The organism is Pseudomonas sp. GW823-FHT02C02 (genome assembly GCF_058797635.1).
This window is the reverse complement of the sequence record NZ_JBXAJV010000006.1, coordinates 115,344-169,974: the sequence shown is the minus strand read 5'-3', so window position 1 is coordinate 169,974 and position 54,631 is coordinate 115,344. Positions and strand designations below refer to the sequence as shown.

Below are 54,631 nucleotides of genomic sequence, written 5' to 3'. Positions count from 1 at the left end.
GCACACCAGCCGGCCTTGGGGACGGGAAGAACAGGAAACTTTCCCGCTGATCTTGACGAAGCTCAAACGGCCCCGGCTGGGCCACCCATGCGCCGTCCGCTTGCTGCGCCATAACTGAAACGATCTCATTGGCCTGGCCGACATCCAGCGCATGGCCTGCCGCGAAGTGAGTCGGCCAGTCCTCTTCGTAAATCGCACCGCGAATTGAAGCGCCCGTCTTCGATTCACATTGAGTTGTCACGCCGGGAATGATGATCTGTTCGATCAACGCCGGCTCCATGTCCTCTGGCTCAACCCGACACTGGAACGCAACCTGTGCCAGGGTGAGAACGGGTTCGCCGAAGTACTCGATACGGCGGGCCATGGCTTATGGCTTCGCGTCGTCATCGGTACCGGAATTACCTTCGCCGCCTTCAGCACCGTTTAACGCCGCACCCGAGGATTCAGGGGGTGAACCTGCCGTGCCAGTTTCACCAGCATTTTTTGCACCACTGGCTTTGGCCGATGCTCCCTTACCGGCTTTAGGCTTTTCGTAGGCCTCAGCAAAGCCCTTGGATTTCAGGCCCTCAGCAACCTCTTCGTCAAACCCTGCCAACTCCTCAGCCGAGTAACCGCGCCAGGCTTTCAGAAACCGCACAACAACTTTATCGCTCATCGCTTCGACCTCAGATATGCAAAGCCCCGCCGAGGCGGGGCAAAAGGATTACATGCCAGCGCCCCACTTCACGGCGACGGCGACCACGATGCACTCCACGTGACGTGGACCGAAGTCATGCTTGGCGATTACCTTGACCAGGGTCTGGTCACGCTGGAAAGCGCTGACCATGTTGCCCTCGGAGTCCTTGTACGAGGCCTCATTACTGAACGAGATCGTCAGGTCCATGTCCTCACCGATCATCATGTCGGCGAAGTTCACGAAGTAGAATTCGGTCTCGTTACCGCCGACACCGAGGTTGACCGGGATCTGGTTGCTCAGACCTACCGGATACCCCTTGAACAGGCCCTGTTCGATTTCCGGATAGGCTTTGTTGCCGTTGCCATCACGCAGCGACTGCAACCAGCGGAACACGCGCGGATGCATCAACCAACCGCAGTCTTTCATCATCACGTTGGCCGTTTCGATGCGAAGCATCATGCCGCCGGCGAACAGGTCGATTTTTTCCAGGGTGATGCCAACGGTGTCGGGAGCTGGCAACACATTGAACGCTTGTGCCCAGTAGCGCATCCCCTTGGGCAGCGTGCCCGTGCCGTCGGCGCGGATGAAGTGCAGGTCTTCCGAGAGCCCCATCGACACCGCTAGATCGTTCACGACAATGTCGTCAATGCGCGGACTGATCCCGGCGTTGGCGATCAGGTCATTCGAGATAGGCACGATTGCTGCCGCTTTTTTCGCGGAAAGCTTCGTGTCAGCGAACGTCATGCCGGTGATCGGGATATCGGTTTCGGTACCGATGTAGGTCACGATGGTGTTGCCGGTGATTCGCGGCATGGTCAAGTTGCCATTGTTCAATGGCAGACTTCGGGTACCCATCTTTCGCACAACCGACATTGGGCGCAGAGCTTCAATGATTTCGGTTGCGAAGTTTTGAGGAACCAACACACCACCGGCACCCGGCGTCACAGTGCTCAACGCCATGGCAACATCGGTGGAATAACCACCCTGCTCTGCCATTTGAGCGGCCTGATGCTGATTGCCACCGGCGGCCGCCAGCAACCGAACCATCTGAGCCATGCGCACACCTGGCGCCTCAGCTGGACCCGACCCAGAGATATGACCTGGTGGTGGACCGGTGCGACCTTGCGCCGACTCACTGACCGGTACCGCACTCGCGGCGGCCATTCGCTCAGCCTGTTCGGCTCGGCTGATTTTGTCAGTCAGCGCATTGAACTGAGCCTCCAGACTGGTGAATTGAGTCAGTTGCTCAGCCGACAGGGTTTCACCACCAGACTCAAGCTTGGCCAGAGCCTGAAGCGACTCATTGAGTTTGGCGCGTTCGCTACGCAATTGAAGTACAAGGGACATGGTGCCTCCTGGGCATTAAAAAGCCCGCACAGGGCGGGCTTCGAACGACTGCCGCGAACGCGGTCAGATCTGGGTTTGAAAATTCAGTGCAGCTGCACGGACCGAAAGCCGGCCTTGCTGGCGGTTGGCTCGGCTCACGGCCACCGAGTTGGATAAATCATCGACAGCTTGTTGCGGGCTCTGCATGCGATCGGCGAGGCCTGCCGCAATACCCGCCTGCCCTCGATACAGGCCCGCCTCAGTGGCAATGACTTGTTGCACCGAGAGCCCGCGGTAGTCGGCAATCGCATTGACGAAGAGCTGATAGCTCTCCTGCACAACGTCGTTGAGGTACTTGAGCGACTGGTCGCTCAGCGGTTCGTGGGGGCTGAGGTCATTTTTGTGAGCGCCGGCAAACACGGTGGTCACCTTGACGCCCATGCCCTCTTCCATCTTGGAACGATCCATGTGGCTGGCGATGACACCGATCGACCCGACGCCGCTGGTCTGGCTCACCACCAGCTCGCTACAGGCGGCACCGATCAGGTAGCCACCGCTGTAGGCCATGAAGTTGACGATGCCGGTGATGGGCTTCTGCTGGGCCATGGCGCGAATGTCCGCCGCCAGCTCGAAGGCGCCCACGGCAGAACCTCCGGGGCTGTCGATGTCCAACACGATGCGCTCGACCATCGGATCCGCAACAGCGTTGCTAATCTGAGCCCGTAGCGTTTCATAGCTGGTCATCGTCTCGCACATGCTCACGTGGCTGCCGCGACTGACCAGCACACCGCTGACCGGAATCACCTCAATGCCAGTGCGCGCAATTGCAGTCCGACGCTCTTCTTCGCGCTGGGCGATGCGGTCCAGGCCATCGTCCGCCCATAGACCGGCACCTGCTACGGCGCCGATGTTGACGATGTTCAAGCTCATTGCCTGGTTGGCCCAGCGAACGCCCAGGTCCAACATGTCAGGCGTCACCAACAGCGGCTGATTGAACAGCAGGCTGGAGGCTCGCAGGTAGTTTTTCATTGCGCGAGAATCCTCTCTATTTCAGCGTGCTGCAGTTCGAGCTGCGCTCGCACGTTGGGGTTGGTCAAATCAGCGGCGCCCTTGCCTGCGTCCACCATGTTCAGCGGTTGCAAGTAAATATCCCCGCCCGGTACCGGAGGCATGTTCTCCAGCCGTCGGATGTCATTGACGCTGAGCCAGCCCCACTGCCGTCCAATGGCGTAGGCCTCATAGCGACTCTTCTGGTCACCGCGCAACAGGCCGGACAGATTGAACTCAATGAAGTACTCGCGCCGGTCAGCGGGCAGCAGGAAGTCCCGCATCATTGACTGCTCGTGACGCTTCACCCAGGGCAACAGTGCAAACACCACGAACTGAATCATCAGCTGCTCAAGGGTGTTGTAGTTGGACTTTTCCAGGTCGTTGACCATGGGGAGCGGGATCTTGTATATCCGGGCGATATCGGTGCCGGTGGTTTTGAGAATCCCCAGCACCTCGGCATCCACGTTGTTCATGGAGACGGGCTTGAAGGTCATGCCCTCTTGCAACAACGCAACCTTCTTGGCGTTGTCCATGCCGCCGAACTTCTGGCCCCACTGATCGACAATCTTGTCGATACTGCTTTGATCCTTGATCGCCGGGGCTTCACGCGGGCGCTCGATCACACCGGAGACGGTCACGCCGTTGGCGAAGCTTTTGCCCGTGTATTGGCGCACCGCCTGAGCCAGACCTAGCGATTCGGCATGCACCTCAATCGGCGACAGCCCAACGTAATGGTTGGTGCTGAACCACCGCACGTGGTGGATCATCCGCATCGGCAGAGTTTCACCGCCGCTGATCCGGTAATAGGGCAGCATGTCGCCGCCTTTCAGCACCTGCACCTTGTCGTTGCACAATGGCCAGAGGGCCGCGACGTTTCCGTCGTCCCGGCGATCAATGAAGCTGTAAGCGTTGCCACGCAAGCCGGCAGCGCCTTGCGTGCACTCACGGTATTCATAAGGCGTCTGAAACCCGTTCGGCTGATACCGAAGGACGTCATACGCCGGGTGGTTGATGGCGGCTTCGCGCTGGCCCTTATCCAGTCGGCGGTACATCTCGCAAGGCAATTGCCCCATGGTCTCGGCCAGCAGCGTGACGCAGTTTTGCAGGATAGGCAGGCCCAACGCTGACTCGGGCGTGACTCTCACGCCCGTGCTGTTGCGGCCGCCACCCAGAAGACCACGCCAAAACCCGTCGCTCGTTTCTGTCAGATTTCCGCGCCCCGCGCCGAGCACGCTTGAAAAGAACATGCTCAACCTCCTGGTGGTTTGGTTTTGGCTTTCAGTGCAGCGGATGCACGATCGGCAAGGAATGACCAGGCCATCAAACCTAGGCCGGCAACAATGCAGGCAGCCGGCGTGCTGATCATTGCCACGCCGTACACCAGCAGACTGAAGCCCAGCAGCCCAGCCACCCATGACAGGATGCCCAATTTCATATACCAGCCCCTTCGTCGTAGATGGATTTGCCACTCGTCCCAGCAGCCTTGCTGCTGATTCCGACGGCCATGATGGATGCGACGATGCCGTCGATCCGGCCGGTCGCCTTGGCCTTGTCGGCCTTCCGGTTGTTGGCTGGATCGGAAACGATCACCGCGTTGCCGGCGCACCAGGTCATTACCGGGTTACCGTCGTGACGCAGGGTTTCAACTGTCTCGCTTTCGATGACCTCCCAGTCAGCGGGATCAAGATCGATCACGTCCTGCTCAGGGGCTAGGCCCAGCAGACGGCGCTCGAACTCATCGACTGCCGGCCCCATGTCCTTGTACCCCTGGCCGAACCCCACCATTTCTGGCAGCGAGATGTCGTACTCGGACATCAGCTGCAGCAGGTCTTCAATGCGCCACCGGTCATAGGCGATGCGCTCGACGTCGAAGTACGCACAGATCGTGGCCAGGCGACGCAGCACATGCAGCTTGCTGATGGCCCGGCCCGGGGTCGTTTCAAGGTGCCCATCTTTAACCCACATGGCGTAGGGCACCTTGTCGCGATCCTCGCGCCCCTGAAGGTCGTCGTCTGGGATCCAGAAGTACGGCAACAGGCGCCAGTGAGGGTCGTGCGGGGCGGGCCAGAAGATTAGAACGAACGCGGTCAAGTCCGTGGTGCTGGCTAGATCGAGCCCGCCGACGCATCGGCGGTTGCGCAGTAGCCGCATTGGCACACGCTCTTCGGCCTGCTTCCAAACACCCCAAGAAATCCACGGGGCATCGGCTTGTGTCCATTCGCAGAAGTTGAGACGACGCACCACCGACTCCTGAGCCGGTAGCCCTCGGGCCGACTGGACCTGTTCACGCAAGTACTTGCGACCGGGGATGCCATCGCTTTGCCCTTCGGCGATGTAGTCCAGCGAGGGGTTGACCTTGGGCCAGCAGGCTTCGTCCTTGAACGGGTCATCGCCTTCATCCAGCGAGCAGATGAACGCGAAAAAACTATCGTCATCTTCGATGGCCGCGCAGATCCGGACGCCCAGATCGTGGTACTGGCCGCAGACCGTCTTCTTGTCGGAGCCACTGTTGGTGATCATCACGACCATGGCTTTGCGTCGGTTCTTGGTACCAGCGCGCATCATGTTTACGGTGGAAGCGCTCTTGTGCTCGTGCAGCTCGTCGAGCAAACCAATATGCGGCCTTGGACCGGACTTGCCTTCGTCGGCACTGATGGGCCGGAAAAAGGAGTTTGTGTTCGGGTAGAACAGGTTCCAAACTTTTTCATCGCGACCAGACTGCACAAGTCGCGAGCAAAGTTTCCTCGACATGTCGACCATCGATACGGCGTCACGGAACAGGATCATGGCCTGGTCGCGCTTGGTAGCAGCCGCGTAGATTTCGGCGCGCTGTTCTCCGTCCGCCACCAACCCATAAAGGCCAATGCCGGCGACTAGGGGGCTTTTGCCCGAGCCTTTTCCTGTCTCGATGTAGCCGAGTCGGAACCGGCGATAACCGTCAACGGTCATCCAGCCGAACAAACTACCAACTACAAAGGCTTGCCATGGCGCGAGCATGAAGGGCATGCCTTCGTAGTCGCCCCCGTTGAGGCAAAGGACATCTTCGAAGAAGCCGAGGGCGCGGTCGACGCGCTCAAGATCCCAGATCAAACCACGAGACGGGCCGTGCTCAAGATCCCGAAGGTGGCGTTTGCAAGCGTTACGAACATTGGGGCCAGCGATAATTTCGCCTGCCAGGACGGCTTTGGCAAAGCCGGTAACTCGGTCGTCAGCTGAAGTACTTGTCTGCGGCGTCTCGTTGGTCATTTGGGAATAGATCACCTTGCGGTGCCGGGGCAGTTTTCAGGTTGCGCCGGGACATTGGCGACATGCCGAACTGGGCGCCGGCAGCGTTGGCACGCTTCTCCGCGTCGTTCGCGAGCTGCCGAAGGACGTGCATCTGTTGCGCACCGGTCTTGAAGGTTTGGATATCGCCACCCAATTCGTCATCGGATGCTGCATTGCGCTTGGTGATCAGCCGCTGGTAGCGCCGCCAATCGGCTACGGCCTGGCAATAGGTGGCCAGCGCCATCGAATCCAACTGTGAAACGATGCCAAGGGAGATCAGCGCGGGGACCAATTCGTCCCACTCAGCGATCGCTTCAGCGGATAAGACATCGGGCCGTGGCGGCGCGCCCACCGGTACGGCCGGCCTCGCTACCTCTGCGAGAAGATCATCACGATTTTCCCGCCCCTTGTTTCCTTGCAAAAGTTTGAGCGCCGCCGGCATTCCGGGGCGACCCGAGTTTCCATTTCCGGCCATAAATAACCCCTGCCTGGTGATACCCCCCCTCCCTCATTTTTCCCGACTTTGCGAAGCGAGGGGGGCGAGCGGTCTAGAACAAATTCCCGCCGAAGTTTTTCACCCCCCCTACCCTCGGGTGGTGCATTTTTTTGGTGCACGGACGGCCGCTGGTCAGCGGTTCCAGTGGTGCCCCGGATCGACTGGACGGCCGTCAGCCTGACAGCCAGGGAGCCGACCACTCTTCTCCAGCCGTTGCTTGGTCGAGTCGTGGCAGAACTTGCATAGGCTCGCCCAGTTCTTCGGATTCCAGAACAACTTCCACGCCGCCTTTATGCGGACCGGATCGCCGCTGTCCTTGGCATCCTTCAGCTTGGGCGCGATCTTGTGGTCGACAATGGTCGCCGCCACGGGACGCTGATCAGTCGAGCACATGGTGCAATAAGGATGGTGGCGCAGATGACCATCACGGGACTTCTGCCACTTGTACCCGTAACCCCGTTCGGTACTGCTGCCGCGTCGATCATCAGACACTTTGCTCATCAGCCCATCTTCCATACACGCGCAAGGTTGCCCGAGCTTTTGCAGACAGAGCCAACGAAAACGGAAAGCAGAACCACCAGCGGCCAAGAGTTATGTGGCATGACCAACTGGCCCTTGCCGATGTAAACCACCGCTGAGCCCGACGCGACCATCACCAGCCAGGCGAGGCAACTCATGTTCCTACGAAACCGGGCACCATGCCGCTTGAACGTAAACAGTCGAACGAACAACGCGACACACAACCAGAACGTCGCCTGCGTCAGGACCTGCTGCAATAGTTGACTATCCATCCTGCCTCCCTTGCTGTTCAGCAATGAGGCCGCGCCGTTTGATGATGGCCAGTGCAACGGTGACAACAACAACCGAAGCACCGAAAGCCGCCGGCCCGGTGAACTTGAATGGCCTGACGCCGAACAACTCAACCTCGGCCATGCCAGGGGCGAACATGTAACCCATCACGAAAGACACCAACAGGAACAGCACCCGCTTCCATACAGGCAATTCCTCAGTCGTGGTGAAGAAGACCAGCGAGCCAGCTAGGGCGCCGATCACTGCGAGCATATCCACACCCGCCACAAGGCCAGTAGCAGCCAGTCCCACACCACCGGCCACGACAATAGTTGCCGGCTCGCTCATGCTGATTCTCCATTGCAGACACCCATCGGGCCGAAAATAAAAACCCCGCCGAAGCGGGGTTAGGTGACCGGCTCAGGGAGGGCCGGGTTAAGCTGCACAGCACGTGCGAGGTCAGCGCCAAGGCGCAAATTTCATATCGTGGTGACTTTTTACCCCCTGAGTACGGAACCGAAAAGGGGGCATTTTCGGTTATCCAGTTTGACGCGACTTTGACGCAACTTTGAGCAGACTTTGAGGCAAGCCGCCCCGACCAGTGGTAAGCCACTTTCGCGCATCGGCACGCTCAGTCAACGCTATCAACAACCGCTGATGCAGCCGATGCACCAGGTCGTAATAGGTCTGCTTGGCGCTGGATAACGAATCAAGCAGATGTAACTGCATCAGCCAAGTCGGCGCCGGATCATCGCTATATCGCAACACCGCCAACCGATACAGTCGCTCGCCCCGCTCATCCTGCCGAGCCAGATCCGACAACGCAGCTCCAACCACTTGCGCAACTTCATCAGGCCCAGCCCCAGCGCCGAGGATGATCCGCGACCCAGGCGTACCACGCGGCGCACAACCGCCCCACTCCATAATTGTCGCCATAGGACTTCCCATGCCGCCCACCTCACCATTACACCGCAGTTGCTCGCCCCAGTGCTTCAGCAGCACTTCCATTGCCTCGATCATCGCCCTACCCCCCGAAAAACCGAACCCGACACAAAAAACTCACCACCCAACACAAACCCAACACAAATAAATCTCTTATAAATCAATATCTTCAACAGCATTGTGTTTAGTGTGTTGGGTTTGTTGGGTTTATCTGTCCTCGCATAAGAAAAAATTCTTCCCGTTGTTCGCTGTCGAAATAACGTCACGCATGCGCGCACGCGACACCAAACCCAACACACCCGACACAACGCCCGCAAACCCACGAATTTCAAGCCTAAAACCTGTGTGGGGTATAGAAAACCAACCCAACACACACCCGACACACCCAGCACACTTTTGGGCGCACTCATGCCGCAGCCGCCTTCACGTGTTCCCAATTGTCCACGTTCCATCCGGCGAGCTTCGCTTGGGCACGCCAGTCGCTGACTGTTTTGCCCAGGTCTGCCGCCTTCAGTGATGGGGGCTGGGAAGCACCAGGATCATTAGGAAAGAAGAACGCTCCAAAGCGCCGGTTACTGCCTTCAGTCCAAGGAATGGACCGGGTTTTATCCACCTCCGAGCCGATGAACAGCGAAAACTTCGTCTGGCTCATCACATGCTCTTTATTGCGGTGGCACCACTCCAGAAAAAGCGAATAGAGGTCAGTCGAGAGGCATACACCCCACAAATCGCGCCCCAGTTCGCTGTACTTCCACAGATTGAGAAACGTCTGCCAACCGGCCCGACTCAACGCCACCAAACGTTCACGCGCGTCTGTACTCGGTGGACGGGTGCGCTCATCAAAGTCGCCGAGGTCAACCGATAGCAGCCAGCCATACAGAGCCGCCACCCCGCCGTTTTTCAGCTCCTGGCCGATGGCCTTCTGCCGAACTTCGGGCAGTGTTTGTTCGGGCCACATCACCAACATCCGCCGATCGCTCTCACTGATCGGCCAGGGCATAATTTCGTTGCTCAGGAACACCGCGTTCATATGGTTGGCCTCTTCCCAGCCATTGATGAACTTGGACTCCATGCGAACCGTCTTACCCGTGATCAAGTGCTTGATCTTGCCCACCTGGTTGTAACGCTGATCGCGGCTGACAACCTCTTCGAACACCGACCACAACTTGCGGCTTTGCCAGGCATTGAAGTTGCTTTCCAACTGCGTCTGCCCCACGGTGGCGGCGTACTGACCGTAAAGCATGCCCAGTGCATCAGCGAACAACAGGCTTTTGCCTGAGCCCTCCATGATGGAATGCATCAGAACCGCCGTGTCCATCTTTGCGCCCAGGTGCTGTAGTGGGTAAGCCATCCACCGGGTCAACCACCCCGCAGCGTCTTCATCGTGGTTACACAAGAACGAAATCAACCAGCGTAGGTTCGCGCAGGCGTCATCGTCCCTTACCGGCTCAAGCGGCAGGCCATCAAACGTGTTGATGTAAACGCTCGGGTCTTTGGTCATCGTCGGGTCAAACACAATATGGTCAACATCGACCACCCGCCGCTCGCTGCTGTTCAACCACAACGGGTATGTGTCACCCAAGGCCATCTTTACCGCGCCCTCGGCCACACGCCGCTTTTTCTCCCGGTCCCAAACGTCCTTCGTGCCATCGATGTACACGTAACGCTCGGTGGGTGGCATTCCGAAAGCGCCACCCTTCTTGCCCGACATTCGCCGCGCTTGCTCGATGTCACGAACGTGGTCATCCGAAATCAACTTGCGCCGCTCGGTATCCTCCAACCATTGCTTGGCCAGGGGCTTACCGACTCGCGCTTCGAAAGCTGACTTCTTCATTACCCGCGACTGATCGAAGTCCCAGACGTGGGTCGTGCCTTCCACCAATGCAAACCGACGCAATACATGGTCAAGAGTCAGCACCTCCCCCGCGCCCCCAGTAGGAGCCGGAGCGGCATCGCTGGCATCATCCGCCGCACAGCTCGGCTCGCGGCTCTCATCGGATGGGGTCGGGGGAAGATCCTGCGGATCGGGCCGGGAAGGACGCTGCATACCCAACATCCGCGCAGCATCTTTCACCGCCTTCGACTGGTCACCACCGTGTTCAAGCAAACAGAAGACCTCGAAGGCGTCATTCTGATGTCCGTTCGCGAGCGGATCTGCGCCGTGGTGCGAGTAGACTTTACCCTCGCAGATCGTCACACCCGGCAAGCCGGTGCTGCTCTGCGGATAAAGCCACTTGCTGCCGCGCTTGATGTACCCATGCGCGCGCAGCAGCTCTTCGACATCGTGGCAACGATTGAACTCATCAATCACTGACGGCTGCTTACCGACCACAGTCAACGGCCGCTTGGTGGCCTTTGCCGGCGGCGCTGTTGCTTTAATCGCCCATGGGCACGCAGCCTCAGCATCACGCTTGAAGAAGTCCCAGCTTTGCCAAATGGTTAGCAGGTCCGAGGTCAGCGTTGGCAAACCGTCCGTAGCGTTCGGCGGGGTTTTCCAGATGTAAGGCTTCCCGGTACCCGGATGAATGGATGGCGGGAAGACGTCTTGCACCAAGCCAGCACGCAACTCAAACACAGTGAAGCGCTTGAATGGTTCAGCTTCTGCACGTGCAGCAGCCTCCCCAGCACCATCACCCGCCTCTTTCGCAGCCTTGGCCTTTTCCATCAGTCCTTTGAAAATCGAGCCATCAGGGTCATTTTCATTCGGCCAAGAAAGCGAATGCCGGGTCAGCTCAACGCCTTCCGGCAACTTGAACACAACACGGAACCGCAGCGGGTTGCCAACGATCGTCGGATACACCAACGCCATGGCATCCAGATCGACTCCCAACAACTCATACAGCACATGCCGGGTCCATTGAACATCATCGACGTCCAACGAGCAGACACGACTTGGCCCGAGCACTACGCCAAGGTTGTGGTTGGGGTTTCGCTGCCAGAATGCTTCAGCCGTAGACGCATCGGTCATGTAGCCGCCCGGCTTGTTCCATCCCAAGCCCTTTGGGGCTTTTTCACCGGGCTCAATGGATACCAGGGCGAGGTCGAAGGTATTGATGTAACGCTTTGCCCATTCGGCGATGGCTAGTCCTTTGGCCGGTTCAGTCATCGCCGAGCCTCCCGCATACCCTGACAGTGGACGCAGGTCTCGCAACCTTCAATCGTCTGCTGTCGAAGCAACGGGATAGGATCGTCGCAATCCGCGCAGATTTGCGCACTGACACGACTGGTAGGCACACGACGATTTCGGTGAATGGCAACGTCAAGTAGGTACTGAGCCTGATCATTGGCGCGATCGATGTCATCCATTGACACGGTCCTCCATCGCCTGACGGGCACCCGCCATGATGCCGAGGATTTCGCGGATCACATCCATGCCCTGCTTTTCAAGGTCCAAGACTTCGTGAAGCTCCCAGACGTTATCGGCAGCGCCGTCGTGCATCGCGGCCACAAACTCACCGGTTTCACCAAGCAACTTGCCAACGGCTTTCAAAGCATCGCGTGTTGCCGGTACCGGAACTGGGCGATACCAAACCGCACCGGCCGGACGCATCAACGCATCGAGCAAGCGAGGATCGGTAGTTAGCCTGATGACGTCTTCAAGCTCATCAGGGTTCAGCCAGCGCCGCTCTTCATCGAGCTTGAGTTTCTTTTGGAGGGTGTCGTTGTCCAACACCATGTCAAAGGCAAGGGCGGTGATACCGCCCTTATAGTCACGACCAGCACGATAGATCGCCTGGCGTAGTGGAAGGACCGGACCAGCGTCCGGCAAAAGGTCTGTTCGACTCATAACCGTAAATCCCCTATTTACGGTGTAGCCATAGTCCAGGGTAAACCCTATCCTACGACCACGACCGATGTGCATGTGCTGTGTGTCGTCGTAGCTGGGCTGGGGGATCTTTGGTGAGAGGCCCCAGCCCGGCACCTTTTAAGCAGCTGACTTCACTCCAGCCGCTTCCTGTTCACGGAGGTAAAGGCGCTCAATGGCCTTCCCCGTTTCGTATGAAATACCCGCACCCTTACTGGCACGGTGAATAGTCGGCTGAGTTGAACCGACCTTATCGGCGATTGCCGTCTGGGAAAGACCCCGAACTGCTAGATAAGCAAGCATCTCTTGAATTGTCATGACCCTATACCTATGAGCTTCCTCATAACAAATCATACGAAAACGGATAGTTCCGCGCAATACAATTCGCATAATTCAAAAACGTATTGCGGGGTCAGGGTGAATATTGCAGAGCGTCTTCGCAACAAGATGCGCGACCTTGGACTGAATGAGAGCCAATTAAGTCGCAGATCTTCTGTGCCACAACCCACGATCAACAGGATTCTGTCAGGCGAAAGCTCAAGCCCACGTAAGCCCACGGTCGAAGCGTTATCGCGACCGCTGGGCGTTTCTCCAGACTGGCTTCTATTCGGTACCGGATCAGAAGCTACGCATGACCGCTCGCCAAGCGCCAAGGACTACGCATTGATCCCACAATTCAAAGCCAAGGGGGCGTGCGGTGGTGGCTATCTAAATGAGCACGTAGAAACTACTGAAGGCCTAGCTTTTAAACGCGACTGGCTGCATCGCATGAAAGCTAAACCCGAAAATCTGTTTGTCATCTATGCCGAAGGCGACAGCATGGAGCCCTATATTTTTCAGGGTGATGTCGTACTCTTTGACACGTCTCAGACAGAGCCAAAAGACAAACAGGTTTACGTGATTCGCAGGCCAGACGGCGGCAATAGTATTAAAAGACTTACCCAGCAGCTCTCTGGCATCTGGGTCATCAGAAGCGACAACCCGGACAAAATTGCAAACCCTGACGAGCCTGTGTCAGAAGATGCCATTCATGAAATGCCTTTCCTTGGGCGTGTCATATGGAGAGGCGGCGGGGTCGGCTAACACCTAACGTCAAGCCAACCCACTCCCCCGTAAATCTGACCCACTCCCGAGTGGGTTTTTTATGTCTGTCGCAATAATTATGCGAATACGCATTGACTCAAATTATGAGCATTCGTATAGTTTGTCTCGTACACCTCTCACCAAAGAGTACGAGCCATGCAAACCACACAGCACAGCAACACCCGCTGCCCGGTCTACTTGCACCCCTCCGCATGCAGTAGCCGCGCCGCCGTCGAAGCCATCCAGCGCCAAACCGGCCTGCTGGTGATCACCACCCCCAAAGGCCGCACCGCGGTTGTCGAACCCACCAGCACTGCCAGCGATTGCTCGTGGCCTTTCGGGGGCGACGCAGCATGAGACAACTTTTGATCGGGCTCGCCGGCCGCGCACGCACCGGTAAAACCACCGCCGCCACTCACCTTGTAAACGTCCACGGTTTTCAGTCTTACGCCTTTGCAGATCCGTTGCGCGAAGGATTGATGAACATCTTCAACCTGAGTCCGTGCGACTTCGACGGCGACCGAAAAGAGCAGCCTATAGGCTGGCTCGGCCGCTCCGCTCGCGAACTGATGCAGTCATTGGGTACTGAGTGGGGCCGCAACCTGGTGCATCCAGAGCTCTGGCTGCTACTGGCTGAACAGAACCTCGAATTCCTCGGGCAGACCCACGACACCGCAACCGGCTTCGTGATCAGCGACTTGCGATTCGAGAACGAGGCTGACTTTGTTCGGAAGCGCGGCGGCATCGTGGTCCACGTCCTTCGCCCTGATGCGACAGAGGTGAACCCACATGTCAGCGAATCAGGCATTGGCATTCAGGACAACGACCTAGTGCTGCACAACGATGGCGCCCTCGACGAACTCTTTGGTCAGTTGGACGAGTTCTTCACCGCCTTGACCGCACGCGTCGACTGCGACGCAGCCTGAGGACAGCGCCATGAACCGCACCCTGGACGAAACCGCCGCATTGCTCGGACTCAAGCCCCGTGCCTTCCGCACCAGGTTGCGCGAGCTGGGCATCTTGAACAGCAGCGGCGACCTTGCCAGCCAGCATCGTGACCGGGGCTACCTGTACTCGGATCCACGCAGCACCCTGATCCCGTCGATCAACAAATGCCGCCACTACTCCGTGGTGATGGTGAAGGAAGACGGTGTGGATTGGCTGGCCAAGAAGCTTGGAATCACCATCACCAAAAAGGACGCCGCCGCATGAAGACCAACAACCTCAATGCCTACACGCAAGCCCTCGGCGCCCTGAAGCTAATCCCTATCTACTTGAACTGCCCGGGCGTCATCAGCCGCGCAACACTCGTTGGTGCGTCAACGGAAGCCATCCAGCTTCTGGAAAGCATGCCGGTACTAAGCACCGAACTGGCCGAAGTGTTCCGCTGCGTCAACAACGTCATTCAAGACGGGCAAGTGGCCTACGTCACCCCCACCAACTCGCCGGAGTATCCATTCGGCGCAGTGGTGGCTGATGCAAAAGGCCAAATCTGCGCCGCCGCCATGGGCAAAAGCAAAGAAGGCTTGGCCGAAATGATCCGGCTCAAGTTGGTGCCCCCATCGGAGGGGTTCGGGGAGGTTGCCGCATGAGCAACACCCTCGACCAGCTTCGCAAACAGTTCGCCACACCTTGCCCGTCCCTAACCGCCGTGCGTGAACATTACTTTGCGCACATCCGAACTGACCGCCACCTACTGGGCGAGATCAAGGCCGGGCGCATTGCTTTGGTCGTGACGCGCCTGCACTGCTCGGTGCGAGCAAAACCGGTGGTGTACCTGCACAACCTGGCTGACTACCTCGACGCTCAAGCGACGAAGGCAGCGGCCTGATTGAACGGTAGCCCCTGCCGTCCAGGGGCAACCAACACGCACTCAACGAGGCACAGCACATGAAAGCCACAGACACGAATGACTTCTTCAGCTCACTCAATGCCGGCGTCTTCTCACAGCAGATCGGCCAAGCCCTATCAAACGTTGCGGCCGGCGTTATCGACTTTGGCAAGGCCGGCGAAGTGACCATCAAACTGAAGATGAAGCAGATCGGCCAAAGCAACCAGGTTGCGATCAGCCACACCCTCGACTTCGCGCAACCTACCAAGCGCGGAAAGTTGCGCGAGGACTCAACCCTCGACACACCGCTGTACCTGACCCCTCAAGGGCTGACGCTCTTTCAGAACGATCCGACGGCGCAGCTTTTCAAACCCGAAGACGCGCCGGTGAAAGCGCGATAAATCCAGCACCAACACGCTACACCAAATCCTCTCACCAAAAGGGAAACACCAATGTCGCTTACTAAAGACACGCTTGAACTGATCATTGACCAAGCCTCTGCCGCCGCCCAGCTACCAGCCACGCTCCTGCCCGTAACCGCTCTACCCGTTGGTGTAAAAATCCACAACCTGGAACAGTACCAGGCACTTCGCTCTCGTTTCCGTGGCGTCCTGAATACCACCAGTCTGCGCGACTTCGCCGAGTACACGATCTCCCGCACCGGCCCAGCCGCGAAAGGCTTCATTGATCAGGACAACATGAGCTGCCAAGTGTTTTTCAATCTCGGCACTGACCAAGCCCCCGGCCATGCAGATGACACCGCTAGGCTGACGCTCAAACCGACCGCTGCTTATCTGGCACTTCAGAAGATTGTCGGCCGGCTACTCACTCAGCGCGATCTGGCTGAATGGATCGAAGACTGGAACACCAGCCTGGTCGCAGTGAAAGAAGGTGGCGGAACGATGCCGATCAGCGCCGCAGTTGCCAGCGTTCGCAACATCACCATCGAGGCGAAGAGCACTGCAACGACCAGCGAACACAACTTCGGCGCCGCCCGTAGCGCGATGGACAGCATCGAGGCCGCGAATGCTGATTCTCGCGTGGAAGCGCTGCAATTCTCACTGATCCCGTATGACGGTCTGGCCATCCGCGTATTCACGCTGAAGCTCAGCATCTTTACCGGCAGCGACAAGCCAGCCCTGAAGTTGCGCTGGGCCGGTGAAGAGCAACAGGTCGAGGAAATCGCCCAAGAGTTCAAGACTACCCTCGCCAAAGAAGTAGGCGGCGCGGCCACTCTGATCTTGGGTACGTTCAGCGCGTAAACCTTTCAACCCCGTGGCAACACCCCGCCGCCGTCCTCTCACCAATGATCCCGGCGGCGGGCTCTACCGAGGAACACAGCACATGCAAACTCAACACCTAATCATTGCAGCCGGCTCAGCCCTCGGGCTGTTGCTGATGGCCTACTTCATCCGCAAAGGAATCCTGCGAGCACTCGCCCGTAGCTACGCCAGAGGCCTGGATGAACGCAATAGTCTGCACTCGCTTCGAATCGAAGCGCTGAACAGCGACATTGCCGATCTGAATCGCCTGCACCGCGCGGATCAAAACCGACTGGCTGAACTGACTCGGCAAGCCCGCGTTATTCGCGCTACCCCTTTCCTCAAAAGCGATCACCTGACACTGCTAGAGATTGCCACCACCCTCAGGCTGGCCAAAGACACTTGGGATGCGTTCCCAGGAACCGAGGCTTACCGCGTGAAAGCCATCAACCAGGCCCACTTCGTCGGCGCCCTGGCTTATCGCTTACTGGATAGCATCAGTTCAGCTGCAGCGCTCAACACCTTCGAACAGAACAAATCACACAAGGTGGATGAACCGGGTGTCACGCTCCAACCGGGAGTAGCAGCATGAGCGATAACCAAATGATCAACGTCCCGCGCGACGAAGTTGAACGCCTGGTGAAACTGTTGCAATACCAAGCACATCCCCACCCATCACCACATGCCGAGTTCTGGCAGGGAATGCTGGATAAGCCCGCGCCAGCAGCAACCGTGCAGCGCTTCTGGTCCTATGAAGCACAGAATATCCGCTGCGTTCGTGAGTCGGACTACGACGCTCTAGAGCAACGACTCACCAGAGCCGAGGCGGGATTGCAGTGGGAGACGGAGCGAAACGCGCTGTTGCTGGCCGAGTTGCGGGACGATGAAGCTAGCCTCCAAGGCGACCCGGGCGCATGCGACCCTGATGTCTACGCTAACGGCAAGAGCGTGTGCCTTGTCGACATCCCGAAAGATACGGCCGAGGTGATTTGTCGGAATGTCTCAGCAGTAACCGGCAACAGGCTTGATTGGCATTACATAGGTGGGCGCGTACATATAAAAGCGCTGGCCCCGCCCAAGCAGCCCTGCCCGTTCGAGGTGATGCCATGATCAAGCTGACAGAAAAAGTCCATGTAGCCGCCAGCCAAATCTCGAAGATCGTTGTGAGCGATTACGACGCGAAAGTAAACGTACATCTGGCAGACGGCGACGTCATTGTTGTGATGGCTGACTACGGCAAGACCAAGTTCGACAAACAGGAAGAGATTGTTGCCTCCGTGGTCGCGGAGGCACCGAAGACATGAACACAGCCTTTATTCTGATGGCCCAATACAATGGCCGAGCCATCATCCCGCTAGAACAGGTGTGCAAGGACTACTTCACTCACCTCACCACCGAAATGTTCCAGCGCAAGGTACTGGCCGGCCAGATCAAAATCCCGATCACTCGACTGGAGCCCAGCCAGAAAAGCGCCAAGGGGATCCACATTACCGACCTCGCGGCCTACCTCGATTTGCAACGGGAAGCCGCAGTCAAGGAATGCAACCAGCTCAACGGCTTAAAACGCGCCTCTTAAGCCACTTCATTGATGCGGCGCCCAGTTGTACGGGCGCCTTCAATATCTTGTCATGCCACTCCCAGCCAATGTATGAATCCCCTCTGCCACGCAGATGCGTATAACGCCTCAGAGAGTTCCAGTCCCTGTGTCCTGAAACACTCGCTACACGTGGGATATCCCAGTCCATTTCAAACAAACGGCTCACGCCGTCGTGCCTCAGATCGTGGAAGTGCAAGTCTTCAATCTCTGTAAACTTGCAGGCTTTCGCCCAGGACGTTGAAATAGATTCAGGGCTATACGGGAATATATCCTCGCCGGCCTTAGGCATTGTTTGAAGAATTCGCCACGCTTCATCTGGTAAGTAACACCAAACATCATTGCCAATTTTCTGGCCGGGGTTCTTCATATCCCGGACCATCACCCGCTGACCAGCCTCATCAACATCAGCCCAGGTAATACGAGTAATCTCATCGAGTCGCCGCGTGGAAAAAATCGCGAAGCCCACGACCTTCAGCATATTGATTGAACTACGCCGGCGCCCCTGCATTTCTTCGTAGTAACTCAGTACCTTTCCCAGTTCAACCAACGACGGTCGACGATCCCTCTCGCGGCTTTTCAAGTTGTAACCGAGCTTACGCAATACCTTACGTGCGTCACCCATTGCATGCGGATCAACTTGATAGCCCCAGGCGGGCCGAGCAATTGATAACACTGCGCCAAGATGGGCAAGATCGTTGCCTGCGGTTTGAGGCTGCACCCCACCGCCTGCTTTACTCATACGCCAAAGCGCGTAGTCCACCAGTTGCTGACTGTTCACGTCAGAATCAACCAACTTCCCAAAGTCCGTTTCCGAAATGGCATTCAACGTGGCCTTCTTGGTTTTCCCGAGCGGCCGGGCCTTCTCCATTTCATCCAGGTAGCGGGTGATCATGTCGCTGACCGTGACCCCCTTTCGGTTCGCCCGCTCGATTGCACCAGGCTCATCCAGCTCCGCACCGCGCTTTCGCGTCCAGGCCTGAGCTGCCTGTTTTCGGGCAAAGGTCTGACTCTCTTGGTAGACTTGCACTCCGTCGCGCTTGATGCGGATCTGAGCTGTATAGCTCACGCTCCCATCCGCCAGTTTTCTTGCCCTGATAGTCGCCATATCGAAAGTGGTACGCGTCAGTTTTGAAGTGGTACATCGTACCACCGACATTCAAAAAACGCCCGAAAACCCCCGAAAACACGCTGAAAACACGTAGAGCAAAATGGTACCAAACACCCACTCCAGCCCAGTAAACTCAAGCCCTGCGCTGTCCCGGCGCTTTAGTGTTGCACCCATGATGGATTGGACTGACCGCCACTGCCGTTTTTTCCTACGTTTACTATCGAAAAACGCCCTCCTCTACACCGAAATGGTCACCACCGGCGCGCTCCTCAATGGCGATCACGACCGCTTCCTCCGTCACAACGAAGCCGAACACCCGTTGGCCCTGCAACTCGGTGGCAGCGTCCCTCTCGACTTGGCCGCCTGCGCCCGTATGGCTCAGGACCACGGTTACGACGAGGTGAATCTGAATGTCGGCTGTCCGAGTGATCGGGTGCAGAACAATATGATCGGCGCGTGCCTGATGGGGCATCCGCAGTTGGTGGCGGATTGTGTGAAGGCGATGCGCGATGCGGTGTCGATTCCGGTGACGGTGAAGCACCGGATCGGGATTAATGGGCGGGACAGTTACGAGGAATTGGTTGATTTTGTTGGCACGGTTCGGGATGCAGGGTGCACGAGTTTTACGGTACATGCGCGGATTGCGATTCTGGAGGGCTTATCGCCGAAAGAGAACCGTGACATTCCGCCTCTGCGTTATGACGTGGCGGCGCGGTTGAAGGCGGACTTTCCGGAGTTGGAGATTGTTCTTAACGGCGGGATCAAGACGCTGGAAGCCTGTCACGCGCATTTGCAAACGTTTGACGGTGTGATGTTGGGCCGCGAGGCGTATCACAACCCTTATGTGATGGCTGAGGTGGATCAGCAGTTGTTCGGCAGTACGGCACCGGTGATTAGCCGGGCGGAGGCGCTGGCGAAGTTGCGGCCTTATATAGCGGCGCATATTGATGCGGGCGGTTCGATGCACCATATCACCCGGCACGTGCTGGGGCTGGGCACCGGGTTCCCGGGGGCACGCAAGTTTCGGCAGTTGTTGTCGGTGGATATCCACAAGGCTAAAGAGCCTTTGGCGTTGCTGGATCAGGCAGCTGAGTTGCTTGAAGGGCGTTAATCCGTTTTATCTTTTAAATACCAGGCTGGTGGGTCCGCAGCCTGGTTCACGTGTCAGAGCGCTGCTGCTTCAGTCCAGTTAACCCAACCGAATGCCCATGTGGCCAGGATCACCAGACCGAATGCAATTCGGTAACAGGCGAACGCGGCGTAGCTGTGGCTGGCGATAAACTTGAGCAAGCCGCGCACGGCGATCATGGCGAAAAAGAACGCGGTGACGAAGCCCAAGGTGAAGACTGGCAGGTCGCCAGCCTGGAACAGATCCCGATATTTGTAGCCTGAGTAGACGGCGGCACCGACCATGGTTGGCATGGCCAGGAAGAACGAGAACTCGGTGGCTGCCTTGCGCGACAGTCCAAATAGCAACCCACCGATAATGGTCGATCCTGAGCGTGAGGTGCCCGGTATCATCGCCAGGCATTGAGCGAACCCGACCTTTAACGCGTCGGTCCAGCGCATGTCGTCAACATGGTCGACATACACCCTATGTTCCCGCCGCTCAGCCCACAACATAACGATACCGCCCACTACCAATGCCACCGCCACGGTGATTGGATTGAACAGATATTCGTGAATCTTATCGGCGAACAATACACCTAATACAACGGCAGGCATAAAGCTGATCAATAAGTTCAAGGTAAACCGTTGCGCATTACGTTGGGTTGGCAAGCCTGTGACGATCTCGAGGATCTTTCGCCGAAACTCCCAGACCACGGCCAGGATGGCCCCAAGTTGAATGATGATATTGAAAGCCATGGCACGCTCACCGCCGAAGCCGAGCAGGTCCGCGACAATGATTTGGTGCCCTGTACTTGATATGGGTAAAAACTCTGTCAGCCCTTCCACCACGCCTAAAATCAATACCGTTACGGTAGTCCAAAAATCCATTACCCCCCCTCATCCACAAAAGCAAAACTGCTGACGAACTGACGATTTTATCGCCAACGAGTCAGTAAAACGCATTCAGACCTGCATTAAAACTCAACGTTAATAATTGTCCATGAATGTCAACATCAACCAGAACGTTACATAACAAGAAAAATCAGCTAGTTCCAAACAAAACACATACTAAAACCGGCACTTAAAGCAGCCTAGTTGTGGTAACTCATTAGGCCTCCATAAAAATCCAACTAAGGCAGCTTCAACCGCCCACCCAGGCTTATTGAACTGGAAAAGCGGGACATTGCGCGAAAAGATGGCACAATGATGCCTATTTGCCACTGTGCATGCCAAGCATCAGGGGCACAAAGGATCTCGCCAGATTGCTCAACAATGTTAAAAAAATTGTGACACCTGCTTGAAAACCCGGGAAATGTTACCAATTGTCAGTCACAAATGAGAATTGGTGCTTTAACATCCAAATGTCAGCACCCAGCCGAGTCAAAGCATGATGCTTACAGGGAAATTAACGAATACCAGCCACAGCCACACAAAGGAGGTGACGGGTATTCTCACCATTGGGCGGACCCATAGTTTAGCTGAGGGTTTCAGGACATTAGTTGCAAGCTATGTAGCGCATGATATACCCGTTGACACTATGTGCTTCAACAACTTGTTTAGAAAAAATAAGGGCTCCCATTCATACCGTGCAGTATTCATTGTCATTGACAGCCCTCAGGCGTTTGATGAAAGCATCGCCCTGGTGGAAAATATGCGTGCCGATAACCAGGCCCTTATTATCTTTGTAGCCATCACCGGCAAAGGCACCTACAACAAGATGAGATACTATCTTGCCGGCGCCGACCACTGCATTAAATTCAGTACGCTTCCTGAAGATAACCCGGACGTACTTTCCGAGTTTTTTAATAGCGCAGAATGGCACAAGCAACACAGTTTACTCTTGGACCCCACGCGTATGTGCCTGATTGGAGACTATAAAAAACTGGATGTTTCGTTTCCGGAAATGAAAATCCTGGAAGCCTTTGCCGAAACAAGAAATCAAATACTGAGCCATGATGAAATCGCCAGAATCATGGGTCTGAATATAACGTTTTATGACCCAAGGGCCTTGGAAAAATCTATCAGTCGCCTGCGCGGCAAGATAAAAGGCATGTATGGCACCAACGCCATTCAAAGTATTCGTGGGCATGGATATCGTCTCGTCAGGGGTCTCATCTCGACCGCCTGATGATTAATATGCAGGGAGTTATTGCATTATGAACGCAACGATGAGCGCGTCACACATCTATCGTGCGAGTCATTATCTGTCTCGACAATTGATCCTTACTCGTGATGACTGCCCATTTGGCAGCGAGATCAGAATACAGTTTGACGACAGTCCGGCTCAGCCAGCCCATGCATCTTTTGCGGCATCCATGCAGCAGATGAGCGGCATCTACAGTGAAGTGCTCATGCAGACCCGGTTGATTGCCTTTTCGCTGAAAGACCATAATATATCGAGCAAAAACAAATACTTAAGTCGTAGATTTGTCTGCGTCGGACAATCAGACCTCGCCGATTCAGCACTCGCGGAAGAGTTGATACAGTCCAGCGACGCCCTGCACAACTTTGGTCAGACGCTGGTTATCGCTTTCAATGAACTGCCTCTTTCGGCGGTCAGTTTCAGTGAAAAAAAGAAGATTCTCAACAATGTGTATCTGTTGAAAGACCACGGCATAGAAATCGCGTTCGATGGTTACAACATCGACAATGAAAGTATCGAGATCTTTACAACCCTGAATCTTTTCGACTATATCAAGATCCCTCTTTCAACCCTAGACTTAAGCCTTAAACTCACGGGCAACCCCGAATTATTCAATCGTCTCCACGAACGCATGACCATGCTGACCCACACCACTAAAGTCGCCTTCATAGCTGACAGAGTGGAGCATGCCGCGAGCCATATACTGGCGCGCGCGCTGCCGTTTGAATACTTTCAAGGGAGCCATTACTCCCCTGCCGACAACCTTTTGAATTAAAAACTGAGTATGCCCTTCAGGAGAGAGACATGGAAAGCAGTACACCCCTCCCCAGAAAATATTTTGTCGTCGTTACTCACAGCCCGGCATTACAACTAGAGCTTGAGGCATTATTATCGAGCGAGCGATATAACTCATTTGGTACGTCGCAGGCAAAGATGTTTGTCGAGGGTGTTGCCCTACCCTCATCCGCCCCTAAACTAATGGAATTTATTTCCCCTCACCTGGACAGAATTGTCCCTCCCGTTATCAGACATGATACTCAGCGCATTCTCTCTTCATTCGAATCCGAGTGGCGAGCGGCCCAGTCCGATACGCGGTTCAGCAACATATCCTCACGGGCAGATGAAGACCGGGAAAACACCCAGGATTCACTCCTCAACGAGGCGGTAAAACCGCATTATCCCTATACAGAAGCCTGGCGATTGAGTCATGGCAATGGTGCGTTGATCAAAGATGACGTAGAGGTTGTCTTGACCGGGCTAGAAGCCACACTGGTCAAGAAAATGCTGCACCATGATGAGCGAGTCGTAAGTAAAGATGATCTTATTCGGAGCATCGGCAGAGAACCCGAGCATTATCGAGGCCTGGAAATGTGCTTGAGCAGGCTACAGGAAAAGTTCAAGAGTGCCAGCAATGGTGAACGTTTGTTCCGGGCCGTGAGGAATCGTGGCTATTGCCTGATTCAAAAAATAGTACGGGGGAAAAGTCTCACCTGAATCAATAAGATTGATCGCAATGGTAGTGCATACAAAAACAAAAAAGCACCCCACCATTTCACCCTCCGGCCCCTCCCCTCTCCGCAGACAATCTCGCTTGCCCCTTCCTGAAATCAACTTTCATTATCGACTATTTCTAACACTTCGCCGCCTCAATATAACCAGCACACCAACTTACCACTCGTTAAAAGTCGTCAGACAGCTTTCTGCCCAATAAATTAATCTATTCACTGACGAGCACGCCGCACAGTGGCATTTCGACCGTCAATGTTTTGCCCTCTTATAAAAATAATAATGCTTACCACATCAACTTGGCTCTTGTCTGTCGACACGCGAATGGACGTATTTTGGGGATATCGCATGGTTAACAATCTTCGTATCAATCGAAATACCCACCTCAAAGGATTGACCTTCTGGGGACAATGGGCACTGGGTCAGGGCTTTGTTGTAGCCCTGTTGTTTCTATTGGTTTATTACCACACCGGGACGGTGGAGTTCTATTACCGAGTGTGCGCAATTCTAACGGTACTTGCCTCGGTGCCCGCCTATACCTGGTGTGGCGTCTATGCAAAGAAAGATAATTACCTGGAGGGATTGGGACGTTTGTTGGTGGGCTGGACAATGACCCTGGCGGCATTGGCCTGTGTGGCATTCATCTGCAAGGCCGATGGACTGTTTTCCCGTCAACTGATCTTGATATGGGCAGCCTGCGGTTATCTCGGGCAGGCACTGTTGTACGTGCCGCTGCACGGATTCTCGCAATACTATCAACGGTCACTTCAAAGCGAGCATAAAACCCTGATCGTCGGTACGGGCGAGTTGGCGCTGGGTCTTGCCCGGAAGCTGCGTAGCCTTGAACACTTCCCGCTGGTGGGGTTGGTCAGCACCGACACAACGCTCCCGCTGGCGATGGGCTCACCGCCGATCGTAGGCCCGCAAGAGCATCTGCTGGCGCTGATCAAAACCCATGACATCCGCCGTTTGTACATCACGCTACCCCTGAGTGAAGCGGCAAGCATTGAAGCCATGTACATCGATTTGCTGGGGGCCAACGTCGATGTGGTCTGGGTGCCGGACTTGAACAGCCTGATGCTGCTCAATCACTCGGTAAGGGTCGTGGACGGCTTGCCGGCGATCTACTTGAATGAAAGCCCGTTGACCAGCCAGCCAACCGCCGCACTGAGTAAAAGCCTGTTGGAAAAGAGCGTGGCGCTGTTGGCCCTGGTTCTTCTAAGTCCGTTGCTGTTACTGATTGCCCTGGCCGTTAAACTCAACTCTCCCGGCCCGGTGTTCTTCAAGCAGGACCGCCACGGCTGGAATGGCAAGGTGATCCAGGTCTGGAAGTTTCGCTCGATGCGCGTGCACGATGACCTTGAGGTCAAGCAGGCCAGCCGTAACGATTCTCGGATCACTCCGGTGGGACGCTTTATCCGCCGTACTTCGCTCGACGAACTGCCGCAGTTGATCAATGTGCTGCAAGGCCATATGGCCCTGGTCGGACCACGTCCCCACGCCGTTGCGCACAACGATTACTACTCCGGGAAGATTCTCGCCTACATGGCTCGCCACCGAATCAAACCGGGGATTACCGGGTTGGCTCAAATCAACGGTTGCCGTGGCGAGACCGACACCATCGACAAGATGCAAAAGCGTGTGGAGATCGATCTCAAATACATCAATAACTGGTCGTTGTGGCTGGATTTGAAGATCCTGGTGAAGACGCCTTTTACCTTGCTGTCAAAAGACATCTATTGATCACTTGAATACCAGGCACCGCAAAATGACAAGGGGACGCAAGTCCCCTTTTTCATGGGCGTCTATCAGGCGCTGAGTCGCACTTACGCCCCTGCCACACCAGGCTCCCTGACACACGGCAACACTTGTTCAAGCCGGGAGCTGAGTCAGCCCCCGGCTTATCATTGCAAGTGTGTCGTTTTAACGCAGAGAACCCTGCGCAAGATGGCGCTGCTTATTAAATGACCTTCCAGGTTGCCCCCTTCCAGTCGACCGCGATGCGATCTACAGCGCTAATCGCCCTGCAGATCGCCCGCGTTCACTCAGTGATCTTGTCGAAGTTACGGTAGAACAAGTCGCTGTCACGGCTATCGGTCATCGAGTGCAGCCAGTAGCTGCGATTGAGCCGTGCACCGCCGTCCCGGGTCAGCGGCGACCAGACGATATTGGCCCGACGCATGGTCGACATGCTCATCAGTTCATCGAACGGAATGGAGATGTAGATGCCCTTGTCGAAACTGCCTTCACCGTATTCCGCTGTCGTCGCAGTGGTCAGCGTGGCCCAGGCACCGAATCGCACGCCATTGCGGAACTCCCGTGACAGATCGACTGTGGCGCCCCAATCCCGCGCCAGGTAGCGGCCGACACTGACGGCGGCCTGGGTATCGAAAGGCAAGTCGGTATAACCGGTGATATGGCCGGTCACGGTCGAGTAATCGCGCAAGCCAAAACCCTGGTTGAACTCGCGCTGACGCACGTAGTTCAGGTCTGCACCCACCGACCAACGCTGGCCTGCCGGACGGAACAGTACCTCACCGCCCACACCGGCAAACATCGACTCCAGATAGCCGCCGTAGACCATGCCATACAGGTCTTTATCCAGTTGCTCGGCGTGGCTGAACTGGAACGTGGGCATGGTGACGTCAGAGGTCGTCAGGTACTTGCGCAGGTCGGTCCGCACCCGGGGCAAACCACTTGGTGCGTCGTAGGTAAAGTTGTCGTAGTTGTTCACCAGGTTGGCGCTCAGCAGGCCGCTCCACCAGGTATTGCGCGTGAAACGATACTCCGCGTCCGCATCGGCACTTAGCTGATAGAGCAAACCATCAGGGCCGCCGACGTTTTGTTTGTAGCCCAGCCCGACACCATAGCTGAAGGGATCGCGCGCGGCAGTATAGAGCGTGGTCTCGGTATGCGGCATCGCCCCGTTGACCTCAGTGGTTCGGTGCAAGGTTTGCAGCGGCTCCTCATTGTTGACCACTTCGCGGAAGGTCTCGCGCGGCACGCTGGTTTCTTCCAGCGGCATGTCGTAGCGCTTGTTCACCAGGGTGAACCAGTCGATATCGTCGTTGACGCTGTTGTCCAGAATCCGGCTGGCGCGGCCGACGGCTTTGGCCGAATGGAAATAGTTCGTCTGCTCGCCGTACACAAACAACTCGGGGCCGCGCTGAGTGATGCGCTCGACTTTGTAGCCGGCATTTTTCTGCAAACGTTGGGACACGTTGGCCCAGTTAACCTGATCCGGCGGTGTGGCGGGTGCCTGTGTCGGCAGACGCTCCGCTGGCGGATCGTAAGTCTTGGCCGGCGCCTTGCGGCTGACGAAGTTGGTGTGCAGGGTGATGCCGAACATCGCAGTATTGCCGCGCTCCCAACCCGCGCTGAGATCGACCGAATCGGTCAGCTTGAACACGGCGCCGATGTTGATGGGCGAATCTTGCTTGATGACGTTGTCTTTCGGCTCGTTTTTGTAGTCGTTGCCTTCGTACTCAAGCTTCAGGCTGAGCGGCTCCCAGGGGGTCTGGTAGGTCACGCCGCCAAACAATGAAGGTCGCCCACGAAAATAGGCATTGGTGTTGACGTCACCGGTGCCCTCGCCGTCCGGCCGGGTATTGAAGCGATCAGCCGCCCAGCCCAACGGGTTGTCGAAATCGCCTCGATTGCCGATGTATCCCCAGGCAATACCCGCGCTGAAATCAAAGTCGTCATAGCGTTTGTTGGCGACCAGGAATTCGCTGGAGAACAGGCCGGTACCGCCGATGTCGCGAAAGCCCAGGGCCAGCTCAGGCGCCCAGTGGCTTTCTTGCCACAGGCGTACCTTGAGGTCCACAGCCTTGTCTTTATAACTCTGGTCGCCACTCAACGACTCGGGGCCATACCGGCGGTTGGTGATCGCGGTATAGCGAAACGAGCCTTCCAGCCATTCAAATGGCTGCAATGAAACGCTGTAACGGGTATAGGGCTCGGTTCGACTGGCATTCACACTCAACTCGCCGGCCGGCGCCATTCGGGCCGTTGGCGTTTGCATCAAGCCCACGCCGCCGAAATCGTTTTGAGTCAATCGCGGCTCTGCGTGAGCCAAACCACACGGCAACAACAGCACTGCAGCAAAACGTAAATTCAAGGAACCACCTCAGCCAGTTGCGTGGCAAGAAATTCGGCCAACTGCTGATTCAGTTCAGGTATAGGCGGATTAAGATCATCGGTTTTGACAGGGACCAGGATTTTGCTGCCGGCGGCAGGCACCTGCCCGCTTTCACGATTCCACGGCGCAATGCCGACACGGCGGGTGACCCCGTCGGGCTGAACGATCCAGAGGTAATCGGCTTCGGCATCGGTCAGAGATGAACACCCTTGCAGGTAATCCCGCGCCTCTTGCAGCGGGCGAAAGGCGAGCCGGCACGGTTCGGCGACAGCGCCCAGCACTTCAACCACATCGGAACGCTTGGGGTAGATCAGGCTGTCGCCGTCATCGAGGCGGAAGTTGCGAGCGAAGCCGACCTCCACCGCGATCGGATCAAGGACCGCCACCTGGCGCCCGGTAACCGGCATGCGGCTGACTTGCTCGTACAACTGCAACGCCAATGCCGCCCGGCTGGGCCGATTGAAGAGCAATGCGGTGCGTTGCAGCACCTTCAAGTCGAACAGGACCCCGGTCTTGAGTCGGGTCTGCTCCTCAAGCAATGGTTGTCGCAGCCAGGCGGCCGCCAGCCAGTAGCTTTCAGGGTTGGGTTGCGCCAAACGCATCACGTCCAGCACGCGCGCCCCGGGTTGCAGCTCGACCGGCCCCGGATTGCGCACATCACCGCTGACGTTGACTGCCGCATTCACGCCACCGCAGATCAACAACAGGCACGTCCATAACACCTTGGGAAACTTCAACGGACAGCCCCGCGCTCAGAGGTCAACTGCACGATCTTCACCCTGAGTTGCCCTGTCAGTTGCTGTTCACTCTGGAGGATGAAACCGTTATCCGGATCGACCCAATAATGATTGGTCGCGCGCAGGCCAATAGCCGGTGCCTCTATCTGCTCATCGACACGCAGCACGGCGTATGCCTTGTCCAGGATCCTGAGGGTTTCCATGGGTTTTCGGGTAAAGCGGCTGCTCACGGCAACACCCACTTCGTAACCTCGATAGAGATCGATCCAGCGCTGGCTGGTGTATCCATCGGGCAATCGGTGAAGGCCTTGCTTGAACGGCGATTGCGCTTCGATACGGGTCCCGTCCAGGTCACCTTCAAAGCCAAGGCCGACAGTGCGAACCGCCAGGCCGTCGCGCAGCAACAACACCTGCTTGCCGGACGCGACCCAGTACTGCAAGTCACCTCGCTCACGCACCATCGCCAACACCCCTTCGCCGGAAGGGGTGGTCAGCTTGAGTTGCGGATACTGAACCTCGGCCACTTGCGCCGGAGTCAATTCCAGGTCGTCAGGCCCGGTGGCCACGGCTTTGAAGTTCGCCAGCGTGGCCTTCATCAGCGGATTACATCCACACAACAGCAATGCCGCCATCAAGCAGACGCTAACGTTCAACGTTCTCACAGTGGGACCAGACCTTATCTGCTGTTGGCTTCACTTAAGTTGTTTTGTGCCGCCGCGCCCATACCGAGAATCGAGGCCGATGGCACCAATTGACTGATGAAGCGGTTCCAGCGGGTAACGTTGGCAGGGCCTACATAAACAATGTCCTGAGGGCGGACATCGAAGTGAGTGGCGAGCGCCATGGCGGACGGCGACTCGGCTTGTAATTGATAGATTTTGGCGGGTTCGACATCGAGGTTTTCTACACCGCGAATGACGTACACGGCGTTGCCATTCGAGGTGGTCTGGTTCAACCCTCCTACCGAACCAATGACGTCGGAAAGATTCATGGTGCGGGTCTTGAACGTCAATGCACGCGGCTGATTGACCTCGCCCATCACGTAGATCTTCTTGCTGTCGTTGTAGGGCAAATACAACTGATCGCCGCCTCTGAGGTAGACCTTCTGCAACTCTGCATTTTGCTGATTGAGCGCATCGAGATTCAGCGGATAAACCCGCCCGTTTCGCGTCAACAGCAACCCGGACAAGTCCGCATTCAGCGGATCGACACCGGCCGAACCCAGGGCTTCAACCACATTGAGCGGATTGGTGGAAATCGCTTGAGGGCCTGCTTTCAATACAGCGCCCGACACCACCACTTTCTGACTGGCAAAGCGCAACACGGCGACATCCACTTGCGGGTCCGAGATGAAGGTGGACAACTTCTCGGCAATATCGGATCGCAATTGCTGGATGGTCTTTCCGGCGGCTTGGACCTCTTTGATGTAGGGGTAATACAGCGTGCCATCGGACCGAACAAGACGGCCGTTTGCATCGATCTGCTGTTGCGCGCCAGAAGGTGCGGTCAGCTCGGGGTGATCCCATACAGTGATGTACAAGACATCGTTGTTACCGATGCGGTACTCGTCGGGCGTGGTCAACAATTCCGGGGGTAATGACTCATGTACCTGAGTGGCCCTGTCCATGGCGATAAGCTTGGGGGTAATCGGAATAAGCTCGACCCGACTGTTTTCGCTTGAGCCTTCGCGAGTGATATCTCTGGTGCTCATATGTTGGCCCGGCGAAAACATACAACCTTGCAAAGCAATACTTGCCAGCATTAAAAAAGGAACGCTACGAATCATAATGGCACTACGCTATTCAAGGGCAAACCCAAAACAAGATCACCCAGTGTTAGCCGGGCAATCTTGGATGACACCTGCGGTATTTATCAGTGTGTGCCGGTGGTACCGGTAGTGCCTGTAGTGCCGGTACTTCCGGTTGTTCCGCCGTTGGAACTTCCGCCGCTACTGGAGGCAGCCACTGCGCCTGAAACAATCGCAGTGCTGGCCAATGCAGCTTGTGCCGCCGTTACATCACCCAGCACTTTTGTATCCAGCGAAAGAGGTACTTCTACTGCGAAAGCCCCGCTGCTCATCATGGACAATACGGCAATCACCATCATCTTTTTCATATCAAACTCCTTCCTGCGTGTTCTTTATATCTACGGACTTGCGGGACGTGTTTCCAGTCAATTTTCCCGACCATAATTAACATTGCGTCCTGATATAACAGTTCAGCAGAAAAACCAGGGGCTGACGGCCTGTTTCAAGCCCTACTCGACGTAACCCCTGGGATGATTCGATTGCCAACGCCAGGTGTCTGTCATCATCTCCTGTAGATTTCGCGTGGCCTTCCAGCCGAGCTCCTTCGCCGCTTTGGAAGGATCGGCCCAACACTCGGCGATGTCGCCCGAGCGTCGTGGCATCACGCGATAAGGCACTGGACGCCCCGACGCCTGCTCGAACGCCCGCACTACCTCCAGAACGCTGTAACCATCGCCCGTGCCCAGGTTCCAGATATTGATTCCGGTACGCGTCGAGATCGTCTGTAATGCCTTGAGATGCCCGTCCGCCAGATCCACCACGTGGATGTAGTCGCGCACGCCGGTGCCATCGACGGTGGGGTAATCGTCACCAAATATCGACAACTCCTTGAGACTGCCGACGGCCACCTGGCTGATGTAAGGCACCAGGTTATTGGGAATCCCGCTGGGGTCTTCACCCATGTGGCCACTGGCATGAGCGCCGATCGGGTTGAAGTAACGCAACAGCGCAATGCTCCAGCGCGGCTCTGCCGCACACAGATCCTGCAGCACGTTTTCGATGAACAGCTTGGATTGCCCGTAAGGATTGGTTGGCGTGCCGGTGGGGAAATCTTCCCGGATCGGCATCTGCTCAGGCGCGCCGTACACCGTGGCCGATGAACTGAACACCAACCGGAACACGCCCGCCGCCGACATCGCCTGGCACAGCGTAATGCTCCCGCAAACATTGGCCTCGTAATAATCAAGCGGCTTGCGCACGCTCTCGCCTACGGCCTTGAGCCCGGCAAAATGCAGGACAGCATCAATGGAATGCTCCTGAAAAATCCGGTCCAGCAATGCCCGGTCGCACACATCCCCGCGAATCATCGATGCGGACTTGCCGCAGAGGGCTTCAATGGCGTGCAGGGACGCGTCAGAGCTGTTGCAAAGGTTGTCCAGCACAACCACATCGAAGCCCGCCTCAAGCAGCGCAAGTGTAGTGTGAGAACCGATATAACCGGTTCCACCCGTTACCAGAATCTTCATAGAGCGGTCCATAGTGGGGTATTGAAGTGTTCAATTACAGGCAATGTTAAATGCGCACATCACCCATTGACGCCAAACACTTATTAGCACTTCAGAACAACCAACACTATTAACAGACACCGACTAAAATTAACTAAAAGGCATCAGCCCCGACAACTAATAACATTTGCCCCACTCTACGCCTGCTAATAATTGCCAATAAAGCCTCACTCAGGTATTAAAGTACAACCTCAGTAATACTTCAAAACTCACAGCCACACTCGATATTGTTTCTGCGTGGATGTGAATAATGACTTTCCAGGATATATCTATGATTCGTAAATGCTTGTTCCCCGCCGCCGGTTATGGCACGCGCTTCTTGCCTGCTACTAAAGCCATGCCGAAGGAAATGCTGCCGATCGTCAACAAGCCTTTAATCCAGTACGCCGTTGAAGAGGCACGGGACGCCGGTCTGCAGCACATGGCAATTGTGACCGGCCGGGGCAAGCGTGCGCTGGAAGACCATTTCGATATCAGCTATGAACTGGAACACCAAATTCGCGGCACCGAAAAGGAAAAGTTTCTGGCCGGCACCCGCGAGCTGATTGAAACCTGCACGTTCGCCTACACCCGCCAGGTCGAAATGAAAGGCCTGGGGCACGCGATTCTCAGCGGTCGCCCCTTGATCGGTGACGAACCGTTCGCCGTGGTGCTGGCGGATGACCTGTGCCTGAACCTGCAAGGTGACGGCGTACTGGCGCAGATGATCCAGCTCTACAAAAAATTCCGCTGCTCGATCGTGGCCATTCAAGAAGTGCCTCGAGATCAGACTCATAAATATGGCGTGATCGCCGGCGAGTTGATTTCCGAAGGGATCTACCGGGTCAACAGCATGGTCGAGAAGCCGGCACCCGAGGACGCACCGTCCAACCTGGCGATCATTGGCCGCTACATTCTGACCCCCGATATTTTTGATTTGATCGCCGACACCCAGCCGGGCAAGGGTGGCGAAATCCAGATCACCGACGCACTGATGAAGCAGGCCCAAAACGGCTGCGTGCTGGCCTACAAGTTCGAAGGCCTGCGCTTTGATTGTGGCGGTGCAGAAGGCTATATCGACGCCACCAACTTTTGCTATGAGCATCTGTATCTCAACGGTCTTTGACCCACTCACTCATCCAGGCAAGCCACTATGACCACTGCAAAACGCTCGGTAGACATCGAACAGAAAGCGGGCAACGTCGGGGTGATGGCCTGGCTGTCAAAAACCCCGTCGTTATCCTCCACTTCGGCGGCCTGGTTTGGCACAGCCTTGTTGGTTGAGCGCATCGGGGTGTTCCCCTCTTCGGGCGATATCCATCGCCCGGTCAGGGACCCTTTTGCACTCTTGAACCATCTGAAAAATCTGTACGCCCACCAGGCCCTGGATATCGATGAAAGCGACGGGCTTAAAGTGATTTTCAATGATTGGCGATTCCGGGTTTGCGTGCGCTATAGCGATCCGGCAATTGTTATCAATATTGAAACGCGATGTGATCCTGACTTGATGCCTGTGAAAACCGCAGAGCTGCTGAGCCATCTGGAACGCTTTGAACGGTGAATGATTATTTCAAAGCGGAACCACACTGGCCCGGCGACTCACCGCCCCCTCCGACAATCAGGCGATACACGTAATCGGCAATAAGCCGACCGCCCGAACCCGGGATAGGGTGGATTTTGTCCGGACCGATCATGGGCGTCGGCCCGTCATTGGCGTAGCGCTTGAAGTCGGGACCGAACGTGCACTGCAAACTCGAATACACGATGTGCTCCGAACGCGCCCAAGGCTCAAGCACCTGGGCGTACTCCGACATCGGATACGCACTGGAGCGCGTTGTGTCCTGACGCAAGATCACGTTGATGCTCGCCGCCGGATGAACTTCGCGAATCATCCGCACCAACCCTTTCATGTTCTCCAGATAGTCGTTGGGCTTGACGCCAAACCCCTGGTCATTGCCGCCTAACATGATCAGGTAAACGTCCGCCGGTATCTTGGAAACGACGGCCTTCCATTGGGTTTGCCATGGACGGTCGTTTTTATAAAAGTCACCTGAGGCGCCACCGGAAGCGGCGAGTTTGGAGACCCTGACGCCGCCCTGATTATTGGCCAGCCACAGACCAAACAACGTCGGCGCACCTTTCACTACTTCGAGCTTTAACGACCATTCAGCATTGGCGGGGATACTGAGTTGCACTTCCTGAACCCCGGAACCGGCCAACGTCAAAGGCTGCCAGGTGTCTGAAGGTGTCCACCGATAGCGCATCTCACTGGTTTTTCCATTGCCCAGGTAGAGCAACTTGGCGTCGGTAATGGCTGTATTGATGGATGCCGTTTCTTTGGAATCCACTTCAAGAAAAGCGCCCGCCTGCCCGGTTACGGTGCGGCTGTCCGGACTCGCCTGGCCAAGACTGGAAACGTCCCAATCTCCACCGAAGTACTTCTTGCTACTGCGGGTGTATTTAAAATTCGTACCGCCGAGCGCGGCACCGTGATTGAACCCGACATAACCAGGCCCGGCGAAACCAAAATCTTTCGCCAAGTGCTGAGTGAGGGCATTGAGATAAAAATCCTGCCCCGCGCTGTAACTGTCGCCAATTACCGAGATGGCCAGCACCTCCCCCGCTTTACCCTTGGTCATTGCAGCAAGCCGATCGCGTGAACTTCTCACTTCGACAACCTGAGCAGGAACGGGGCGCACATCATCGACATCTACCACTGGCTCATTCCTCTATCAGTAAGCCGGCTGAATGGGCACTCAGGATTGAGGCACCTTCAACCCGACCGCTGGAGTCTTTTTGCGGGTAACTCGCTCGCCCAGGAACAGAATGGAAGTCAGGGTGAAGCGGCTGAAAATGTTCGACAACAGCACGGGGCCCAACAATCCGCACAGCACGCCGCCTGCGACCAGAACGCTGTCATCCGTGACGCCCAAACGGCCCAAGGCAAACCGCGAACTGGCAGCAAACAGCACGTGAAAAAGGAAAATGGCGTAAGAATATCCACCCAACCAGATCAGGGCTTTAGAGCGCATGTCAGTCGACAGTAGCGCGACACAGGACATACAGCCAACGAGCAAACCGACAACGCTTCTACGATCGACAATGAGTTCGCGATCCACGGCGGCGACATACAGCAGCACAGCCGATATCAAGACGAACACGACCGGCCCGATCACTTTCAGCGATTGCTTCAAGGCACCGACCTTTTCGTGGCAAATCATCCCTGTCACGAAAAACGGCAGCAAATAGATCGCGCCATTGATGCCAAACGCGTCAACCGGAAAAGGCGGCAACAAGAACACCAGCGCCGAAAACAAGAACAGCAGATACAGCCGCGTCGCCGTCTGCAACAGACCGCGCCACTGCAGAAAACCGACAAACACAAAGATGATGAAGACGGCCTGCAAAAACCAGAAATGGTTAACCGGTATGTAGAACGACAACAAGGCGTCGATTAACCCGACCTCCTTGTTAACGCCAGGCCCTACAACCTGCAGCACCGAAAATGGAATACCGACAAAAAACAACGGCACGATCAACCGTCTCACCTTGCCAACGCAGTAAGCCGAGAAGTCATTGCCTCTGATCTTGTATATCGAATAGATGTAGCCCGATATGAAGGTGAACAGCGGCATCCTGACGTACACCATCGAATCCGCCAACACCCGAAAAGGTGACCCCAGGTCGATTTTCAGTCCGCCGCCCAGCGGACCTATCACGTGATAGAGCACCAGCAGCAGGCATGCCAGGCCTCTGAGCGTTTCTATTTCCAACGATTTTTTCTTGCTTTGCATAGACCACAAACCTCAGCGCTGGACGCTTGATTCAACCGACTCGGGTTTCTTTGAGCGCAGCTGCAATCCCAGCCCCAGAAACAGCACCGGAACCACCATGGAGAAATGTCGGGCAAACGAGCCGAAGTCAGGCTCGAACAACCCCTGCACCAATAAAAAGGACAGAGGGATCGCAATCAGCTCTTTGACTTTCGGCTCGATGGTTGAGCCCTTGTAGTGACTCGACGTCATCATTTTGAACATCAGCAACGAGGTCATCATCATCAGGACGACGAATATGATCTGCCCCAGGCCGGAGAGCAGGATCAACTCCACCGGGAAAGACAGCCTGAAAAAGATGCTCATCGAGTCCACTGCCTGGGACACGAAGTCACCGCCGTTAATCCATGAAACGATCAATGACTTCGAACCTTCTTCACCCAAAGTCCGCTGTTCATTGTTACTGGCGCGAATGGATGAAACCGAATAGCCGACCAGCAACTGAATGGCCGTCGCGATCACCAGGTAGAACATGAACAACATCACGAAAAAGCTGAAACGCGATACATGCTTCTTCATCACGCACACACCGACCCAGACCAGCGAAAACAATATCCAGTAGGGCCGGATCAGCACACCGTAAAACAGCGCCGAGAGGAAAAAGCCCGCGCGGTAGCGTTTCGAAAAGGAGAAAAACAGAATGGCGATCACCGCCACCGAGACAATGATTTCCTTGGTCAGGTTATCGAGAAAAAACGACCTGACTACTCCCCACAGGCACAAGGTCAGGAAGATCGTTATCGGTATTCTTTTGAAGATGAAGATCGGGATAGAGGTCAGAAACAGGTTGCACAACATCCCGTAGGCCCACGCATTGGTCAGGTTGATACCGGTGGGACGCAGCAGGTAAGCGGAGCACTCATAAGAGGACCGGTCTGGTGAAAACGGATTCCAGAAATTGCAGTTGTCTGAACGAACGTATGACGTCCACAAGGTCATGGCATCCGGGCCAGGATCGCGGTGCATCAGCAGCGGCATCGCAATAGACAGAAAAAGACCACACAGCAGAATCAGGAATGAAATGGGTGAATCGAGTTTTCTTCCGCGAAACTCTATGGACGGTAGCGAGATGGCCATTACAAGGCCCCCTTTGACCGGGCAAACCTGGTCAGCAAAGCAATGACGGCCAACTGCACCGTGATCGAAAAGACATTGCCCCACGCCGCGCCATAAATTGAATAGTGCTTGATGAGCACATAGCTGACGGGCAGTGAAACCGCCAAACAGATCGCTGCACTGGCTAACGAAACCCGACTGTTCTTCGAGGCAATAAGACCGCCCCACACGATATCGCCGACGGCGCGCAGGGCAAAAGAGAAAATCAGAATCGCTAAAATCCGGTTATCCGGACGCGGGACTGCTGCGTCCACATAATCGAGCAAGATATTGAAGAAAGCATAAATCAGCACAGCCACCGCGCAGGAAACCATCAGGGAGCGCAGCACCCATTGATTAACGAACAATTGCCGGACCGTCAGCGCCTGCTGGCTATTTTTATAACGCTTGGCGAGCACGGGAATGCCCACCACTGCAACAACAGCGTAGGACAGTGCTTGCAACGTGTTGGCGGCAGACCAGGAGTAAACGTATTTGCCGAGGCTGGCATACGGTTCAATGTCCAGAATCAAAAAACGTTCAGCGTACTGACTTAATGCGATCAGCCCGCCTCCCAGATAAAAGGGCAACCCTGCTCTCCAGACCGAAACCGTGGTGACGGCACTGACGCCCCGGCCCTTATGTACGTCAACCACAATGAAGTAACCGGCCACGATGACCAACAGGTTGGTGGCCACCCATAACCAAAGCACACTGGCGATGGTGGACACTACGCCGGTCATCAGTCCGCCCACGGCAAGGAGCGCCCAGAGGCCGGTCTTGATGAAAAACAACAACGCGCCCCAGTTGGCCTTTTGTGCGGAAAAGACAAACGAGTTTATTTCGAAGGACAGATGCTCGGTGAGCAGCAACAGCGTGACGCACGCGATCAACGCGGCACTCGCCTCAACATCACTGAACAGTGAGTAGAGCGCGACCGTGACCACCGATAACAGCAAACCAACGGCCAGGTACAGAATCAGTACCTTATCAACGACAAGCTTCGAACTGCCCCCCACGCTGATCAGCCGGTTGATTTCAGAACTGAACCCGACGCTGTAAAACTTGGAAGCGATCAATGAAGCGGCCACCACCACCCCGTAGAAACCCAAAGCCTCATAACCCAGGTAATGCGTGATGGCCAACACCAGCAAGAACTTTGCGCCTAAAGCACCTCCGCGTAGCAACAGCCGAAATATCATCGAACAATCCCTTTGATGATCGTGTCCATCAGCTCCGTTTTGGCTTCGATTTCTTTGCAGGTGTCCGTCAGTTTTTTACCGAATCTGGACAACGCATTCGGCGCGTAAACAGTGTCGATGATGGTGTCGACATTGATGTCCCCGCCGTTGATCACCCAATCTTCCACGCCCATATCCTGATAGGCGCCAAAACCTTTGCGTTCATAGCTGATATGAAACGCAGGCACGCCGGCGAGCAGAGACTCGATGGCTCCGTGCAGCCTTACGGAAATGACCAGGTCGGGCTGATACTTGGACAGGGTCGCCTTCAAGGGCAAGAGATCCTCGGTAATGCCAAGTTCCCGATAGAACGCCCCGTCATCGTTGCCACGAACGGCGCTTTGAACAGCGCAGACCACTTTGCTTTTCGCCCTTAGTCTCTTCAAAAGAAGCTTCAAGTTGGCAACGTAGGCGATCTTTTTCTCTTTGCTCCATTCCGGCGGCTTGCGTAAAACCACGCAGACCACGGCCGGCGATGACGCACAGCGGGTGAACTTGGGTTGCACCAGAATCTTTTTCGCCAACGCCTGGACCGCCAGGTCTGGCGCTCGATAGACATTTTCATTGGATTGGAAAATAGCCGACGACCTGTTGTCACGAACAAACACCGCATCGGCACTGGCGTAGTGTTTTACGATCGCGCTGCTCTCGCCGTGGAACGGGCCGATACTTTGCGGCAGGTAAACCGACGGCACCTTACTCAAGATCGCCGTTTCGAGCTGTTTGGCATGGCCCAGTTTCAGCTTGATGTGTTCAAAGGCGCTCTTTGACCGCATGTACCCACCGCCCACCCCGACGATCAGATCGCTGGTGCTCAAGAGGTCGGCGAGTGGCGCGTAAGACTGTTTAAGGAAAACCGCTTCCTTCACGCGTCCCAATCCTTTAGCCGCCATGACCGGCGCGTCATACCGCTTATAGGGAAGGTAACTAAATGATTGAGGGTCTGACGCAACGACATTGATTAACGTGTCAGCACCAAAGTTTCGCAGCACCAAGGCGATTGCCAAATCCACCAGGAGGCCATCACCGGAATTGGATGCACTGTAGCCATGCAAAATAGTTACGTTCATATCTTGATATCTACTTAATAAGTTTGAGCGGAATACACGTCATAGGTTTTCTGGATCATCAGCGTTGCGCTGAACCGTTCGCGCACCCGCTTGCGGCTTTCGGTGCCGAGTTCCAGCAACTTCTGTTTCTTGATGTTCACTAAGATGTTACTGAGCGCCTGGTGATCGCCCGTCGAAAATATGTAGCCCGTGACGTTGTGCGTGACCAGTTCAGGGAGCGAAGTGCAGTCACTGGCAATAACGGGCACGCCCATGGCCATGCCCTCAAGGGGAACCATGGCAAAACCTTCCCAGCGGCTGGGGACAATCAGGGCATCGGCGGTTTTATAGAGGGCATTGACTTCGGCCGGGGTCACCCAAGGCAGGTATTCAACAGCGTCAATGACGGGGCACTCTACCGGTTCCTCATTCACCGCACTGCCAACCACGGTCAGTTTCAAGTCGGTGCGCTCAACTTCCGTGAATGCCTTGAGCAAGACATCAAAGCCCTTCTGATAGTCCAGTCGACCCACAAATAAAAGTTGAATATCCGTGCACTGACTGGACAGGCTCTCATCGTTTTTATAATGAATGCCGTTGTAGATCAGTTTCATACGGCGGCGGTCGATACCAAACGAGGCCGCTTTATCCAGTTCATACTGGCTGACACAGATAATGACATCCGTGACTTTTTGCAAAAGCCGCTCAATCAGAGAATACACTTTCTGTTTGGCGGGAGAACTTTCCATCAAGAACGAAAACGCATGCGGGCAGTAGATGATTTTCGGAGACCGCCAAGGCCGCAAGATTAAACACACACATCGGCCAATGACCCCGGAAAACGTGCTGTGCAAGTGCACGACATCCGGTTTTTCCTTGAAGATCACTCGAATGAGTTGCCAGGCAAAGCGCAGCAGGGAGACGACATCTCTCTTGTTTCGGGAGAAGGTCCTGATGTCTTTTTCATCAATGCCATGCAGTTCTTTCTTCTGGTCGAACGGAATCAAATACACCAGTTCATACTGCTGGGCGTCGCCCTTGGGAGGGGTTGATATCGTCCGGATGACCGTCGCAACGCCACCTTTAATCGTTTCCGCCACATGTAGTATTTTTTTCACAGTTCACCCAACTCCATTATCGTAGTCGCAAGGCGACAGGGACCGGAGAATGGTGAGCCCACTCTCAGTCCATGACCTGGCAAATAGAACCCGCATTTACGACTTGTCAGAGGCGTACTCGTAGTTGTAATAGCCATAACTGCCATTACCGTAATAGCTGGACGCTCGCTTCTCGACACCGTTGAAAATCGCGCCTTTCAATTCGATGCCGTTTTGAGCAAACCGACGAATCGTCAATTCGATCTCTTTGGCCGGATTGACGCCGAAGCGCGTCACGATCAGATTAATGGCGGCTTCACGTCCAACGATGGCCGCATCTGTCACGGCCAGAAGAGGTGGCGTGTCGATGATTACCACGTCGTAGAGTTCACTCAGTTCAGCGAGGAGTTCTCTGAAGTTGGCATGCATCAACAGTTCGGACGGGTTGGGCGGTACTTGTCCCCGACTGATGAAATGCAGGTTATCGACTTCGAGTTTATTGATCGCTTGCTCGATGCTGCAGCGCTTGGCCAACAGATCGGACAAGCCATTGCTGATCGGAGTCGCCAAGGTCTTGTGCAGATGACCTTTGCGCATATCGGCATCGATCAGTACGACCGTCTGCCCACTTTGAGCGATGACCGCGGCCAGGTTGGAAGAGACAAATGTTTTGCCTACCTGGGGACTCGGACCGGAGATCATGATCCGGTTGTTGGTGGCATCCAGCCCTGCAAAATGCAGACAGGTCCGCAAGCTGCGGATCGATTCGATGGACAGGTCCGTGGGGTTACGCAGGGCCAATAGGAAAGACTGGCTGTTGGCTCCGTCGCCCTGTCTGACTTTTTTAGTATCTTCTTCTTGTTGCAGGGTGCTGTAAGGAATGGAGGCATAAACCGGCAGCCCCAGTTGCTCGATGGCTTCCGGCCCTTCGAGTCCTCTGCTCAGCGATTTACGCACTAACACCAGCGCTACACCGACAAAGCCACCCAGCAACGTCGCAATCAATACGATCAGGGCTTTGCGCGGTTTGACCGGGGTGGTGATGTCGACGTCCGCCGTATCAATCAGCCGCGCATTGCCGACCGCCCCGGCCCTGACAATGTCCAGCTCCTGGGATTTGTTCAGCAACTGGGTATAAATCTGTGTCGCCACTTCCACATCACGGGTCAGGTTCAACAGTTCCTGTTGTGTCGCCGGAAGTCCTTGGACTTTCTTTTCCAACCCTTGTCGCTGTTTGTTCAAATCCCCCATCTGCGCCATCAATGCGCGGTAGGCCGGATGCTCCCGGGTGAACTTTCGGTCCATGTCGGCTTGCTGGAGTTTGAGATCCGAGATGCGCGTATCCAGCACCACCATCTGTTCCAGCACAGACTTGGTTTCGAGGGAGATGTTGACTGTATTTCCGTGGGTCTGATAGCTGTTCAGCGCGTTGCTGGCCTTGACCAGATCGTCTTTGACTTGCGGGAGTTGCGCCTGCAGGAACTCCAGGCTCTGGGCCGCCTCGGCAGAGGTGCGTTGCACATTCTGCTGCACATAAAGCCTTGAGATCTTGTTGAGAATCTTCACCGCCAAGGTGTAGTCGGTGCTGGCCAGGGCCAGACTTATAATGCCCGACTCTTTACCTTGCTCGGATACATCGAGGGCGTCCTGGTAATTCTGAATGGTGACAATGCGTGGATTGCGCACGACTTCGAATTTAGTGCCCGGATTCGCGGCCATGCTCGCGATAAGGACTTCGACACCCTCCTGTGCGATGGCTTCGCCTGTGGCACCTTCGGCCAACAAACCGCCGTTGTCATCGTAGAGCTTGAATCGATTGCGCTCTTCGGCGACCAACATCAATTTCTTGCCCAACAGTTCAGCCGGCAGATCGAGCTGTTCGATATAAAGGCGCTCGCCGCCCCAGGCATAACTGTTCATGCCAAAGCGCGGTGGCGAGACACTTTCCGCAGGGCTGCTTTTATAGCGCCGAGCAAGAAAGCCGCCGATAACGGGAAAGGTGTTGGGCGTAATCACAATATCAAGATGCAGATCATCGACCGTTTTACCGATAACCGCACGAGACTTGATAATGCCGATCTCGGTAGCCGCCGGTGATTGTCCACCGAGCATGCTGCTGATATCCGAGAACCCCAGCATGTCGTTCTTTTTCGGCTCGACCTGGACCAGGGCGTTCGCCAGATACACGGGCGGCGATAAAATCGAATACGCGGCACCGGTCACCATGAACGCCCCGGTGATGGCACCTATTAACCATTTATGGTCAATCAATGTGCCTAATAAACCGAGCAGATCAATCTCGTCTCTGTCTTTATCCCGGGTGCTGACTACTGACGGTAACTGCATAAGGTCTATTCTTTTACCATTATTACTAATCTGAAAATCATCCATCAACGTCCGAGGCGCTGCGCCCATGAGCAAACGGCATCTTCAATCAATGCATGGGCATGGACAAACGCAGCTTTTCCTTGACGATACGGGTCCTTTATTTCGCGTTCACTCTGCCACTTCCCCAGAAGAAACACTTTGCCCCTGGCGTGTGATGCAATCTTTAGTACACCCTGTACATGCTCTTTTTCCATGACCAGAATGAGGTCTGATTCATTGACAATGGCAGGCGTAATCTGCCGCGCTTTAAACCCTTGGTCTTCGTGACCCTGTTCTTCAAGAACCCGAAGTGCGTCGGGCTCAATAGACTCACCCACCCGCGCGTTCAATCCCGCGGAGGTCACTGAGATACCTGAAGGTTGCAGCGCATGGCGAAGCAACAGTTCAGCGGTCGGGCTTCGGCATATATTGCCGACGCAGACCACAAGAATCTTTCTGAACAAGGCTACTCTTCCCGTGTAGTGTCGATTCGGCCCACGTATAGCGAGGCTATAAGTGAGCCAACAAGACCGTCCCGCATTCAGAGTGGGATCCATCATGAAAATACTTTGGTATTAAATACCACGACACACAAAAAACGCCCAACCAGAAAACCGGACCATAAATAACACTCACGATAGGAAAGTTATTTATCCGACCAATATTAACAATGGACGTCTGGGCGGGAAGATTAATGGTATCGCTGTATTAACTGACTAATGCTATGTTCCCCTGCCCTCTACTCTGGACGACTACAGGAACTGCCCGTTATGCCCTCCATGTGTTTTCGACTGATTGCCACTTCAACGCTATTTATACTTGGCGCCTTCAGCCCTGTTTACGCCAGTCAGGCTTTTTCAGCGCTGGCCCAGGACAACAAGACAATAGGCGTTCAGGTGAAGATCCAGAATTTCTCGACCGCCGACGCCCATGAGATCAAGGCGTCAGGGTTTGGATTCGTGCGCTTTGGCGTATGGACGAACAGCTTGGGTAACCCGGCGTATCAACAACAGATCAGTGAAGCCTTCGCAGCGGCCAAATCCGCCGACCTGCCAGTATTGATGACCGTTCGCTCCACCAAAGCGTTAACCCACAGAACGCAAAGCAGTGGGATAGATCTCGCCGCTGCGGGAGATTCATTCGCCAACTCGGTGATCGGTCTGGAAAACGCCTTCAGTGCGCAGCTTGTCGCCATTGAAATCTGGAATGAACCGGACTTGCCAAAATACTGGCCTACCCAGGATTTTGAAGTAACGTTTGTGCCGTTCATGAGCGCAGTGTGCAACGCGTTACAAAAGCGGGATCACTCAACACCCCTGATCGGCTTTGGATTCGCGAAGGCGCCCACCAAAGACTCCAAGGCGACCGTCGCACTGACTGAGATCCTGAGGGAACACCCACGGTGCCTCAGCGCTGTTTCTTATCACCCGTATGGCATGTCGGGCACCGAAATCAGCCGTACTCAAGCGTTTATCCTTGATAACTTCCATGTGCCGGGGGTCATTACCGAATGGGGAGTGCCATCGCTCAGTTCCATCGGAGGCACCGCCGGACAGGCATCACGCATTACAAGATTTATCTCGGACGTCAAAAAACTGAATATACCGCTGACGTCCCTTTACGAATGGAAAAACAGCGACACTGGCAGCAATGATCGCGAGCGAAGTTTTGGATTAAAGTCGTCCGATGGAACATCAAAACCTGCGGAAGCTGCCGTCAAAATGTTATTGAAGTAACCCTGATAAATGACCGCACCCACCATCAACCGGCGCTTTTATTAATCCACTCTGCATAACTTGCGGCGTCCATGGCCAGCGACTCTTCCACCAGCACCTCGAACAATACGGCTTGCGCTTCAAACCGCAGGTCATGTTTGGACTTCTGTGAGTCGCTCATTTGTTCCAGCAACACGCGAGTGACTTGGCTGGGCATGCTGTGTTTCACTCGATTGAGCCAACCGGGAATTTTCTTTGCGGCTTTCACCCTTCCCATTTCAACCAGACCCGTCATATTGTCCGGATGGTTCTTCTTTGATGCAGCCATCAGCGCTTCAAATACTTCGGTCAATTTTTTCAAGACATAACCGAGAATAATGTCATCAAAGGCCTCCACAATTGCAGACACCCGCTCACCTTGTGAAGTCATTTCCCCATCCAATACCTACATTTATCCGCGCCACATTACACGCCATCCGAGTGGCACTAATTGACATCTTATAACGGCTGAACCTGACCCTTTTTAACACCCGTTGGCGTGCGAATGCAGGCATGCCAGCTCAGGCGCCAGAGTTGCCATAGAGCCGTCAACGGTCAGTTGCTTTGAACCTGCGCGCGGTTTTGGCATCGTATTTACCGAGACCCGCGCCCCACCTTTCAAACATCCGTTCTCCGGTTGTTGCCAACGGGGCCACCGATACGTACATGCGCCCTTGAGTGGCTGTCAGCGCTCGGGTAATGTCATTAGACCCATAGGACAGAGCACGCCCATGACTTCCAAGCTGGAACAACTCAAACAAATGACCACCGTAGTTGCCGACACCGGCGACTTCGAAGCTATCGCTCGCGTAAAACCCGTCGACGCTACCACCAACCCTTCCCTGCTGCTGAAAGCGGCGGCCATTCCCGGTTATGCCGAGTTGCTGAACGCCTGCGTCCACGACTGCAAGGGCGATGTGGGCCTGGCCAGCGACCGCTTTGGCGTGGCGGTAGGCCAGGAAATCCTGAAGGTTGTACCGGGCCGCATTTCCACTGAAGTGGATGCACGCCTTTCGTTCGACACTGACGCCGTATTGAAGCGTGCGCACCGTCTGATCGAGCTGTACGACAAGGCCGGCATCGGCCGTGACCGCGTGCTGATCAAAATCGCCTCCACCTGGGAAGGCATTCGCGCTGCCGAGAAGCTTGAAAAGGAAGGCATTCAGACCAACCTGACGCTGCTGTTCTCGTTTGCTCAGGCGGCGGCATGTGCTGACGCCGGGGTGTTCCTGATTTCGCCGTTCGTAGGCCGCATCTACGACTGGTACAAGAAAGCCAACGGCAACGACTACACCGGCGCGGATGATCCGGGCGTGCAGTCGGTGACGCGTATCTACAACTACTACAAGGCCAATGACTACAAGACCGTGGTCATGGGTGCGAGCTTCCGCAATCTGAATCAGATTGAGCAGTTGGCCGGGTGTGATCGCCTGACCATCAGCCCGGACCTGTTGGAAAAGCTGGCGGCAGACACCGGCAAGCTGGAGCGCAAGTTGGCCCCGGGGCATGCGGGTGAAGGGCGCTTGAGCCTGAATGAAGCGCAGTTCCGCTGGTTGTCCAACGAGGACGCGATGGCGACCGAGAAACTGGCGGAGGGGATTCGTCAGTTCGCTCGCGACCAGGAAAAACTCGAAGCACTGCTGCAAGCCAAGCTGTGATCTAGTCCAGCGCAATGCAAAAAGGGCGACCCCTTACAGGTTCGCCCTTTTTCATGCTTTGGATTCGGGGATTCGCGATGGAGCCCGCCTTCCCTACATCCCTCTCAGGGGATCAATGGCGCTCTAAAGCATTCACCAGGTCATGGAAGGCTTCACGATTGGAGTCGTTCAGGCCCATGAGGATTTTGTGTGCCTCGAGCACTTTGATCCGCACGACTTCCTCGGACTGATCCTGGTCTGGCAGGTCGGTCAGGCATTCAGGGCACGGGATCGGGCGGTCAACGATGTTGAACACTTGCTCGAAGCCCATGGACTGCAGCAGACGGGTGATGTCTTCGTGGGTGGTGACGACGGTCGGCAACAGGCCGACCTTTTGCCGCGACAGGATCGACAGTTTGGCCAGCAGGCCCAGGGTGGTACTGTCGATGCTGCGGGTTTCGGTCAGGTCGATCACGATCGCGTTGAAGTTCAACGCGGTGAAGATCCGCTCAATAGTCGCATCCAACGCCGAACACAGGGTCAGGCGAACTTCACCGACGAACTTCAGGACGAAGGTGCCATCCTGCTCGGCGAACTGGATTCTACCGGTACTCATTAAAGATTCCTGCTCAACACCAACAGGGCGATATCATCCGGCATCTCCCCTAGCGTGGCCAATCCAAAAACCTGCCGCAGACCATCCAGGCTGCCGCCCGCTGCCTTGACCCGTTGGGGCAAAGCCGCTTCTTTTTCTTTGAGTGTAGGTTCTGGCAAAAGGTCCAGAATGCCATCGGACATCAGCGTCAGGCTGAACGTCGGCGGCAGTTCCAACACGTGGTCTTCATAGGTGGCTTCATTGAAGAGGCCCACCGGCAGACCACGACCTTCCAGATAACGAACACTGTCTGGCGTGTACAACACAGGCAACGGCAAATGACCACCGATGCTATAGGTCAACAAACCTGTCTCCTCGTCGATGACACCACCGACCATTGTGACGTGTTTACCCAGCTTACAACTGATCAGGCCTCGGTTGATATGACCAAGGACCTCTGAAGGCTTGAATTCTGGCAATGTGCCGCTGCGCTTGGATTCGAACAGCAAGCGCGTGGTCATGAACTTCAGCAGCACGGTGACGAAGGCTGAAGAGGCGCCATGGCCGGAAACGTCGGCCAGGTAGAAGGCTACGCGACGCTCGTCGACCCGAAAGTAGTCAACGAAATCACCCGACAGGTACAGCGACGGGATGATCTGGTGGGCGAACTGGAACTCGTCGATGGTCCAGGGGCTGACCGGCAGCATGTTCATCTGCACCTGGCGACCGGCGTTCTGGTCTTCCTGGAGCAGGTTCAAGCTGGCGGCGAGTTCGCGGTTGGCCTTTTCCAGCTTCTCGCGGTAGCGCTGGTTCTCCAGCAGCAGGCGCGCACGATCCAGGGCACGGCGCACAGAATGCTCGAGCACAGCCAGATCTTCGAGAGGCTTGATCAGGTAATCCGCCGCACCCAGGCGCAAGGCCTCGACCGCGTCGTTCATCACGCCGGCACCCGAAACCACGATCACCGGGGTTTGCGGCGACAGCTCGGTGACCTGGCGAATGAGTTCGAGTCCGCCCATCTGCGGCATGCGCAGATCGCAGATGACCAAGTCAGGCTTGTCTTGCTCGAATACCTGAAGACCCTGCTGGCCATTGCTGGCTTGCAGGACACTGAAACCACTGTCTTCCAAGTAGGCCGCGAGGCTCGCGCGCACTACTTCGTCATCATCGATTATCAGCAGCGTGGCACTGGTTTTTGGCATGTGGGCAAACGGCGCCAGAATTAGGTTGGCGTAGCAGGCACGGGGTTTAGCCCGGCTCACACTACTGGATTCGCTTTCTAGCCTCTCTGTCGCACCGTTATCGGGCATTTGCCCTACACACAGGTACACCAGAGGTGCCCTTCTAAGGCGCAGACGGTACTCCCATCCGCGGGGCGTTTCAAGCTCACGCCGATGGTCGCTTGACGTCTTTACTTGTCAAATCACCGGGAGTTATAAGAACAGGCAAAACCGTAACCCAATGGAAGGATGAAGCCCATGAGTCAAACCGATCGGGACTACAGCGAAAAGCGCGATTTCATCCGCATGCGGGTCGATGCCGATGTGTCGCTGATTCACGAAGGCGATGAGGTGCCAGCCGTCTGCATCGACCTTTCCAGCAGTGGCATGCAGGTCGAGGCACCCCGCCTGTTCAAGGTCGGAGACCGGCTCAGCGTGCGCATCGATTCCGACCACGCAGCGCTCAAAGGCCTTGAAGCCGACACCGAAGTGGTCTGGGTGAAGGAACAGGACGGTGGCAGTCAGAAACTCGGGCTTACAATCTTGAAGATGAAATAAGCCCTGATCCAAACGAAAGAAGGCGGCCAATCGGCCGCCTTCTTCATTTCATGGGTAGAGATCAAAAATCGTCTTCGACCTGGCCGTCTTTGACCTTGAACTCGCGGTTCTGCAAATACGCATTGCGAATGAACGTGTATTTGTCGCCAGTGATCAACTTCTCGCTCGACAGCAAGCTGGCGCGGGTGTCGACGATGTTCAGGCCGAAGATCGAGTTACGCACGGGAACGTCGTTGATATAGCGATACGGGCCGGTGTAGCCGTCGACGTACTTGGATGGCGCATCACGCAACGTGCTTGGGCCCAACAGCGGCAACATCACATACGGGCCGCTGCCCAAGCCCCAGTAACCGAGCGTCTGGCCGAAGTCTTCGTCGCTACGATTCAGGCCCATTTTGGTGCCGACGTCGAAGAAGCCCAGCAGGCCGAAGGTAGTGTTGAAGATCAGACGCGCAGTATCGACGCCAGCCGCGGCCGGTTTAGCCTGCAAGACGTTGTTGGCAAGGTTGGTGACATCACCGACGTTGCGGAACATGTTGTGAATGCCGTCTTCCAGAAACTGCGGCGTCACGAACTGGTAGCCTTGAGCGATTGGCTTGAGTGCATAGGTGTCGACGAAGTCGTTGAACTGGAAGATTGGACGGTTGACGCTTTCCCAAGGGTCTTCTTCCGTGGCAGCCTGGGCTGCGAACGGAACCAGCAACACGCTGGCACACACACAAAGCTGAGCTAGACGATTGCTCCAGCGCATAGAAAACTCCTTGGATTGTACTGGCATGGGCACTTGGCCCAGGCGATAAGCTGGCTAGTATAAGACGGAAAAGCCGGTTTAGGGCAGCCTCGCGCGTGAGGACTTACAGATGATTCGTCCTGACTGAGCGCGCTTCACATCAGTGTCATGCAACTGTCACCGGCAACACATAGCCTTGTCGTTATTTCAGGGACGTTGATATGCCGCACGCCGAAGCCTTGCCCGTTGCCGCACCCAGCCTGACCGCCGTACTGTTCGGGCTCAGCGGTTGCCTGGTGGATTTCGGCGCCCGGATGCGCCAGCACGATACTCACACACCAGCGCATGCCGAGGTCACCCCCGGCGCGCTGGACAGTCTGAACAGCTTGCAGCGCCAGCAGATTCCTTGCGCCTGGCTCGACGAGTTGCCCCCCGCCCTCACCCATTCGCTGGCCGGCGCCCTGCCTGCGTGGATCAAACCTTCGCAACACCCCGCAACACTCAATCCATGGCCGGCGCCGAACGCTTGCTGGCAAGCCTTGATGGCATTGAATGTCGAACGACTCGATGGTTGCGTGCTGGTCAGTGGCGAACCGCGACTGCTGCAATCGGGACTGAATGCCGGGTTATGGACGATCGGCCTGGCGTCCTGCGGTTCGCTCTGCGGGTTGGCGCCCAACGAATGGCAGGCCTTGAGCCAAAAGGAGCGCGAACACCTGCGTGGTAAAGCGACCGTGCAGTTGTTCAGCCTGGGTGTGCATTCGGTGATCGATCACCTCGGCGAGCTCGACACCTGCCTGGCGGACATCAGCCTGCGTCGGCTCAAGGGCGAAAAGCCCTGATCGAGATCATGCAGGTTGCGCGGGAGTGGATTAATCTAAAGGCAAGCCATAGACCTTTGGCACGCTGCTGCGGTCTATGCCAGTGCCTATCGATAAAAGGAAGAACGCCATGCCTGCCCGCGAACTGCAACAACAGCTCAATACTCTGCGCGAGCAATTGGAACAGAATCCGCCGCTGACGGAAGCCGAGCGCGAAGACCTGCACGCGCTGATGCAACAGATCGAACTGGAGCTTGAGCTCGAAACCAAAACCCAGGATTCCAGCCTCGTCGACGGCGTCAACCTGGCCGTCGAACGCTTTGAAGTCGAACACCCCACCCTCGCTGGCACCTTGCGCAACATCGTGCAAGCCTTGGCCAACATGGGGATCTGAATACGCCAGATGCAAAAAAGCCCCGCCAGTGATGGCGGGGCTTTTTCATACCCGGGAAGTGCACTGCAATCCCTTGTAGGAGCGAGCCTGCTCGCGATGACGGCAGCACATTCAACATCGATGGTGCCAGACACTCCGCCATCGCGAGCAGGCTCGCTCCTACAGGAGTATTTTACTGACGGACCAGACGATGGTTCGGCAGCTGCACGTCTTCAGTGCTGCGATACGGGTTGATGTCCAACCCACCACGCCGCACATACCGCGCATACACCGTCAACCTCTCCGGTTTCAACAACCGCTGCAAGTCGAGAAAAATCCGCTCCACGCACTGCTCATGAAAGTCCGAGTGCTGACGGAAGCTCACGATGTACTCCAGCAAACTCGCGTGATCCAGGGCCGCGCCACGGTATTCCACCGCCACGCTGCCCCAGTCCGGCTGGCTGGTGACCGGGCAGTTGGATTTGAGCAGATGACTGTGCACGCTCTCTTCGACAATGCGCGAATCATCGCAACGCAACAGCTCCGGGCGCGGATGTTCGTAGTTGCTGACGCTGATCTCCAGATCATCGATACACACACCCGGCAACGCCACGACGCCTTCGGCTTCGACATCCTTGAGGCTGCGAATCCGCACGCCAACCGGCTTGCCGGCAGCGGCCGACAGGTCTTTGACCAGCGTCGCTTCAAGGGTCGCACTATCGGCAAACGGTGTCTGGTTCAACGAGTTCAGGTACAGCTTGAACGACTTCGACTCGATGATGTTCGGCGAATCCGCCGGGATGCTGAATTCGCCAATCGCCACCACCGGCTTACCGGACGGCAACAGCCACGACAGCTCGAAGCAGTTCCAGAAGTCCACACCCTTGTAAGGCAGGGTTTGCGCCGTCAGGCCCAACTCGGCCCATTTCGCGGTGCGCGGGATCGGGAACAGCAAGGACGGCGTATAAGTGGCGATGTATTCGCTGGATTTGCCCAGCGGCGAGTGTTCGGCTGCGGGATGCATGGCGGAAACCTGACTGAAGAATCAGCGGATTCTACCAGCCTTTGCGCCCGCCTTTGAGTGCTTACTGACTGACAGTCAGTTTGCCGACCATGCCCGCCTGGTAATGGCCGGGAATGTTGCAGGCAAATTCCAGGTTGGTGGCCTTCGTGAAGGTCCAGGTCAGCTCGGCCGTTTTTCCCGGCTCGACGAGGACACTGTTCGGGTCATCGTGCTTCATCATCCCGTGATCCATGCCTGCCATCGAACCGTGGTCCATTTCCTTCATGCCTGTAGGCGTGAGCATGCCGCTCTGCTGCATCTTCATCATTTCCTGCTGATGACGGGCATGCATCGCCGCATCGCCGAGGTTGAATTCGTGCAACAACTGGCCTTTATTCACCAGCACAAAACGAATCGTCTCACCCGCTTCGATATCGATCGCCTTGGGCGTGAACGACATGTCACCCATCACTACCTCGACACTGCGGGTAGCCTTGGCCGCCGGGGCTGGTTGACCGAAATCGTAGGTCTGCGCCGGCGATGCAAATACCGGCGAGTTCAGCACCAACAAGCAGGCGGCCAGCAACAGAGGTTTGCGCAAAAACATAGTCGTACTCCAACAAGATAAGGTTCAGCCTGTGGAAAACTCTAAACTGTCGCCACTGCCCACGACCTGACAGCCAAATTACAACTTTGTCAGGTTGGTCTGTATCAACGCTGCCCACGGTATAAAGCCTTCGTTCCACTTGCCTCGAGTTGCCCATGAAGCTGCTGATCGTCGAAGACCAACCGAAAACCGGCCACTACCTGCGCCAGGGCCTGACTGAGGCCGGTTTCAACACCGAACTGGCGGCCGACGGCATCACCGGCCAACAACTGGCCTTGAGTGGTGATTACGCGTTGTTGATCCTTGATGTGATGCTACCCGGTCGCGATGGCTGGCAAATCCTGCAGGCGGTGCGTGGCGCCGGTCTCGATACACCAGTCCTTTTTCTGACGGCGCGAGATGCGGTTGAGGACAGGGTCCACGGCCTCGAACTCGGCGCAGACGATTACCTGGTCAAGCCGTTCGCCTTTTCCGAATTGCTGGCTCGGGTCCGCAGCCTGTTGCGACGCGGCAGCGCTTCGCCTCAGGAAACCAGCCTGCAACTGGCCGACCTGCGGCTGGATTTGATCCGCCGCCGGGTGGAGCGCGGCGGTCAACGCATCGACCTGACCGCCAAGGAGTTCGCCCTGCTGGAAATGCTCCTGCGGCGCCAGGGTGAGGTGCTGCCCAAATCACTGATTGCCTCCCAGGTCTGGGACATGAATTTCGACAGCGACACCAATGTCATCGAGGTCGCGATCCGCCGTTTGCGCCTGAAGATCGACGATGAATTCCCCAACAAGCTGATTCATACCGTGCGCGGCATGGGTTATGTCCTTGAAGAGCGACCTGCCTGATGCGTCGACTCTCGCTGAGCAGTCGCCTGGCGCTGCTGTTTGCGGCCTGCACCGCCGTGGTTTCATTGTTTGCCGGAGTGTTGTTCAGTCGCGCCAGCGAGGCGCACTTCGTCGAACTCGATCAGCAGTTGCTGGACGGCAAATTGATGGGTTTGCGCCGCACGCTGCATGACGTTCAGCCGAGTGAAAGCGAAGTCAGACTGGCGGATGAACTGAGTCGGCAGGCCGACCTGTCGCTGCGAATCACTGGCAGCGATGGCCAGCGCTGGTATGACAGTTCGGCGCACCTGCCCCGGGAATTACCTACTCAGGCGGGTTTGTCCACGGTGAGTAGCGAAGGTACCGACTACCGCGTCCTCAATGCTCCGTTGTATCTCGACAAACCTGACTCACCGCAACTGACCTTGCTGCTGGACATCACCCATCACCAGCACTTTCTGCAACGCATGCAGCGCCTGATCTGGATGACCGTCGGCTTGTCGGCGCTGGCCACCGCGTTGCTCGGTGCGTGGGCGGCACGCAGTGGTTTGCGCCCGTTGCGACGCATGAGCGCGATCGCCAGCGGCGTTTCAGCGCAATCGCTCAATGCCCGGCTGCCCGACGAGAATATGCCGTCGGAGCTCGAGGAATTGGCCCACAGCTTCAACGCCATGCTCGGACGCCTGGACGACTCTTTTCAACGGCTCTCGGCGTTTTCCGCTGACATCGCCCATGAGCTGCGCACGCCGTTGTCGAACCTGCTGACCCACACTCAGGTCACCCTCACCCGCCCTCGGCCTATCGAGGACTACCGCGAAGCGCTGCACAGCAACCTCGAAGAACTGCAATGGATGGCGCAACTGGTCAACGACATGTTGTATCTGGCCAAGGCTGACCATGGGTTGTTGATGCCCAAGCGCGAACCGCTGGAGCTGGCGGGAGAAGTGGATCTGTTGCTGGAGTTTTTTGCGCCGTTGGCGGAGGACGCGCAGGTCAGGTTGAGTCGTGAAGGCAGTGCGCGCATGGAGGGAGATCGCAGCATGTTGCGTCGGGCACTTTCCAATCTGCTGGACAACGCGTTGCGGTTTACACCAGCCGAAGGCGAGGTTCGGGTGCGGATTGTCGACCAGGTCAAAGCCTTGAGTTTGACGGTCGAGAACAGTGGGGACGGGATTGACGGGACGTTGCTGCCGCGATTGTTTGACCGGTTTTATCGGACCGATCCGGCGCGCCAGGAAGGCAGTAGTGAACATGCGGGATTGGGATTAGCGATCACTCAGTCAATCATCCGCGCCCATGGCGGACAGATTCATTGCGAATCGAATAATGGGTGGACGCGTTTTGTGATTGAGTTGCCAAAGGGAGATTAAGGCCAGCAGAGCCGGCCCCATCGCGAGCAGGCTCGCTCCCACCGTGACCGAGTTGAATCAGATCCAATGTGAGCGAGCCTGCTCGTGACGGCGGTGTAACGACTTACGAATACCGCAACGCGTGTGCTGGCTCGATCTTCGCCGCACGCCAGGCCGGGTAGACCGTCGCCAGGAAGCTCAGGACGAACCCCGCCGAGCAGATCAACAACACATCCCCACCCTGTAATTCCGAGGGCAAGTTACTGACGAAATACACGTCAGAACTGAAGATGTGCTGGCCACTGACCCGCTCCATCCACCCCACCA

64 protein-coding genes (2 of these 64 only partly in view) are annotated in these 54,631 nt (G+C 56.0%); 26 read left to right on the top strand and 38 right to left on the bottom strand.

Annotation, left to right across the window (positions count from 1 at the left end):
- From AC1ROI_RS12715 to AC1ROI_RS12645, 15 genes are all read right to left on the bottom strand, one after another.
- Nucleotides 1-364, bottom strand: the 5' portion of a protein-coding gene (locus tag AC1ROI_RS12715) for a hypothetical protein (RefSeq protein WP_102595649.1). Its footprint begins 188 nt before the window's first position; 364 of the gene's 552 nt are visible here — the first part of the coding sequence; its start codon is at nt 362-364; its stop codon lies beyond the left edge, outside the window.
- 3 nt (nt 365-367) lie between these two features.
- Nucleotides 368-655 (bottom strand): hypothetical protein, encoded by a 288-nt coding sequence (locus tag AC1ROI_RS12710; RefSeq protein WP_102595648.1) that lies wholly within the window; start codon nt 653-655, stop codon nt 368-370.
- Between the two features lie 48 nt (nt 656-703).
- The gene (locus AC1ROI_RS12705) at nt 704-2,023 is read right to left on the bottom strand and encodes a phage major capsid protein (RefSeq protein WP_102595647.1); all 1,320 of its coding nucleotides are present in this window, start codon (nt 2,021-2,023) and stop codon (nt 704-706) included.
- A gap of 63 nt (nt 2,024-2,086) precedes the next feature.
- A complete protein-coding gene (locus tag AC1ROI_RS12700; RefSeq protein ID WP_102595646.1) occupies nt 2,087-3,031 on the bottom strand; it encodes a S49 family peptidase in 945 nt (314 codons plus the stop codon).
- The gene (locus AC1ROI_RS12695) at nt 3,028-4,299 is read right to left on the bottom strand and encodes a phage portal protein (protein ID WP_102595645.1); all 1,272 of its coding nucleotides are present in this window, start codon (nt 4,297-4,299) and stop codon (nt 3,028-3,030) included. The genes AC1ROI_RS12700 and AC1ROI_RS12695 overlap by 4 nt, the downstream gene beginning before the upstream one ends.
- A 2-nt stretch (nt 4,300-4,301) precedes the next feature.
- Complete coding sequence (locus AC1ROI_RS12690) at nt 4,302-4,487, bottom strand: hypothetical protein (RefSeq protein WP_102595644.1); 186 nt, start codon at nt 4,485-4,487, stop codon at nt 4,302-4,304.
- Entirely contained in the window at nt 4,484-6,298 is a 1,815-nt protein-coding gene (locus AC1ROI_RS12685; RefSeq protein WP_102595643.1) for a terminase large subunit, read from the bottom strand. Before AC1ROI_RS12685 ends, AC1ROI_RS12690 begins: the two co-directional genes overlap by 4 nt.
- Entirely contained in the window at nt 6,261-6,794 is a 534-nt protein-coding gene (locus tag AC1ROI_RS12680) for a phage terminase small subunit P27 family (protein WP_102595665.1), read from the bottom strand. The genes AC1ROI_RS12685 and AC1ROI_RS12680 overlap by 38 nt, the downstream gene beginning before the upstream one ends.
- Before the next feature lie 153 nt (nt 6,795-6,947).
- Nucleotides 6,948-7,316: an HNH endonuclease gene (locus AC1ROI_RS12675; RefSeq protein WP_102595722.1), complete on the bottom strand. Its 369-nt coding sequence runs from the start codon at nt 7,314-7,316 to the stop codon at nt 6,948-6,950.
- Entirely contained in the window at nt 7,316-7,606 is a 291-nt protein-coding gene (locus AC1ROI_RS12670; RefSeq protein ID WP_102595721.1) for a phage holin family protein, read from the bottom strand. Before AC1ROI_RS12670 ends, AC1ROI_RS12675 begins: the two co-directional genes overlap by 1 nt.
- On the bottom strand, nt 7,599-7,952 hold the full coding sequence (locus AC1ROI_RS12665) for a putative holin (protein ID WP_102595720.1): 354 nt from the start codon (nt 7,950-7,952) through the stop codon (nt 7,599-7,601). Before AC1ROI_RS12665 ends, AC1ROI_RS12670 begins: the two co-directional genes overlap by 8 nt.
- Nucleotides 7,953-8,141: 189 nt before the next feature.
- A complete protein-coding gene (locus AC1ROI_RS12660; RefSeq protein ID WP_102595719.1) occupies nt 8,142-8,624 on the bottom strand; it encodes a hypothetical protein in 483 nt (160 codons plus the stop codon).
- Between the two features lie 328 nt (nt 8,625-8,952).
- A complete protein-coding gene (locus AC1ROI_RS12655) occupies nt 8,953-11,652 on the bottom strand; it encodes a DUF5906 domain-containing protein (RefSeq protein WP_102595718.1) in 2,700 nt (899 codons plus the stop codon).
- Nucleotides 11,649-11,852, bottom strand: a complete 204-nt coding sequence (locus AC1ROI_RS12650; RefSeq protein WP_102595717.1) for a TraR/DksA C4-type zinc finger protein — start codon at nt 11,850-11,852, stop codon at nt 11,649-11,651. Before AC1ROI_RS12650 ends, AC1ROI_RS12655 begins: the two co-directional genes overlap by 4 nt.
- Nucleotides 11,845-12,333 (bottom strand): phage regulatory CII family protein, encoded by a 489-nt coding sequence (locus tag AC1ROI_RS12645; protein ID WP_102595724.1) that lies wholly within the window; start codon nt 12,331-12,333, stop codon nt 11,845-11,847. Before AC1ROI_RS12645 ends, AC1ROI_RS12650 begins: the two co-directional genes overlap by 8 nt.
- 348 nt (nt 12,334-12,681) lie before the next feature.
- Here AC1ROI_RS12645 and AC1ROI_RS12640 point away from each other — a divergent pair, with 348 nt between their 5' ends.
- The 12 genes from AC1ROI_RS12640 (at nt 12,682) to AC1ROI_RS12585 (ending at nt 18,103) form a co-directional block, all read left to right on the top strand.
- Nucleotides 12,682-13,434 carry an XRE family transcriptional regulator gene (locus AC1ROI_RS12640; RefSeq protein WP_256580113.1) on the top strand — a complete coding sequence of 251 codons (753 nt, stop codon included), beginning with the start codon at nt 12,682-12,684 and terminating at the stop codon, nt 13,432-13,434.
- Nucleotides 13,435-13,590: 156 nt separating this feature from the next.
- Nucleotides 13,591-13,791, top strand: coding sequence for a hypothetical protein (locus tag AC1ROI_RS12635; protein WP_102595715.1), 201 nt, complete (start codon nt 13,591-13,593; stop codon nt 13,789-13,791).
- The gene (locus AC1ROI_RS12630; protein ID WP_102595714.1) at nt 13,788-14,360 is read left to right on the top strand and encodes a deoxynucleotide monophosphate kinase family protein; all 573 of its coding nucleotides are present in this window, start codon (nt 13,788-13,790) and stop codon (nt 14,358-14,360) included. The genes AC1ROI_RS12635 and AC1ROI_RS12630 overlap by 4 nt, the downstream gene beginning before the upstream one ends.
- A 10-nt stretch (nt 14,361-14,370) precedes the next feature.
- Nucleotides 14,371-14,646 carry a hypothetical protein gene (locus AC1ROI_RS12625; RefSeq protein ID WP_102595713.1) on the top strand — a complete coding sequence of 92 codons (276 nt, stop codon included), beginning with the start codon at nt 14,371-14,373 and terminating at the stop codon, nt 14,644-14,646.
- Nucleotides 14,643-15,026, top strand: a complete 384-nt coding sequence (locus tag AC1ROI_RS12620) for a hypothetical protein (RefSeq protein WP_102595712.1) — start codon at nt 14,643-14,645, stop codon at nt 15,024-15,026. The genes AC1ROI_RS12625 and AC1ROI_RS12620 overlap by 4 nt, the downstream gene beginning before the upstream one ends.
- Complete coding sequence (locus AC1ROI_RS12615) at nt 15,023-15,265, top strand: pyocin activator PrtN family protein (RefSeq protein ID WP_102595711.1); 243 nt, start codon at nt 15,023-15,025, stop codon at nt 15,263-15,265. The genes AC1ROI_RS12620 and AC1ROI_RS12615 overlap by 4 nt, the downstream gene beginning before the upstream one ends.
- Before the next feature lie 59 nt (nt 15,266-15,324).
- The gene (locus tag AC1ROI_RS12610; RefSeq protein WP_102595710.1) at nt 15,325-15,666 is read left to right on the top strand and encodes a YfdP family phage-associated protein; all 342 of its coding nucleotides are present in this window, start codon (nt 15,325-15,327) and stop codon (nt 15,664-15,666) included.
- 51 nt (nt 15,667-15,717) lie between these two features.
- Entirely contained in the window at nt 15,718-16,527 is an 810-nt protein-coding gene (locus AC1ROI_RS12605; protein ID WP_102595709.1) for a DUF2303 family protein, read from the top strand.
- An 82-nt stretch (nt 16,528-16,609) separates the two neighbouring features.
- Entirely contained in the window at nt 16,610-17,119 is a 510-nt protein-coding gene (locus AC1ROI_RS12600; RefSeq protein ID WP_102595708.1) for a hypothetical protein, read from the top strand.
- The gene (locus tag AC1ROI_RS12595) at nt 17,116-17,637 is read left to right on the top strand and encodes a hypothetical protein (RefSeq protein ID WP_102595707.1); all 522 of its coding nucleotides are present in this window, start codon (nt 17,116-17,118) and stop codon (nt 17,635-17,637) included. Before AC1ROI_RS12600 ends, AC1ROI_RS12595 begins: the two co-directional genes overlap by 4 nt.
- A complete protein-coding gene (locus AC1ROI_RS12590) occupies nt 17,634-17,831 on the top strand; it encodes a hypothetical protein (RefSeq protein WP_102595706.1) in 198 nt (65 codons plus the stop codon). The genes AC1ROI_RS12595 and AC1ROI_RS12590 overlap by 4 nt, the downstream gene beginning before the upstream one ends.
- Nucleotides 17,828-18,103, top strand: coding sequence for a pyocin activator PrtN family protein (locus tag AC1ROI_RS12585; RefSeq protein WP_102595705.1), 276 nt, complete (start codon nt 17,828-17,830; stop codon nt 18,101-18,103). The genes AC1ROI_RS12590 and AC1ROI_RS12585 overlap by 4 nt, the downstream gene beginning before the upstream one ends.
- On the opposite strand, the gene AC1ROI_RS12580 is transcribed toward AC1ROI_RS12585, so the two are convergent.
- Nucleotides 18,078-19,229, bottom strand: a complete 1,152-nt coding sequence (locus AC1ROI_RS12580) for a site-specific integrase (RefSeq protein ID WP_102595704.1) — start codon at nt 19,227-19,229, stop codon at nt 18,078-18,080. The two genes, AC1ROI_RS12585 and AC1ROI_RS12580, sit on opposite strands and share 26 nt — an antisense overlap.
- 103 nt (nt 19,230-19,332) lie before the next feature.
- Between AC1ROI_RS12580 and dusA the strand changes: the two genes are divergently transcribed.
- Nucleotides 19,333-20,343, top strand: coding sequence for a tRNA dihydrouridine(20/20a) synthase DusA (dusA, locus tag AC1ROI_RS12575; RefSeq protein ID WP_102595703.1), 1,011 nt, complete (start codon nt 19,333-19,335; stop codon nt 20,341-20,343).
- 53 nt (nt 20,344-20,396) lie between these two features.
- Here dusA and AC1ROI_RS12570 read toward each other — a convergent pair whose 3' ends face one another.
- Nucleotides 20,397-21,230: an undecaprenyl-diphosphate phosphatase gene (locus AC1ROI_RS12570; protein WP_077748253.1), complete on the bottom strand. Its 834-nt coding sequence runs from the start codon at nt 21,228-21,230 to the stop codon at nt 20,397-20,399.
- A 499-nt stretch (nt 21,231-21,729) separates the two neighbouring features.
- Here AC1ROI_RS12570 and AC1ROI_RS12565 point away from each other — a divergent pair, with 499 nt between their 5' ends.
- From AC1ROI_RS12565 to AC1ROI_RS12550, 4 genes are all read left to right on the top strand, one after another.
- A complete protein-coding gene (locus tag AC1ROI_RS12565; protein WP_102595702.1) occupies nt 21,730-22,470 on the top strand; it encodes a winged helix-turn-helix domain-containing protein in 741 nt (246 codons plus the stop codon).
- 28 nt (nt 22,471-22,498) lie between these two features.
- The gene (locus AC1ROI_RS12560) at nt 22,499-23,260 is read left to right on the top strand and encodes an EAL domain-containing protein (RefSeq protein ID WP_010456245.1); all 762 of its coding nucleotides are present in this window, start codon (nt 22,499-22,501) and stop codon (nt 23,258-23,260) included.
- Between the two features lie 29 nt (nt 23,261-23,289).
- Nucleotides 23,290-23,979 carry a winged helix-turn-helix domain-containing protein gene (locus AC1ROI_RS12555; protein ID WP_010456247.1) on the top strand — a complete coding sequence of 230 codons (690 nt, stop codon included), beginning with the start codon at nt 23,290-23,292 and terminating at the stop codon, nt 23,977-23,979.
- Nucleotides 23,980-24,339: 360 nt separating this feature from the next.
- Nucleotides 24,340-25,734: an undecaprenyl-phosphate glucose phosphotransferase gene (locus tag AC1ROI_RS12550; protein ID WP_102594398.1), complete on the top strand. Its 1,395-nt coding sequence runs from the start codon at nt 24,340-24,342 to the stop codon at nt 25,732-25,734.
- Nucleotides 25,735-26,032: 298 nt separating this feature from the next.
- Here the strand turns inward: AC1ROI_RS12550 and AC1ROI_RS12545 are convergent, their stop codons facing one another.
- The 6 genes from AC1ROI_RS12545 to galE all read right to left on the bottom strand — a co-directional run bounded on the left by AC1ROI_RS12545 (nt 26,033) and on the right by galE (nt 32,142).
- On the bottom strand, nt 26,033-28,111 hold the full coding sequence (locus AC1ROI_RS12545) for a YjbH domain-containing protein (protein WP_102594399.1): 2,079 nt from the start codon (nt 28,109-28,111) through the stop codon (nt 26,033-26,035).
- Nucleotides 28,108-28,869, bottom strand: a complete 762-nt coding sequence (locus AC1ROI_RS12540; RefSeq protein ID WP_102594400.1) for a capsule biosynthesis GfcC family protein — start codon at nt 28,867-28,869, stop codon at nt 28,108-28,110. The genes AC1ROI_RS12545 and AC1ROI_RS12540 overlap by 4 nt, the downstream gene beginning before the upstream one ends.
- Nucleotides 28,866-29,531 (bottom strand): YjbF family lipoprotein, encoded by a 666-nt coding sequence (locus tag AC1ROI_RS12535; RefSeq protein ID WP_077748248.1) that lies wholly within the window; start codon nt 29,529-29,531, stop codon nt 28,866-28,868. The genes AC1ROI_RS12540 and AC1ROI_RS12535 overlap by 4 nt, the downstream gene beginning before the upstream one ends.
- A gap of 14 nt (nt 29,532-29,545) precedes the next feature.
- Nucleotides 29,546-30,655, bottom strand: coding sequence for a polysaccharide biosynthesis/export family protein (locus AC1ROI_RS12530; RefSeq protein WP_441346749.1), 1,110 nt, complete (start codon nt 30,653-30,655; stop codon nt 29,546-29,548).
- A gap of 86 nt (nt 30,656-30,741) precedes the next feature.
- Nucleotides 30,742-30,984: a hypothetical protein gene (locus AC1ROI_RS12525; RefSeq protein WP_083376201.1), complete on the bottom strand. Its 243-nt coding sequence runs from the start codon at nt 30,982-30,984 to the stop codon at nt 30,742-30,744.
- Between the two features lie 141 nt (nt 30,985-31,125).
- Entirely contained in the window at nt 31,126-32,142 is a 1,017-nt protein-coding gene (gene galE / locus AC1ROI_RS12520) for a UDP-glucose 4-epimerase GalE (RefSeq protein ID WP_083376200.1), read from the bottom strand.
- Between the two features lie 310 nt (nt 32,143-32,452).
- Here galE and galU point away from each other — a divergent pair, with 310 nt between their 5' ends.
- Both galU and AC1ROI_RS12510 read left to right on the top strand, forming a co-directional pair.
- A complete protein-coding gene (gene galU, locus AC1ROI_RS12515) occupies nt 32,453-33,286 on the top strand; it encodes a UTP--glucose-1-phosphate uridylyltransferase GalU (protein WP_010456264.1) in 834 nt (277 codons plus the stop codon).
- Between the two features lie 27 nt (nt 33,287-33,313).
- Nucleotides 33,314-33,721 carry a phosphohexomutase domain-containing protein gene (locus tag AC1ROI_RS12510; RefSeq protein WP_102594402.1) on the top strand — a complete coding sequence of 136 codons (408 nt, stop codon included), beginning with the start codon at nt 33,314-33,316 and terminating at the stop codon, nt 33,719-33,721.
- A gap of 4 nt (nt 33,722-33,725) precedes the next feature.
- Here the strand turns inward: AC1ROI_RS12510 and AC1ROI_RS12505 are convergent, their stop codons facing one another.
- The 8 genes from AC1ROI_RS12505 to AC1ROI_RS12470 all read right to left on the bottom strand — a co-directional run bounded on the left by AC1ROI_RS12505 (nt 33,726) and on the right by AC1ROI_RS12470 (nt 43,306).
- The gene (locus AC1ROI_RS12505) at nt 33,726-34,877 is read right to left on the bottom strand and encodes an SGNH/GDSL hydrolase family protein (protein ID WP_102594403.1); all 1,152 of its coding nucleotides are present in this window, start codon (nt 34,875-34,877) and stop codon (nt 33,726-33,728) included.
- 39 nt (nt 34,878-34,916) lie between these two features.
- On the bottom strand, nt 34,917-35,954 hold the full coding sequence (locus tag AC1ROI_RS12500; RefSeq protein WP_102594404.1) for an acyltransferase family protein: 1,038 nt from the start codon (nt 35,952-35,954) through the stop codon (nt 34,917-34,919).
- A 12-nt stretch (nt 35,955-35,966) separates the two neighbouring features.
- Complete coding sequence (locus AC1ROI_RS12495; RefSeq protein ID WP_010456273.1) at nt 35,967-37,070, bottom strand: hypothetical protein; 1,104 nt, start codon at nt 37,068-37,070, stop codon at nt 35,967-35,969.
- Nucleotides 37,070-38,290, bottom strand: coding sequence for an MATE family efflux transporter (locus tag AC1ROI_RS12490; protein ID WP_077748241.1), 1,221 nt, complete (start codon nt 38,288-38,290; stop codon nt 37,070-37,072). Before AC1ROI_RS12490 ends, AC1ROI_RS12495 begins: the two co-directional genes overlap by 1 nt.
- Entirely contained in the window at nt 38,287-39,399 is a 1,113-nt protein-coding gene (locus AC1ROI_RS12485; protein ID WP_042932696.1) for a polysaccharide pyruvyl transferase family protein, read from the bottom strand. The genes AC1ROI_RS12490 and AC1ROI_RS12485 overlap by 4 nt, the downstream gene beginning before the upstream one ends.
- A 14-nt stretch (nt 39,400-39,413) precedes the next feature.
- Nucleotides 39,414-40,496: a glycosyltransferase gene (locus AC1ROI_RS12480; protein WP_010456278.1), complete on the bottom strand. Its 1,083-nt coding sequence runs from the start codon at nt 40,494-40,496 to the stop codon at nt 39,414-39,416.
- Between the two features lie 96 nt (nt 40,497-40,592).
- Entirely contained in the window at nt 40,593-42,821 is a 2,229-nt protein-coding gene (locus tag AC1ROI_RS12475) for a polysaccharide biosynthesis tyrosine autokinase (RefSeq protein ID WP_102594405.1), read from the bottom strand.
- A gap of 44 nt (nt 42,822-42,865) precedes the next feature.
- A complete protein-coding gene (locus AC1ROI_RS12470; protein ID WP_102594406.1) occupies nt 42,866-43,306 on the bottom strand; it encodes a low molecular weight protein-tyrosine-phosphatase in 441 nt (146 codons plus the stop codon).
- A gap of 306 nt (nt 43,307-43,612) precedes the next feature.
- Here AC1ROI_RS12470 and AC1ROI_RS12465 point away from each other — a divergent pair, with 306 nt between their 5' ends.
- Entirely contained in the window at nt 43,613-44,578 is a 966-nt protein-coding gene (locus AC1ROI_RS12465; protein WP_102594407.1) for a glycosyl hydrolase family 5, read from the top strand.
- A gap of 25 nt (nt 44,579-44,603) precedes the next feature.
- Here the strand turns inward: AC1ROI_RS12465 and AC1ROI_RS12460 are convergent, their stop codons facing one another.
- A complete protein-coding gene (locus AC1ROI_RS12460; RefSeq protein WP_102594408.1) occupies nt 44,604-44,987 on the bottom strand; it encodes a hypothetical protein in 384 nt (127 codons plus the stop codon).
- 340 nt (nt 44,988-45,327) lie between these two features.
- Between AC1ROI_RS12460 and tal the strand changes: the two genes are divergently transcribed.
- On the top strand, nt 45,328-46,254 hold the full coding sequence (gene tal / locus AC1ROI_RS12455; RefSeq protein ID WP_010456288.1) for a transaldolase: 927 nt from the start codon (nt 45,328-45,330) through the stop codon (nt 46,252-46,254).
- 112 nt (nt 46,255-46,366) lie between these two features.
- Here the strand turns inward: tal and rssC are convergent, their stop codons facing one another.
- Together rssC and rssB are read right to left on the bottom strand one after the other, a co-directional pair.
- Nucleotides 46,367-46,849 carry an anti-sigma factor antagonist RssC gene (gene rssC, locus AC1ROI_RS12450; RefSeq protein ID WP_007935262.1) on the bottom strand — a complete coding sequence of 161 codons (483 nt, stop codon included), beginning with the start codon at nt 46,847-46,849 and terminating at the stop codon, nt 46,367-46,369.
- Complete coding sequence (gene rssB / locus AC1ROI_RS12445) at nt 46,849-48,030, bottom strand: two-component system response regulator RssB (RefSeq protein WP_010456296.1); 1,182 nt, start codon at nt 48,028-48,030, stop codon at nt 46,849-46,851. Before rssB ends, rssC begins: the two co-directional genes overlap by 1 nt.
- Nucleotides 48,031-48,306: 276 nt before the next feature.
- Here rssB and AC1ROI_RS12440 point away from each other — a divergent pair, with 276 nt between their 5' ends.
- On the top strand, nt 48,307-48,606 hold the full coding sequence (locus AC1ROI_RS12440) for a PilZ domain-containing protein (RefSeq protein WP_010456298.1): 300 nt from the start codon (nt 48,307-48,309) through the stop codon (nt 48,604-48,606).
- A gap of 61 nt (nt 48,607-48,667) precedes the next feature.
- On the opposite strand, the gene AC1ROI_RS12435 is transcribed toward AC1ROI_RS12440, so the two are convergent.
- Entirely contained in the window at nt 48,668-49,357 is a 690-nt protein-coding gene (locus AC1ROI_RS12435) for an MlaA family lipoprotein (RefSeq protein ID WP_010456300.1), read from the bottom strand.
- A 200-nt stretch (nt 49,358-49,557) separates the two neighbouring features.
- Between AC1ROI_RS12435 and pcrP the strand changes: the two genes are divergently transcribed.
- Both pcrP and AC1ROI_RS12425 read left to right on the top strand, forming a co-directional pair.
- The gene (pcrP, locus tag AC1ROI_RS12430) at nt 49,558-50,178 is read left to right on the top strand and encodes an HAD superfamily inactivated hydrolase PcrP (protein WP_077748234.1); all 621 of its coding nucleotides are present in this window, start codon (nt 49,558-49,560) and stop codon (nt 50,176-50,178) included.
- A 109-nt stretch (nt 50,179-50,287) separates the two neighbouring features.
- Nucleotides 50,288-50,551: a DUF4404 family protein gene (locus AC1ROI_RS12425; protein WP_102594409.1), complete on the top strand. Its 264-nt coding sequence runs from the start codon at nt 50,288-50,290 to the stop codon at nt 50,549-50,551.
- A gap of 172 nt (nt 50,552-50,723) precedes the next feature.
- Here AC1ROI_RS12425 and queF read toward each other — a convergent pair whose 3' ends face one another.
- Together queF and copI are read right to left on the bottom strand one after the other, a co-directional pair.
- On the bottom strand, nt 50,724-51,554 hold the full coding sequence (gene queF / locus AC1ROI_RS12420; protein WP_077748233.1) for an NADPH-dependent 7-cyano-7-deazaguanine reductase QueF: 831 nt from the start codon (nt 51,552-51,554) through the stop codon (nt 50,724-50,726).
- Nucleotides 51,555-51,615: 61 nt separating this feature from the next.
- Nucleotides 51,616-52,140 carry a copper-resistant cuproprotein CopI gene (gene copI, locus AC1ROI_RS12415; RefSeq protein WP_102594812.1) on the bottom strand — a complete coding sequence of 175 codons (525 nt, stop codon included), beginning with the start codon at nt 52,138-52,140 and terminating at the stop codon, nt 51,616-51,618.
- A 155-nt stretch (nt 52,141-52,295) separates the two neighbouring features.
- Here copI and AC1ROI_RS12410 point away from each other — a divergent pair, with 155 nt between their 5' ends.
- The gene (locus tag AC1ROI_RS12410; protein WP_010456310.1) at nt 52,296-52,976 is read left to right on the top strand and encodes a heavy metal response regulator transcription factor; all 681 of its coding nucleotides are present in this window, start codon (nt 52,296-52,298) and stop codon (nt 52,974-52,976) included.
- On the top strand, nt 52,976-54,325 hold the full coding sequence (locus tag AC1ROI_RS12405) for a heavy metal sensor histidine kinase (RefSeq protein ID WP_102594813.1): 1,350 nt from the start codon (nt 52,976-52,978) through the stop codon (nt 54,323-54,325). Before AC1ROI_RS12410 ends, AC1ROI_RS12405 begins: the two co-directional genes overlap by 1 nt.
- A gap of 103 nt (nt 54,326-54,428) precedes the next feature.
- On the opposite strand, the gene AC1ROI_RS12400 is transcribed toward AC1ROI_RS12405, so the two are convergent.
- A protein-coding gene (locus AC1ROI_RS12400; protein ID WP_010456313.1) for a lipoprotein-releasing ABC transporter permease subunit crosses the window boundary here: on the bottom strand, nt 54,429-54,631 show its 3' end. It continues 1,042 nt past the right edge of the window; 203 of the gene's 1,245 nt are visible here — the last part of the coding sequence; the start codon falls outside the window, past its right edge; the stop codon is at nt 54,429-54,431.

Excerpts from the sequence above, each read along its gene's own strand:
- AC1ROI_RS12605 (WP_102595709.1), top strand. The coding sequence starts at position 15,718 with ATGTCGCTTACTAAAGACACGCTTGAACTGATCATTGACCAAGCCTCT.
- AC1ROI_RS12685 (WP_102595643.1), bottom strand. The coding sequence starts at position 6,298 with ATGACCAACGAGACGCCGCAGACAAGTACTTCAGCTGACGACCGAGTT.
- AC1ROI_RS12410 (WP_010456310.1), top strand. The coding sequence starts at position 52,296 with ATGAAGCTGCTGATCGTCGAAGACCAACCGAAAACCGGCCACTACCTG.
- AC1ROI_RS12560 (WP_010456245.1), top strand. The coding sequence starts at position 22,499 with ATGAACGCAACGATGAGCGCGTCACACATCTATCGTGCGAGTCATTAT.
- AC1ROI_RS12690 (WP_102595644.1), bottom strand. The coding sequence starts at position 4,487 with ATGAAATTGGGCATCCTGTCATGGGTGGCTGGGCTGCTGGGCTTCAGT.
- tal (WP_010456288.1), top strand. The coding sequence starts at position 45,328 with ATGACTTCCAAGCTGGAACAACTCAAACAAATGACCACCGTAGTTGCC.
- AC1ROI_RS12500 (WP_102594404.1), bottom strand. The coding sequence starts at position 35,954 with ATGCAAAGCAAGAAAAAATCGTTGGAAATAGAAACGCTCAGAGGCCTG.
- AC1ROI_RS12485 (WP_042932696.1), bottom strand. The coding sequence starts at position 39,399 with ATGAACGTAACTATTTTGCATGGCTACAGTGCATCCAATTCCGGTGAT.
- AC1ROI_RS12440 (WP_010456298.1), top strand. The coding sequence starts at position 48,307 with ATGAGTCAAACCGATCGGGACTACAGCGAAAAGCGCGATTTCATCCGC.
- AC1ROI_RS12510 (WP_102594402.1), top strand. The coding sequence starts at position 33,314 with ATGACCACTGCAAAACGCTCGGTAGACATCGAACAGAAAGCGGGCAAC.
- AC1ROI_RS12425 (WP_102594409.1), top strand. The coding sequence starts at position 50,288 with ATGCCTGCCCGCGAACTGCAACAACAGCTCAATACTCTGCGCGAGCAA.
- AC1ROI_RS12580 (WP_102595704.1), bottom strand. The coding sequence starts at position 19,229 with ATGGCGACTATCAGGGCAAGAAAACTGGCGGATGGGAGCGTGAGCTAT.
- dusA (WP_102595703.1), top strand. The coding sequence starts at position 19,333 with ATGGTACCAAACACCCACTCCAGCCCAGTAAACTCAAGCCCTGCGCTG.
- AC1ROI_RS12530 (WP_441346749.1), bottom strand. The coding sequence starts at position 30,655 with ATGATTCGTAGCGTTCCTTTTTTAATGCTGGCAAGTATTGCTTTGCAA.
- rssB (WP_010456296.1), bottom strand. The coding sequence starts at position 48,030 with ATGCCAAAAACCAGTGCCACGCTGCTGATAATCGATGATGACGAAGTA.
- AC1ROI_RS12590 (WP_102595706.1), top strand. The coding sequence starts at position 17,634 with ATGATCAAGCTGACAGAAAAAGTCCATGTAGCCGCCAGCCAAATCTCG.
- AC1ROI_RS12610 (WP_102595710.1), top strand. The coding sequence starts at position 15,325 with ATGAAAGCCACAGACACGAATGACTTCTTCAGCTCACTCAATGCCGGC.
- AC1ROI_RS12555 (WP_010456247.1), top strand. The coding sequence starts at position 23,290 with ATGGAAAGCAGTACACCCCTCCCCAGAAAATATTTTGTCGTCGTTACT.
- queF (WP_077748233.1), bottom strand. The coding sequence starts at position 51,554 with ATGCATCCCGCAGCCGAACACTCGCCGCTGGGCAAATCCAGCGAATAC.
- AC1ROI_RS12525 (WP_083376201.1), bottom strand. The coding sequence starts at position 30,984 with ATGAAAAAGATGATGGTGATTGCCGTATTGTCCATGATGAGCAGCGGG.
- AC1ROI_RS12620 (WP_102595712.1), top strand. The coding sequence starts at position 14,643 with ATGAAGACCAACAACCTCAATGCCTACACGCAAGCCCTCGGCGCCCTG.
- galU (WP_010456264.1), top strand. The coding sequence starts at position 32,453 with ATGATTCGTAAATGCTTGTTCCCCGCCGCCGGTTATGGCACGCGCTTC.
- copI (WP_102594812.1), bottom strand. The coding sequence starts at position 52,140 with ATGTTTTTGCGCAAACCTCTGTTGCTGGCCGCCTGCTTGTTGGTGCTG.
- AC1ROI_RS12585 (WP_102595705.1), top strand. The coding sequence starts at position 17,828 with ATGAACACAGCCTTTATTCTGATGGCCCAATACAATGGCCGAGCCATC.
- pcrP (WP_077748234.1), top strand. The coding sequence starts at position 49,558 with ATGCCGCACGCCGAAGCCTTGCCCGTTGCCGCACCCAGCCTGACCGCC.
- AC1ROI_RS12700 (WP_102595646.1), bottom strand. The coding sequence starts at position 3,031 with ATGAAAAACTACCTGCGAGCCTCCAGCCTGCTGTTCAATCAGCCGCTG.
- AC1ROI_RS12655 (WP_102595718.1), bottom strand. The coding sequence starts at position 11,652 with ATGACTGAACCGGCCAAAGGACTAGCCATCGCCGAATGGGCAAAGCGT.
- AC1ROI_RS12565 (WP_102595702.1), top strand. The coding sequence starts at position 21,730 with ATGATGCTTACAGGGAAATTAACGAATACCAGCCACAGCCACACAAAG.
- AC1ROI_RS12405 (WP_102594813.1), top strand. The coding sequence starts at position 52,976 with ATGCGTCGACTCTCGCTGAGCAGTCGCCTGGCGCTGCTGTTTGCGGCC.
- rssC (WP_007935262.1), bottom strand. The coding sequence starts at position 46,849 with ATGAGTACCGGTAGAATCCAGTTCGCCGAGCAGGATGGCACCTTCGTC.
- AC1ROI_RS12475 (WP_102594405.1), bottom strand. The coding sequence starts at position 42,821 with ATGCAGTTACCGTCAGTAGTCAGCACCCGGGATAAAGACAGAGACGAG.
- AC1ROI_RS12625 (WP_102595713.1), top strand. The coding sequence starts at position 14,371 with ATGAACCGCACCCTGGACGAAACCGCCGCATTGCTCGGACTCAAGCCC.
- AC1ROI_RS12630 (WP_102595714.1), top strand. The coding sequence starts at position 13,788 with ATGAGACAACTTTTGATCGGGCTCGCCGGCCGCGCACGCACCGGTAAA.
- AC1ROI_RS12675 (WP_102595722.1), bottom strand. The coding sequence starts at position 7,316 with ATGAGCAAAGTGTCTGATGATCGACGCGGCAGCAGTACCGAACGGGGT.
- AC1ROI_RS12680 (WP_102595665.1), bottom strand. The coding sequence starts at position 6,794 with ATGGCCGGAAATGGAAACTCGGGTCGCCCCGGAATGCCGGCGGCGCTC.
- AC1ROI_RS12705 (WP_102595647.1), bottom strand. The coding sequence starts at position 2,023 with ATGTCCCTTGTACTTCAATTGCGTAGCGAACGCGCCAAACTCAATGAG.
- AC1ROI_RS12465 (WP_102594407.1), top strand. The coding sequence starts at position 43,613 with ATGCCCTCCATGTGTTTTCGACTGATTGCCACTTCAACGCTATTTATA.
- AC1ROI_RS12660 (WP_102595719.1), bottom strand. The coding sequence starts at position 8,624 with ATGATCGAGGCAATGGAAGTGCTGCTGAAGCACTGGGGCGAGCAACTG.
- AC1ROI_RS12570 (WP_077748253.1), bottom strand. The coding sequence starts at position 21,230 with ATGGATTTTTGGACTACCGTAACGGTATTGATTTTAGGCGTGGTGGAA.
- AC1ROI_RS12710 (WP_102595648.1), bottom strand. The coding sequence starts at position 655 with ATGAGCGATAAAGTTGTTGTGCGGTTTCTGAAAGCCTGGCGCGGTTAC.
- AC1ROI_RS12435 (WP_010456300.1), bottom strand. The coding sequence starts at position 49,357 with ATGCGCTGGAGCAATCGTCTAGCTCAGCTTTGTGTGTGTGCCAGCGTG.
- AC1ROI_RS12615 (WP_102595711.1), top strand. The coding sequence starts at position 15,023 with ATGAGCAACACCCTCGACCAGCTTCGCAAACAGTTCGCCACACCTTGC.
- AC1ROI_RS12595 (WP_102595707.1), top strand. The coding sequence starts at position 17,116 with ATGAGCGATAACCAAATGATCAACGTCCCGCGCGACGAAGTTGAACGC.
- AC1ROI_RS12490 (WP_077748241.1), bottom strand. The coding sequence starts at position 38,290 with ATGATATTTCGGCTGTTGCTACGCGGAGGTGCTTTAGGCGCAAAGTTC.
- AC1ROI_RS12460 (WP_102594408.1), bottom strand. The coding sequence starts at position 44,987 with ATGACTTCACAAGGTGAGCGGGTGTCTGCAATTGTGGAGGCCTTTGAT.
- galE (WP_083376200.1), bottom strand. The coding sequence starts at position 32,142 with ATGAAGATTCTGGTAACGGGTGGAACCGGTTATATCGGTTCTCACACT.
- AC1ROI_RS12665 (WP_102595720.1), bottom strand. The coding sequence starts at position 7,952 with ATGAGCGAGCCGGCAACTATTGTCGTGGCCGGTGGTGTGGGACTGGCT.
- AC1ROI_RS12495 (WP_010456273.1), bottom strand. The coding sequence starts at position 37,070 with ATGGCCATCTCGCTACCGTCCATAGAGTTTCGCGGAAGAAAACTCGAT.
- AC1ROI_RS12600 (WP_102595708.1), top strand. The coding sequence starts at position 16,610 with ATGCAAACTCAACACCTAATCATTGCAGCCGGCTCAGCCCTCGGGCTG.
- AC1ROI_RS12695 (WP_102595645.1), bottom strand. The coding sequence starts at position 4,299 with ATGTTCTTTTCAAGCGTGCTCGGCGCGGGGCGCGGAAATCTGACAGAA.
- AC1ROI_RS12650 (WP_102595717.1), bottom strand. The coding sequence starts at position 11,852 with ATGGATGACATCGATCGCGCCAATGATCAGGCTCAGTACCTACTTGAC.
- AC1ROI_RS12645 (WP_102595724.1), bottom strand. The coding sequence starts at position 12,333 with ATGAGTCGAACAGACCTTTTGCCGGACGCTGGTCCGGTCCTTCCACTA.
- AC1ROI_RS12670 (WP_102595721.1), bottom strand. The coding sequence starts at position 7,606 with ATGGATAGTCAACTATTGCAGCAGGTCCTGACGCAGGCGACGTTCTGG.
- AC1ROI_RS12550 (WP_102594398.1), top strand. The coding sequence starts at position 24,340 with ATGGTTAACAATCTTCGTATCAATCGAAATACCCACCTCAAAGGATTG.
- AC1ROI_RS12635 (WP_102595715.1), top strand. The coding sequence starts at position 13,591 with ATGCAAACCACACAGCACAGCAACACCCGCTGCCCGGTCTACTTGCAC.
- AC1ROI_RS12640 (WP_256580113.1), top strand. The coding sequence starts at position 12,682 with ATGAGCTTCCTCATAACAAATCATACGAAAACGGATAGTTCCGCGCAA.